The sequence below is a fragment of the Priestia sp. D3YE.R1 genome (genome assembly GCF_049199565.1).
Taxonomy (GTDB): domain Bacteria; phylum Bacillota; class Bacilli; order Bacillales; family Bacillaceae_H; genus Priestia; species Priestia aryabhattai.
This window is the reverse complement of the sequence record NZ_JBLTHW010000005.1, coordinates 1-56855: the sequence shown is the minus strand read 5'-3', so window position 1 is coordinate 56855 and position 56855 is coordinate 1. Positions and strand designations below refer to the sequence as shown.

Sequence of the window (56855 nt, the reverse complement as noted above, 5' to 3'; positions counted from 1 at the left end):
CTTTCCATTAAAAAGAGAAGTAACTCCTGTTACTTCTCATCTTGTTTATTTCGCTTTTTTGATCCAAGGTTTCGTAAATCTCGTCCGGTATTTCGCCCAATTTGATAAGAACGTTTTGTTTTATGGATTGTTTGTGAGTTATCAATACGTTCTTTTACCTTTCCTACGCTCTCTTTGACATTATCCCGTACCACTTGTGCAATATTACGTGTTTCTGTTCGATGTTGATGTGGCATTGGAATGTCTTCTGTTGAAGCAGGAACGGTATCTTGTTCAATTGGTTGTTTTACTTGACCAGGTTCCTCTGTAGCTGCCACTTGTGCTTGTGCTTGATCCATCCCTTTTGGCATGGAAACAGAAGGTTCTCTTGTTGGTGTAGGGTAACTTACACTTTCTACAGAAGGACTACCTTCGCTTGTACTTCCACCATAACCGGAAGTTTGGATTTCTTCATGAACAGGCGTACTTGAACTTCCTATAGAAGAGCTACCTTCACTTGTACTTCCGCCGTAACCGGAAGTCTGAATTTCTTCATGAACAGGCGTACTTGAACTTCCTATAGAAGAGCTGCCTCCATTTGTTCCTCCACTCTGACCAGAGGCTGGGTAGGGTAGATACCCGGTGCCTTTCCATATTGCTATGGTAGGTTCCCAAGCATCCCCCTCAGAACCGTACGTACATGTCTCCATGTATACGGCTCGCCATTAACTTACTTCAATCTAACAGTCCAGCATGGAGTTTACGATGACAGTCATTTCCCTGTCCCAGGGCACAAAGCGCTATTGTTTTGCGAATTCTGGCTATCATCATTTGTTCCCATAGCTTTTTACCTTTTAAGTCCTTTAACTTTCTTACATGATGAATTTCTAAATCGACGTTTTCCGCCTGGCACCATTCACAGCGTTCTGCCTTTAATCTTGAAATGAGACTAGATCTACCATAATCAAATTTACTGATAGGCAGGTCTGTGTTAGTATGCTCTACCTTTATGGATGTATTTCTCTTGAATCCATCATTATAAAAGTATCGAGTTTTATCAGCTTTCTTAGATTTGTATCTAACCGCAAAGACTCCGTTAATGGAATATTTGTTTATTATTTTATTTATTGATTTTTTATATTTATTAGCAAAAGTTTTGTAAAGGCTGTATTCCATAAAGTATTTAAATTTATTAAGTCCACTTACGTTATGAGCTAGTCTATAGTAGTTGTACATACCCTTGATTTCCGCATTATAACGAGTGAGGATTTCCAAATCATCGTTGTTGACCAACATCCTACGATGTATTGGTTTCCAGTTGCGTCCATCCATTTTTATAGCTTTATATTCTATAAGTTTACTCACCCAGGCTTCTTTTGGCATGTAAATGGAAACTCTTCCTGAATTAGAACGTGAGAGAACCTTTTTTTGTTGTCCAGCTGGTCTTGCTATGGGTTTTGGTTGTTGATTTCTACTTATAGCAATGTTGTAACCTAGAAATCTAGCGAACTTACTACTATTTGTGATAAGTGTCTTTTCTTGTGAAAGTTCGAGTTTCAGTTTGTGACTGATGAACTCAGTTAGTTCTTTCTTGATCATAATGGCGTCTTCCATGCTGCCGATAATACCAATTAGCCAATCATCCGCATATCTGACGTATTTCAATCTTTTATAGTTTTGATCCATTGGGTCTCTTGAGGGCAACTTCATTTTTCTACTATTAGTTTCCTTGATGTAACCAATGATTTCTTCACGTTCGCCTTCCCTGAGTGTTCCTTCAGTAATCTTATCTTTTAATTTCTTCTTAAGACGCATACTTTTTGTGTGCAGTTTTTTGTAATCAGGATTTTCCACCCTACGTTTACCTTTATTGAATTTACCTTGGAATTCTTCAATAAATTGATCTAATTCGTTAAGGTAAATGTTAGATAAGATAGGGCTGATAATGCCTCCTTGAGGTACGCCACTGTAAGAGTTGTGGTATTTCCAATCCTCTACATACCCTGCTTTAAGAAATTTCCAGATAAGCCTTAGGAATTTCTCATCCTTAATTCTTTTACGAAGTAAATTGATTAAAATAGTATGGTCTATATTATTAAAAAAGCCTTTTATATCTCCTTCTATGAACCATTTTACTCCGTTAAATGTGTCAGCGATTTGCTTAATGGCTGTGTGACAGCTTCTGTTTGGTCGATAACCATGAGAACTCGTACTGAACGAACTTTCGTAAATGCTTTCTAGTATAGACTTTACTACTGTTTGTAGTAATTTATCATCAAATGATGGAATACCTAGTGGCCTTTTGCTATTACCACGCTTTTTTTTGATATAAGTTCTTCTTACCGGAGTCGGTTGATACTTTTCATCCTTGAGCGAATCAATAATATTATGGATTCTTTTCATACTCATACCATCGATTGTTTTATTATCTGCCCCCCTAGTCATATTGCCAGGGTTAGGGTAAATTTCATCATATGCCATAAGATAAAACTCAGGGTTGTATAGGTTTCTGTACACTCTTTGATACTTATAGCTTTCATCATTGGACTTACTTGTTAGATTGTCCAATACTACTTGAGGATTTCTCATAGAGCCTCTCGCTCCTTCTTCTTATAATATTGGATTCAGTTAACTGTCTTCCTTCGCCATCTTAGCTTCACAGCTATGACCTAACATGCGTTATCTGATGTTAGCGTAATAGGTTTTCCCTATCTCAGACTAGTATGAAGACTCCGTTGTCCTATCGATTATTCAATCCCAAATGGATATAGCCCGTAAGGGCATACCGACTTAGACAATCTCCATTTAGATTATGCAGGGAAGCTTGTAATAGTATCGGATGTGACTTTCGCCATTTACCATCTTATAGATGTTGGTCAGTGGGAGGTCATATTTTAATGGGAAATGCATCCATTAAAATCCCCACTTGCATAGCATTTCACGTGTTATTTGCTATGGTCCACGATATAACCCCTCTGGCTATCATTCAAGCAGTGTAGCTTTCATCCTTGTCTATTACTTTGGTCTTGCCATCCAGTCGTACTGTAACACGCCAGTAACTTGTGGCTTTATAGACATGCTATTGTCCCCCTGATGGTTTCCCACCACGAGTGTCTTGATATTTGAACAATATCAATAAGTCTTTGACCTTATGATGCTATGACCACATCAGCTGTTTGCTACGACAGCAATCCCAAACACATCCATATGGACGCACCATTTCATCATGTAGAGATGTATTTCCATCTGCTACAGAGGAAGTTGACCCCTGACTATCATTGGAAAAACCAGCTGCTTGCATCTCATCCTGTAAAGAGCTGCCTTGACCTTGACCTGCCCCTTTTCCTTCTGAAGCATTCTCTTCACTAGTTTTGCCTCCTTCTTGTTTCTCAGTAGAAGATAACCCTTGTTGTCGGTCCTTTTGCTCATTGCCTGCGTTTTGACCTTTAGAAGCAGCGTTTCCTTTCTCACCTGCCATTCCTGCCTTTTTCATTTCTTCATGCAGAGCTGGCTGTTTTTCTTTATTTCCTTGTGTAGCTAACCCTTTTCCAAGACCTCCAACTCCTGCTGCTGTTTGAAGAGCACCACTACCAAGACCTTTTCCTACACCACCAATCCCTTTGGCAAGGTTGGCTCCTCCTTTTGCTGTTCTTCCCATCATATTTATGCCACTTTCAAGTCCTTTTGCCATCGCAAAACCTCCTGCCAGAGCGCCCCAACCACTTTTCAAGCCTGCGTCAATGCCAAAGAGACGTTCACACATGATCGGGCCATCTACAACGGCAATACTAAAGGCAATCAATGCAATAAGGTAAGGAATACCTTCTAGCTTATCGCTAATAAAGACCGTTCCCATTAAATAGACTTTCATGGATATAAAGATCATAATTGTCACTAGAAATGTATTCAGGATATTTTTTAGAACAGCTTTTAACTTCTGCCCATCTGCTACATCGGCAGGCGCAACTAATTGGGCTAAAATCGCGTTGAATCCTAGCTCGTAACATAGTTTTGCTAACTTAATAGAAGTAAATAACAACGTCATCCCTATCACGAAGAGGGAGATGGCAATTGTCCAGAAGTTCCATGACCATCGATAATAAAGTTCTGGAAAGAAATCAAACCATCCATTATCTAATTCAACTAATCCTTCTTTTCCATCAGGTGTCAAAACTGCTTTATTTTCTACTATCTTCTTTCCTTTATCTGATAATGACTTTCCTTTAGATACTTCAAACTTCCCATCTATTTTTTCTGTAATATCAATCATCATGATATTTTTTTGTGGTACTTTATTTGGTTCTTTTAATTCGGGACTTTTCCACTTGGTAAGATCGAACTGCGCTACATCTGTTAGATTGCTTTTAATAATCTTTTCACTTACGGTTCCTTTTTCATTCAAATCAACGGCTTCAATGGCTTGATCGGTGAATTTATCCGCCTTTAACATGCTTGTGTTTAATAAAAGTAAGACTGCCATTGAAATAAAAATGTTAATCATTATTTGTTCCCGATTGACTTTTTTCTGAATAATTAACATGTAGCCGATATACAGAAAGGAAAAAGCCAGTAATACATATAAAAAGGGTTGAATCTTCGTAATAAAGTCTTGAATATCGGGTGAATTAAAAAATGTCTTAACTCCTAAGATACTATCTGTAATTCCTTCTAATCCATCTACTAGAAATGAAAGAACTTGAATACATCCCCAACCCAATTTCCGTAATAAATAAGTGAGGATATTTCCAACATCTAAATACTCCGAAAACTCATGTAGCTTTTCAAGAATTTCTTCATCCTTCATCTGCTCATCTCCTTATGCACGTATTACATGCCTTGAAACAACGTATCGACGGTTATTTCTAATCGTTCATCTAGAGGAGAAACACGAATTTGGACAGGTACTTCTCCTTCCTGCCCTTTTTCCAAATATATAGTGCCATCTAGCAAGCCAATTAACACGTGTTTCCCTTCCTTCACAATCGGTGCATAGTCCTCTAAAATACGTTCTAATTCCTTTGAAATGCTATTCATTTTTTCTCCTCCTTTTTTATGTTAGGCTTCCTGTGTTTCAACTTCGTCCTGTAACTTAGCAAGTGTTGTCTCAATTTTCGTTTCAACAAGTTGATACACATTAGAATCCAGTTGATCGTTTTGAGATAGTATCTTAAACTCATCTACGAAGTCATCCATTGCTTGCTGTTGGATTTCTTCAATTGTTTTATTCATAACACCTGGCAACTCTGTTTTCAGAATTTCAAAGACGCTAGGATCTTCACTGAAAAACTCTTTGACTGATTTAGTTCCCCAGTTTTCATAAGTCATAGGGGAGAATGGGGTATCAAGTGATTCCTGCTCTTTTTTAACCGACTCCTTTTTTTGTTGCTTTTGTTGAAAGGTAAAGAAGTTGTCGATAATTAACTTTCGTGGATCTACTTCCTTATGCAATGATTCAATATCGATATCTAAAATGGAGCGATCTGTATTAAAGTCATCTCCAAGATACTCCCATCGATATTTAAGAGCTGTTTTTTTAGTGTTATAAATTGGGTGAGCTTTAATGCGTCTACGTGATTTGTCTTGACGTTTTACAACACGTACAACCACGCTTTCTCCTTCTTTAAGTTCCATTAATTCATTTGGCGTTAATAACGGTTTCCCATCAACTCCCTCCGTTTTACTTTTATCTGTTGATAATCCTTTTCCACTTCGAGAGGTAGAATTGATGGTACCGTCTCCTAATTTTTGCGAGATGGTTTTAGCTGTTTCATAGTTATTAGTCAAAATATAGATGGTATTCCCACAGTTTCCTTCAATCGTTTCAGCATCATCTCCATATTTATTTTTTAGTTGTGCATAAGCTTGAATCACTAAGTTGAAACGTATATTTCGCCCTAAACAAACCGTGATAATGTTGGACATTCCTTCGATTGCCGGCATGTTGCCGAATTCATCTAACAACACCACTACTTCTCGATGACACTTGTTTCCTCGTGCCAATGAAGCATTCTTAGAAAGCACATAATATAACTGTCGGACAAAAATCGACGCTATCACATGGTTACTTGAATCATAATCAGGTGTAACCATAAAAATAGCAATTGGTTTTGTAAAATACGTCACTTCCTTTACATGAATGGTTGGATGCTTCTTCTCGACTGTAAACGTCGTAGCTCCTGTTTCTTTTGTGATTTTATTAATCGATATCACTGTTTCAAGCCTCGACGAAGTAACGATTTTATCACTCAACTTTTCACCAAGAATAATTTCATCATTACTTTTTAACTTACTTGTAAAGTTGACTTCAAATAGTCCTTTGGCGTCCGTTTTAATGGTTTCTGTTTGACCATCTGGAAAGGTCATTTCTAAGCGAGTAAGAGGTGCTGCTGTCCCTTTGATGGTTTTTCCAAAGCCTACACGCTTTAAATCAACGCTGTTTTTAGAGGTCATCTTGGCGATTTCATCAAACGTAAAAATAGATAGCCCATTCATCGTTTGAGTAAATATTCCGCCTCTTGTCGTGCCTTTTGAAAAGTTCGATGTGGCATACTGCATTTTGGCGACACTTTCTGTTGGAAGACCATCAAAGTACATGTCTAACGCATTTTGAGTATCTCCTTTTTTATTAATCACAACCTCTTTCGAGCCTAACTCCGACAACATATTCGCCACCGTGTACATCGTGATTTTATTTTCTTCCTTTTCCTTAATACACTTATCTGTTACAGCCAGAATCATGGCGTTACATAAACTCATGGCACATTGTTGCCAGAATGGATCTTTGGCATTTGGATTGTAATAAAGCGTATACGATAACGTGTTACATAACGCTTGAGCTGTTGAATAATCACCATCTTTATACGTTTCTTTTATCATTTCTAACAGGTTATAACTCATCGATTCTAATGGATTGAGTAAGTTTAACACTTCAACATGATAGCCTCTTTCCTCTAACGTGTTTTTAGAAGCAGCAAGCAACTCCCCCTTTGGATCGTTGCAGACTAGGGAAGGCTGTTTCTCAGCTCGTGAGTAGATATCAATCGTTGGAAAAACAAAGGTTTCTCCTTTCCCTGATCGTGTAATCCCAATGATCAAATTATTAACGGGTGTATCATCAATCAGCATGTAGCTTTTCTTCGTAAAGAATCGATGTGTGTGGAGAAGCTTCTGCATTCCCTTTAACGCTTTGTACTCTTTCCACGTTTGAATCAGGTCATAGGTTTGAATACGAGAAACAGGAACACCACCTCCACCTTGATAGGTTGTCGTTTTTTCAGGTACTTTTCGATATTGCTTTTTCAGTTCACTCCTTGTTGTAAAGCGTCCCGAACCTTTTTGATTTCGGTTTAAATCTTTGAAGTTAGATCGAATATTGTAAGCAAATTTGGCCGTTAATAAGGCAGCGACTAGACACATGGCCCCATATAAAGGCGAGTACTGTTGAAGATGAATCTCTGTCAAAAAAGATGTTTCCAAATGAAAAGGCTGCGGTTCAAATACATCGCTAAACGTTGTTTGAATAAGATTCCGCATCATGTTAAACAAAAAGTTTAAGATGAGTAGAATCGATACAAAAAAACAAGCACTTAAAGGAATAAGTACTTGTTTTTCAGCGACCACATATTTGATGGATTTATTAGGTTGCATTTCTCATTCCCTCCTGGTCAATTTCTTCAGAAGTAGGAATGACATAGTAGGCACTCGATGAAAGAGAAAAGAACGTTTGATCTCTTGCCTCATACTGATGTTGAAGGTAACGAAAAGCCGTGTTAATGTCCCATTGTACCTCTTTCATATCCTCTTCTGTCACCATATAGGCTTCATTAAAAACTAAGTCGTCTTTTTCTTGTTGGTTGAGCTTGGAGGTATCAAGAGGAGGCATAGTTGGTTTTGTGCATAGTCGAAACTTGAACGCATATTTGAGAAAATCATCTGTAAGAGTGATTGAATCAGCATTTTTAAAGATAAGTACAATCTGATTCTCTAAAAGAATGACATTATGAACACTGTTCGCAATACGTTGAGCATGGAGCTGAGTTGTGTAAAACGTGCCTAATTCGATTTCTAAAAATAAATCTTCTTCATAATACTCAATCCCTACGACAAAGGCTTGCTTCTGGTTTTTCACTTTTGTTTGTGTATACATCCCGTTCATCCTTTCTTATAGGTTTTTTAGGAGTTCTTCTTGTTTCTTTTGTTGATCCGTTAACGACTTAATTTTATTTTCATCCTTTTTGTCTTTCTTGTTCTCTTCATTCACTTGTTTTTTCGTTTTTTCATAGGTTTCTATTTTTTGATTCAAGTCTTGGCTTTGAATATGCGCTGCCTCTTCTCTGGCCTCTTTCACTTTATCTAGCTTCAGATATCCATAAGCCTTCATTTCATATCGTTTATCGGTCATTTCTACTCCTGATTGGCTCGTCATATCTTCCCAACGTTGTTCGTGATAGGCAAGATCAAACGCTCCATTTGGCGAAGGAAACGCTTGTTGGAACTCTTTTAACTCATTAACATCCCCCTCCTTTGAAATCATGCTTTCCACTACTTCTGGATGGTCTCCCTGAAGCTTAACAGCTTCTTTATACTTTTTTTGATCGACGAGGAGGCTCATATAAACGTTTTTCTGTTCGTTCGTAAGACTTTTTGTTCATCAATAGAAGAAAGCTGTTTCAAAGCCCCTTCTGAATCTCCTAAGAGTGCTCTTTCATATGTTCCTGTTATTTTTTGTTCGAGTTTGACTTGTTTTTGTAAATCTTGAATGGTTTCAGCTCGATCTTGGGAAGTAGCCACTGTTGAAAAACATGTTGCTGAAAGGATAAGGAGAGATAAGATCCCTCCTCCATAGATCATCCTTCGGTTACGAGTAGAAAGGACAGGTGTTTGAGTCGTTTGCACATGATTCTCTTTTTCTTCCTCTAAAGAAAACGAACCATCTGTTGTTTTCAGATGGTCCGGTACTTCCTTTTCCAATTGTTCAAGAAAACTTCGCTTTCGAGCTTCCTGTATATCGTCCATTTTTAAAGAGCTTAACTTTTTCTTAATATGATCGACTACATGCCGAGCATGACCCGTTCCAATGGACAATGTTCCTGCATATACCTCTTGATCTTCTTCATCGAGGATAAAAAAATCAGCATGAGCCTTTTTTCTAGTACGTCGATACTGTGTTTCTACTGTTTCTGTTATCTCGCATGCTTCTGGAATCGATAACTTTTGAAATGGCTTTAACTCTTTTGTCTCACTGTTTATAAACATGACAGACAGCATGTTTCTCCATTCCTTTCTTCTAAAAATGAGCATAGAAAAAAGCTATACAATCAACTGTATAGCTTTCTTAGCTTCCAAATCGGATATTTGTATTAACACCTTCAGCTAATGCATAGGCACCCATAACAATAACTAACCCAACTGCGCCTCCAACAAACCATGCGATACATTTATGACGACCTCGTTCTCCACCTAAAATTAAGTGATAACCACCTATACAAAAGCCAAGAGCTGCGGCAACCATCGCAATACGTTGCAACCATTTGATAATAGACTTTCCACTTTCGATGAGGCCATTCATGCCATCAGCCGCCCCAAGGGTTAAATGCGAAGTTAACTGCGTCACATCCACGCTATTTAATAAATCTAACATGTATTTCACTCCTCTTTTTCGTTAGTTTTTTGTTACTGGAATACTTTGTGGTCTTACAGGAACTGATTCAGCTGCTTTCGGTTCGTTTTTTTCCTCCTCCTCTTCTTCACCTGTAAAAGCACTTAATGCTTGAAGAATTAAATCTTGATTTTCTTCAATAAACTTTTGGTGTTGTTGATATAGCCAGTCATTATATTTGTTTCCATTCACTTTCAGCAACTTTTCCACAAGATCTTTTGATTTCTTTAATTCCTTTTGGGAGATCGTCAAGATACCACCACCTTTCAAAGCTTACCTCTTATTCTTCGAAATACAGTTCTTTAGATGTTTCAATAAAATGAGAAAGTTCTGTTTCTAACTGAGATGGATCGTAATCATCAAATTCAATTTGCTGTTTTAGTTTTCCATTTTTATAGACAGCTAAAGTATCAGGATATTGTGTTAGACCATAATAACTTTGATCTTTATCTTGATCGTAGAGAGGATCATTGCTGTATATTTCTTTTCCATCTACCTCATTTTCCTTTAAAGCTTTTTTTACCTCGTTCATATTTACACTGCGATCATCTTCATCAAAAGAATACATTACAAATCCTGTACCATCTTCTTTCATAAATTTCTTCATTTGAAGAGGATGTAATTCTTCTAGTTCACCATTTCCTTTCACTTCACTTGAATTGTAGGAAGAGACAAACGCTGTGCCTATCCCTAGAGCCACAACGATTCCTGCCACGGCAGAAAGTAACCATTTTTTGTTTTTCATAACCATTCTCCTTTGTTCTTAATATTCAGACATAACAAGCGATTCTGAAACCTACCGAGAGTCATATTTTACCATAGGTTTAGCGATCATCTCTGTCTTTTCAAGGCTATGAAAGGAAATATATACCCGTTTCTGGCTGGAAGGGCAAACCCTATATTGGCATGCATAGTTTTCACTAGGCCCAATAATGCACAACGTTTTCGGCATGTACGAAGAACCTCGTGTTTCTACTGTTTGAAGTGTTGTCGCTTCTTCGGATTTACCCTCACGCCATCACTCTTCACAGATCATGGATACACCGTCACTGTTTTATTGCTAGATCACCGATGAGTTTTAGGACGCACTCATCGAACCTTATCGTTATCGTATACCTTAACCCCCTTGTGATCCGTTTAGGGGAGGCACGCAATATGTAATTGTCAAGGTACCACTTCTCGTGCTCTCGGCACGTTTCAAAATCGCTTGTATGCTGCATCTAAGAACTAGCAGGTCTTTTGTAAAACTTCCTTCAATTCTTCATCTTTTTTTCTGCGCTTGGCGACGATGGTATGAGCCTGATCCATTACTGAGCGTACTTCATAATAAATATCAGCTACACGTTTGACATCGCCCGTTCCTTTTTCTACAGCTACCCCTCCTTTTAACGTATACAACTTTCCATCAAAGGTTTTGGCACTTTTCGCCCGTGCATCTGATATATCATAGAATGCTAGTCGTTTCTGTGCTTCCATGTTCATCTCACCCCTTTTAACCGTTAAGTATTCTTAAAATCACTTCATATCCTTATGATGTGGTAAGAAAATATCTTCTAATTTGAGATCCAGTGCCTCTGCGATCTTCTTCATATTTTCAAACGTTGGATACTGACGAGTCCCATTTTCAATTTGAGAAATAGTAGGTTGCGGGACTCCTGATAATTGAGCTAGATAGGTTTGACTCCATTTCTCCTCTTTCCTCTTTTCTCGTATGGTCTTTTTTTCCAGAACCTCCTTGATTACATAGTAATCGTTAATGAATAATTGTAAAGTATTTTTTGTAAAAAAGTTACTCTTAAAAGAATATTTCACAACAACTTTCTTTTCTGATAAAATTAATAATAAAATTTAAATGAAAGTAGATAGATAATATGACTATAGAGGAACTTAAAGAATATATAGGAGTAAAGATTAAAGAGTACCGAAAGGTTCGTCGTATAACTACTGCTGAATTAGGCAAGTTATCTAATACCTCACAAGCCACTATTAGTGCTATTGAACGCGGAACAAGATTTGGCACATTTGAATCAATGCTAAATATCTGTGACGTATTAGAAATTAGCCTATATGATATCTTACCTTTTGATTACACACAGAAAGTAAACCTAAACAACTCCAATGAAGATAAGCAAGCGTATTTATTATTAGAAAATTTAACTACAGAAGAAATTCAAGTATTAAAAAACTTAGTACTTAATGACTTTTCACTCTTAAAAGTATTGAATCGTTTAGACTCACAGGAAAAGAAACATTTAACAGCGTTGTTTGATTCAGTATTAAATAAATCCTAAATACATCATATAAGTCTCCCAAGAAACTAGGTAGTGCGTTTTTTTATAGTCCATTTTTTAAAAAGGTACTAAGAAATATAGTACTCTTCTAAAAAGTGGACTATATTTCTTAGTCTTTAGGCAAAAAAAATAACCATACAAAGTATGGTTATCTTAGCCCTCCCGATCTCGCTTTATTAATAGCAGCTTTAACGTCAGAAACAGATAATTTTTTTAATATGCTTTGAATTTGATTTTTAATTGTATTGCTTGATTTCACTAGTTTTTGTTGGATTTCACTTCTTGATAATCCTTTTTCCATTAACTGATATACATCTCGTTCAGCATTAGTTAAATCTTTTAGCTGCTCTTCTGTCTTCATGCGGCGATAGTCTTTTAACAAAACCTCGACTGGATTCGTTTCAGTATGGTAAGTAGAACGAATAATTTCAGGTATACGAGCAGCATTCTTTTTCAAAATATAATTTGTTGCCCCGGCTGTAAAAGCTTGCTGAATAACTTCCTCATCTGACAGTGATGTTAACATAATGACTTTAGATGTCTTGCTACGCTTTAACTCTAATGCTGTATATATCCCATCGAGATTAGCCCCCGATAAATTAATATCTACAAGGAATATATCAATATTGCTTAGAGCGTGAGAAAGTGTTATACCTTCTTCTTCTGTTTGAGCACACCCCACTAGCATCATGTCTTCTTCTTTTCCAATGATATTTTCCATGATACTGAGCCAATCTGGATCGTCTTCAATTAGCACGACTCGAATTATGTTCTTCATATACATCACCCTTTTTCAAATGTATTGGAAATATTAGCGTGAGCGTTGTACCTTCATTGACCTTACTTTCTATGTTGAGACTACCACCTGTCTTATACATGACCTCATTACATTGATTTAAGCCCATACCATAATTTTTACCTTTATTTTGTTTCGTACTAAAAAATGGATCAGTAACGTGTCTTAAATGCTCTTGAGGAATACCAATTCCATTATCAGAAAAGCGCACAATTACATTCTTACTATTTTTTTGTACGATAGAGATCTTAATCTTTCCATTACCCTCTACTGCTTCAATTGAGTTTCTCAGGATATTTAAAAACACCTCAAATGTATGTGTTTTATCGCAAAAAACGTAAGGTTCTTTGACTGTATATACTTTAGTAACCTCTATACTCTTTCTAGATAACTCCGATTTTTCGTTTTCTAAACTGGCCTCTACAAGATCGATCAAACTATTCTTACTTTTAACAATTTTAATTTCTTGAGTTTTATGGTGCATTCGATCAATGATCTCCATTAAGTGTTTTGCACTTCGATCAATGATCTCAACAGACTTTTTAGATGAGTTATCTAAATGATTTAAATCAATGGTCTGTAAGCTAGTATCAATCTTATATATCTGGTTTTTTATAGCATGATTTATTAAAGCTGCCCCCTGGTTGACTGCTTGTCTTGTTCTTTCATGTGCTTCTCTTTCATACCTAAGCCTAATACCATTTAAAGAACCAGCTGCACTAAGAGCTTTCCAGATAAAAACAAAGAAAGAAGCGACGATGAAAAAAATAATATATCGCCATTCTTGATTTCCACTATTAAATACACGCATTATATAATTTAAAATAAGAGCTGATAATATCACCGGAAACATGAGGGATAGCGTTATAAATCGACTTTTTTTCTTTTGTTTGTCCTTTTCCGTAAAGTATCCGTATATGTGAAGAATACAAGCAATAACAATATAAGGAACAGCCCAATAGAGCATGTTATCAAAGTCAGGTATGATGTCAGGTACGTAGACAGTTGTCTTTAGCATGAATGGTATAGGAATTAATAAGACATACTTTAAAATCCTTGTCATCTTTGCTGTGAGCTTTGTGCTATATGTAATTGCATGCATCAAAATGCCATATGGGCAAAAATATATAGAAATAAATCCCGTTATAATCCTTAAATAATATAGTAATGTGTTAATCCACTCTGAATTTATATCATTCCTATTTAAAGCAGGTATAAAAGTTTCAATGATAGCACGGGATAGACCAGCTAATGAACCACAAATTAAAAGAAATACTACCCATCTTAAAGGCGGTGATTTTGGATCATACTTATAACAGATAATCGCAAAAACACCACTCACTAGGAACAAAGTAATCATTTAGACAACCTCTTGAATAACGCTTAAGATTTCTTCTGGTTTTCTTACAATGAAATCAGGATTTGCTTCATTTAAAAGCACCTCGAAATCATACCCCCATGTCACTGATATAATTTTGATATTACTTTTCTTACAGGCTACAATGTCACGATGTTCATCACCGACAAATATAATATCTTTATTTGGTGTCTTTGTTTTTTTTATGTAATTATTGAGTGTGACATGCCTTCCAAAGAATCGATGAGAAGTAAGGATTTCTTCAAAATAATCCATCTTATTCAATTCTAAGAATTTTCTAATATTTTCTTTCGAATTTGCGGAAACAAGAATTAACTTAAACCCTTCTTTTTTCAACTCGTGTAACACACGTTTAATGTCTCCAATTGTCTCAAGATCTGGAATCATTTCTTTGTACTTCTTTACAATATCAATCGTTAACATGGGAATTTTAAATAATGGAACATTAAACTTTTTAAAACGTTCCTTAAATGTAATTGTACGAATATAGTCGCTTTGTTCTTGAGGCATTCTATTGTACTTATATTTATCAGCAAAGCTATTAAAAAGATCAAATACTACCTGTCCTGATTCAACTAGAGTGCCATCAAAATCAAAAATAATTGTTTTAGTCATCGCTTCACTTCCACTTCATTGATAGTGTAAAAATATTGGTTCTATTTACAATTTAGCTTATCAAACTTTCTTTCAGTTTCAAATAGAACACAATCCCTTTTTTTTACATTTATTCGAAGTCTGTTTTCGGATTCATTTGACCCACATAAATGTTTATGAATTACAATTAAATGAATTTAATTACTATTATTGATTATTTTTACAATAAGGGAAGTTCTAAAGTCATATATTTAACAAAAAATAAAAGCTATTATTCTAATAGTTAAGAAAACACCAAGATTCCAATCAACCATACGTTTGAAAATTCCATATTATAGACTTGCATTTAGCTCCCTCTCCTTTAATTGAACTTAAGTCTAACTTAAATTTAGATAAATATAGTTATATTATTATAACCCTCTCATAAGTTTAACTTTAGTTGAATTAACTAACGACAAAATAAAAATCCACACTCAAGACCTTGAATATAGTTCAACTTCAGTTAAACTTAACAGCTACTTACTACAGATTTAGAGTTAGATTTCATCTCTTTAACTCCCTTAATCTAAACTTAACAGCTACTTACTACAGATTTAGAGTTAGATTTCATCTCTTTAACTCCCTTAACCCAAACTTAACAGCTACTTACTATAGATTTAGAGTTAGATTTCATCTCTTCAACTCCCTTAATCCAAATTTAACAGCTACTTACTATAGATTTAGAGTTAGATTTCATCTCTTCAACTCCCTTAATCCAAATTTAACAGCTACTTACTACAGATTTAGAGTTAGATTTCATCTCTTTAGTCTGTGTAAGAACTTTGTTATAATAGAACAGAACCTTAAATTATTTATTCAATCAAAATAGTAAAAACACTGTAAATCTAACATAAAATCCATCATTAAATCTTTCAAAAACCAATGTAAGTTCTGCTATAATAACAACAAATTTGTTGTTATTATATTTAAGAAAAAAGGGGGGGTAATTTTGAAACAAGCTGAGGAAGAATTCAAATTAAGCGAAGTGATAAAGCTTACTGGTCTTTCTGATCAAACAATTAGGCGATATCAAGAGGATTTTAATATTCAAGGGATCCGAACTCAAGGTGGTCATCGTCGTTTTAAAAGAGAAGAAATTGATATGTTGCTTGAGGCTAAGAGATTAAAAGAAGAGAATGGTTATTCTATTAAACAAATCCGTTCACATTTTAACGGAGAAACAACATCTGAGATGTTGGAAAAGAATGAGCCCATGAAGACAGTTTTTGAGAAGAAAATAGTAGATTTAGAAGAACAATTAGCAGAAGCAACTGAAAAAATTGATTCTATGGTTCAGGTTTTAACAACATTTATGAAGCAAAGTGGACAAACAAATCAAGAGATTCTCTCTCAATTTCAAGATGTATTGAAGGCACTCCCAGAAACATCTGCAACCACAGATAACCAAAGAATACTAGAAAAAGAACAACGTCTAAACGAATTGAAAATTAGAAACAAACTAAGAAAAGAAGCAATTCAAAAATGGGGTGCTTTACCTGAAGAGGATCGGACTATAACTTTGAAAACTGGCCTATTTAGCTTTAAAAAGGAAGAAGATTATAATAAAAAACGATCTTTCATAGAGGACTATATAAGCGAACACTTAGTAGATCGACTTGAAAAAGAGTATGATATTCAATAAAATTAATAATTAATCTGATTTTAAATAAATGTGAAATAGAGAGAAGGAAAGAGGCATTGAACTTAGTTAAGCTAAATTAACTAAGTTCAATGCCTCTTTTGATACTATAGATTTGGAAGATCCTTTGTAAACAAAATAAAAGACAAGCTTTTACATGCTGATTAAAAGTAGAGATAAATTTTGTTTTTTAAGCAAATATTTGTTTATTTATTTATTACTTAAATAAAAAAGATTAGCCTAAAATACTCGTTTTGATATATTTTGCTAATTTTTATTGAATTATGAGACTAGTTAACGCTATAATAAAACTAACAAAAATGACCGGAATAGAAAAAAGACTTCAACTGTTTAAGAAGTGTTGGTAGCACTCTTAAACCGTTCCCCCTAGTTACGGTAGGGAAAACACTTGTCGAAGTCTCTTGTTAATAGATTTAGTTTTTCTATAAAATAAAACTTATGGTTTTATTTTATATGAAATAGCTATCTATTTCAAGGGCTTAGTTCATCAAAATCAAGACATTGTTTTCCTTTTTCCAGGGAAACAGTGTCTTTTTTTGTTCCTTAAAGGAGAAGATGAACAAATGACAAAAATATTAACCTGCTATTTAAGAGATGTAGACACCTTCAACGGAAGGTTTAAGTGGTTATGGAAGAACAAATCCACACTTCGGAAAAAGAAAGAAGAGTTTTTAGAAATTATCCGTACTCATTATAAACAGAACCAATCAGCTATACATAAAGAATTTCCTAAAAAAAGAATGGAAATGCTTGATCATGTCATCTATAACCTAGTGGCTACAGGCATCCAAGCCATTCGTTCTGAAACACTCATGAAGAAATTTAAAGTTTCTAAAAGTACGGTTTCTCGTTTTGTACGTTCGTTAAAAGCGACACCTTTTATACTTGTAGCACGTTACATTAAAGAGGATGCAACAGGTACTCACCCTGATAGCTATGTATTTATTCTTAAAAGTCATAAGAACTTTAATCGGATTTGCGACGAAATCTTTTTTGCCCATGATACAACAGGGATAGAAACGGTCCAACAAGAAGAAATGACAACTCCTGTGACGCTTCCTGTGATGTATCCAGAAAGTGCTGAAAACGTTGATAGACCAAGCTTAAAGGCCGATAAATCACCTGGTGCCTTTAATAACCTTGATTTACCTATAAATCATATAAATAATCATTTAATGTCTGCTTCACAGTCATTTACCTATATCAAAGGTGTTCCTAAGAAAGTCAATCAAGTCTACGCAGGTAAGTATGGCCATCAATTAAAAGACTTTTATGCTCGCATTCAAAATGCTGCAAAAGCCGTAAAACGAGATACAGAGATTATGATTGAAAAAGAGCAAATACATGAAATTGCATATACATCTATCGTTGGATTAGACAAATATGTACATGAAGCTAATCATAAAGGAAAACCTTTGACTTTAGACAATATGTGTCAGTTAATCTATAAAATTGCGAAAAAACAATTCTATCAGTTGCTTGACCCTGAAAACCAGGATTATTCATCAGTATATCTAACTCATAAAGAAGTTATACATAAAGAAGAGTCATCAACAAAATTGTTTACACCCAAGCGTATTATCCGCAAAGAGATTGTTCCTAATTGGTTAAAGGCTAAGCAAGATCGAGAGAACAGTACAGAAAAAAAAGAAGTATCTTCGGTTACACAGTTAGAAATAATTGAATTAAAGCAGAGATTAGGACAAGAGCTAACACCTGAGGAGCAGGAATTGTTGCATCAACATGCTAAATTAAAGGAACCAGCTTCTTAATTCATAGCAAGGACTTTCACTATTTTTAACGTATTCAGTGTTTTAAGGGCGGACTTGGCAGGATTTGAACCTGCAAGACACCAAAGTTGTATAGTGTAATACGACTGGCTGCTCTGCCATTGAGCTACAAGTCCACACTATAAGTATGCACATAGTCTTTGTTTATATGTACGACAGAAGAAAATGTAAAAAGTGAAGAAATCCCTTAGAAGCAAAAGTACTATTAGGATATGTTTATTTAGAACACTGTTCTAAATAATAAATAAATCTATATCTACGCAGGAGGAGCACATTATGCCACATAAAATTACGTTAACTGGATCAGCCACAGGACCACTACGAGAATACGATCGCTATGTTGCCTTTGATATGCGTGAAAAAGGATCACCATCTGCGCCTAAAGGGTTGAAGAAGAGTACGTTTATTTCGTACACGGTATTTGTTGCAAAGAAGGCTTTCAACAAAACAGGTCTCACAAAAAAAAGCATTATGCATGAAAAAATCTTAATTCAAGGAGAACCAACATTAGACATTCCGATTGATGAATGCCCTGGTGAAGTAGGTGTAATCTGCTTCCAGATTACTGTTCTCCCGAATAAGAAAGACAAAGAAGGCAATGAATCAAACGATAAAAAAGAGGCGAAACAAGAGGCTTCTGCAGTGCAACAAGAAGTTGCGGCTACTAAACAGGAAGAAAAACCGGTAACTACCTCTCAACCTGTAGCAAATGAAGAGAAGAAAGCTGAAAAAGTACAGACAGAAGTGAAGGAGACACCTGTTCAAGAGAAAAAGGTGGAGCCACAAAAGAAACAAATAACAAATCAGCCAAAAGGGACACAAGATCTTCTAAGTTTCGACGAAATCATCGTACCTGAAGAATTCTTAAAGACACATCCAAACCCTCAAAAAACACAAAAGGTCATTGATTTTGTGAAGCGTACAGGGCGTCTGGATGAGCCATTAACGATTGAAAAAGGATCGAATATCTTGAAAGATGGTTACCGTCGTTATATTGTGGCCAAAACCGTTAAAATGGATAAAGTTCCAGTTATGTATGAATATCAGAAGTCATAATGTATTTCCTTGAAGATGACCTATTGCAAGGACTGCAAGGAGATTGATAACAATGAGAGTTGTGAAAGAAAGCATTATTTATCCATTACCAGAGGATCAAGACATTGCAAAATTAGAAGCTTCTTTTCGCATCCAATTGCCCAATGCATATAAAGAATTCTTGAAGCTATATAACGGATGTACAGTAATAGATTCTACACCTCTAACAATCATCAATAACAGGTGTCAAATTGAACGTTTTTTAGGCATTATTAAAAACTTCAGTGAGCATCCTTATGGTGTGTATGATATTGGTTACTGCGAAACTTTTTTAGGAGAACAAGGCCGGAATTTTTATGATGAAGATCTCATCGGATCTGAATTAATTCGAATTGCGAAGCTAGCATGGGGAGATTATTTATGTTTAAACTTTCACTATGATAAAAACAATCCGTCTGTTGATTTCCTAGACTACGAAGAATCATATGAGTGTGATCCAGCTACATCAAAGATTGCTGATACCTTTCAAGAGTTTTTGAGTATGTTATTATCTAAGGATACGAAATAGCAGAAAATGCTATTTCGTAATGAGATTATCTACTCATTTTGATTTTTAATCATAAAAGAGGAAGTGTCGACATGAAAAAGTGGCTTTGGATCATGTTATCATTTGGAGTAATTTTTCTTGTATTTGTCATGAATCATGTCTTAGATAAAAGCCAACAACAGCCAAACATGGTAAGTAGCGTCTCACTTACAACCAGCACATCTCCTAATCAGCGAAACATTGTTGAAGTAAAAAAGATGTATAAACAAACCACTGATTACTTTGATTATGAGCAAAAACAAAAGGCTGATTCTCTTAGAATGTACTACGGACAACCTGGAAGCACTCTTAACCAATATAAGGAGCTTCAAGGAATTCAACCTTCTATGATTCATGACGTTAATGTACATTGGAAAAGTGAGCAACACGTCATCATCAATATCATGAAAACGAATCTACAACATAAAAACAAGGTATACAAGCGCTTTAACTATAACCTTAACGAGATGTAGGCTTTGGATCTATGGGTTTACATGTCTTCATCGCAGCTCTTATGTATGGTCTTACAATAGGAATAGTTGCTATCATTAGCTTTTTTATGGTGGCTTTCCGCCAGGATAAGCGAAGTTTACACGATTAGATGGCAACTACCTATGGGAAACGTGTAGAACCTATCAAAGTAGAGATCTATAACCCTATTATTTCTATTCTTTTACATTTCAAAAAGGAGAAACTTATATGAAAAAATCAACACCTTGTCCAGGGTGTCAAAAACCTATTACAATTGAGCATTTCGAAGATTTTTCAAGTCCTTTTACAATGAAATGCCCGCATTGTCGAGAAAAACTGAAGGAAACCAAGATGACCCCGTGGTTATTGTTATTAGCTGTTATTATCATTCCTTTATTGGTTTACTTGGGAATTACGGTTAAAAGTTTCTTGTCCGGCCATTTTCCTGTTGTTGAAAAGGTACCAACTATGATTGTATTTATGGCTTTTTGTTACCCTGTATATGCCTTATATGAAGCTTATAATGCCGTTATTGTCTTTAATAAGGGAAATTTACAACTAAAAAAAACTAATTAATCTTTTATCTCTTTTCTATGAATATGTCTTTAGTAATATCAATACTAGAGACATGTATTTTATTATTAGTGGATAAATTTAAAATATTTTATATTTTTTACCTTCCTCTTCAATCATGTTATCATCATCTGAGGAGCTATTTAGATAGATAAAGTGTTAATTTACAAGAAGGGGAGAAATATAAAGTGGATCAAGTAACAAAACCAGCAGGATTTTGGATACGCCTATTAGGAAATCTGTTAGATGGCATTATTGTAAGTATTCCTTTGGGGCTTATTGGCTTTCTTATTACAGGAGACTTTGACCGTGAAGATCCCATTACATCACTCATAGGTTTCATCTATGCGGTTGCTGTCCCTATATTATGGTATGGATATACTATAGGGAAACGAATTGTTGGAGTTAGAATTGTCAAAGTCAATGGAAAGAAACTTGGAATCGGAGCAATGCTATTAAGAGTTCTTGTGGCCGGCATTGTTTATGGTATTACATTAGGTATTGCGTTAATTGTAAGTGTGTTCATGGTGGTTTTCCGTAAGGATAAAAGAAGTCTTCATGACATGATGGCCGGCACGTATGTTACATATGCAAAACCAGGTGAAATAGTGGATAAACAAGCATTTGTAGATTGATATCCAATCTACAATAGAATGAATTGTAACTTATTACCTTTTGTTGTTCCAGATACAGGTAGCAAATTGAGAAGGTTGCCATATTCAATAGTAAAGATACTTTTGATAGAATAATATGGAAAGCTAAACTTTCATTTCATTTGCAATACCGAATACCCTCTGTTTCTAATCTAATATTCGGGACCATTTAAAAATCCTACACCTCAGTGTGTAGGATTTTTTCTGTGCGTCACCTATTGTGTATAGGCAGTTCTCCGGTACATATAAGAAAATTTCTAAAAAGTTGAAGAGGATAAATGTAGATTATTGAACATACTTATTACTTTCTGCTTTAACTATCCATACAAGTAGTTCTTTTTCTTTGGCATTTAAATGTCGACCTAACCGTTTTTCAAAATCAGAGACTAATTCTGCGAAACGAGGACTATTTTCCATCTACATACCTTCTGTGTTACCTATATTATAAGATATATTTTATATAAATCTTTATACTTGTTTTTCGTTACCGAAATTTCCTCCACTTCCCAGGAGTTTTTAATCATATTTACAACAAAGACCGCCCATTATGTATCAGTTTATAAGGCGGTCTTAACTGTATTCATGCTATATGTTTATGACCAAAATATCGACACTATTCTAAAAAGACGTCAGGTAAAAAAGGCAATAGTTAATATCGCTACCACACAAGCTAAATAGATATTACCACTCCAATCCCTCTTTTCCTTTTCATTCACCGTATAGCTATTATAAGAACCTACAATGGGCTCTATTTTAAGTTTTCGTTGTATTTCAGTTTCTTTATCTAAAATCAAGTCTGATTCCTCCATTATTTGATAATTGTAAGGTAGGAATCTCCCTTGTTTGTCTCTCAATCGGCTGCTGACGTCTCGTAATCCCTGCTGTCTTTTCATTGGTAGAAGGCTTTCGGTCGAATTGAATAGCTGCTCCTGACACAGATTGGCCATCTGTTGATGTTCCAAGTAACGTAAAAGCTCTTGTAGACGTTCCTTTTCGCTCAAGGTCATCATGTTTGCCTCCTCCTTTCTCTTCGATGTTTGGCTCTTGTTTCATCCATAACCGGTGGGGAGAAGGTTGCCATGGAGAGGAGGGAAGAGGGACGTCACTTACTTTATACTGATTCATTAATGCTAAGAAAACAGGATTGTTCGCTGCTGTAAAGAGTGCACACCTTATAATTTGATTTCGATCTAACTCAGTAGCATGAAATAGACTATCTACATATGTACGATAAATGGAATGGTACCGCACAGTTGGTCAATAGGTGTCTACTTGATTTTTTAGCTTCTTATTTTTCTTCATACGCGGTTTTCTCTTTTAAAATGACCTTTAACGTCTGTTTACCTTCTGACGTTAAATAGACGTCTTTTCGATTTAATAACGAGATGGCTATTTCTTTTTTCATCTGATTCGCTCCATTCTTGATGGTTTATCCTGACGTCTTGTGGTGACGTCTTACTAAATGATATGAACGATAACTTGTCCACTATTCCGATATTTTCTTCAAAAATGTATGAAACTTCGAATTTTTGGACAAGACTGATGTTAAAAAGGTGATTTTATATGTTTGGGTTAGGTAAGCAACGTAGCAAATTAGGAAAATGGTTAGATCAAAGAGGAATTTCTCAACAATGGTTAGCAAGTACTTCAAAAGTTAGTAGATCTACTGTTAGTGATCTCTGTAAACGAAATGTAGAACATGCGCCTACGCAAAGAACTATGACCAAAATACTCAAGGCTTTAAGAAAAATAGATCCCAATTTAAAAGTACATGATTTTTTTGATATATAAGTAGAAACTGCTATAATAGTTTTGGGAATGATACGTAAATGTTTTATGGAGTTTAACGTAGCATAAAGAAACCATTTGTTATATACAAGTGGTTTCTTTAAATTTTAGAATAACTTCTACTGCTTTTCTATATCCTCCAGCTTCTCTTAAAGACTTTCCAACTAAAGAACTCTTATCCTTAAATGAAGCGTTTGATAGCACTTGTTCTGTTGTGTTTCGTAATGTAGAAGCATCTAGGTTCAAACGATTAAGTTGTAAACCAGCTCCTAACTTTTCAATTTGATTAGCAACTATTGGTTGATCCCCCATAACAGGAATGACAACAAGAGGAACTCCAAAGTAAAGTGCTTCACTAGAACTATTCATTCCACCGTGAGTAATAAAAACATCTGCTTGTTCTAGTATTTCTAATTGAGGTACATATTGATGCACTCTAAAATTGGAGGGAATATCGTCAAACTGATGAATATCCGTCTGCTTTCCTACTGCTATTATAACGGTATAGGGACTTTTCCTAAATGCTTCAAAACATGTTGTATATAATTCAGGTTGCTGATTAAATACGGTGCCCATTGAGATAAAGATAAGTTTAGTATCATGCTGTACTTTAAATGGAATGTACTCTATATTGTGACGTTTTGCAATAGATGGCCCAATAAAAATAAAAGATTCATCAAATTCTTCAGCACTAGGTTGATAGAACTTCGAGGTGTATACAAGGGTGATATCGCCGGGGCATGTCATGAGATTTTTTTTATTAGTAAGAATTACGCCGTATTTATCTTTCCATTTTGTTGTAATCTCTTCAATCTCTTGATACTTTGGAGAGTTTTTATTCATTTCTCCTCTATTTTGCATAAGAGAGGAGAAGATTTCTTGATTAATCGCAAATGTTGTACAAGAAGAAATTTTAGGTAGATTTAAAACGTCAGCAATAATCCACCCTGCAGCAAAGTTATTGTCATAAATTACGTAATCGTATTTCTCATCTCTTACTTCTTTCAAAACTTTCTCTACGATTGCATCCATGGCTTTCCCCATATACAAGAGCATTTCAAGAGGGTCTATTTTTTGATTTACTCTTTTTGTGATATGGCTAGGCGTTGGAAAATTTTCGTAAGGTCGAAACAATGCGCCCGTTTTCTCTATTTTAGTTTTATATTCTTCTACACAATAATATACGACCTCCTCACCTTGCTTTATCAATTCTTCTACCAGTGGAATTGTAGGATTAATATGACCTTCCCCAGGAAAATTAAAGAACAAAACTTTTCCCATCTAATTACCTCCTTGTTCAGGTGATGTTTATTACCTTTAAATTTTACTATATGGGTAGTTCTCTTTTAGTTTAAAGACCAAATGATATTTATTAAATGGATAAAATAAATAAGAATTAAACTTTCCGTTTCTTTATTGATCTTAATTAAGGTATAAACATCACTACATAAAGTGCTTACGTTAAGGTAAAAAATATCTTTTATGGAAAGTTATATATACAAACAACTCCACCCTGGGATGTTGTAAAGTATTAGAAGGAGAAGATTCTTACAAACGGAAAAAGGAAGAATGGATATCCATTCTTCCTTCAGCCATCATTATAAAGTTTTATTAGAAACGTCCGCCGCCAAGTTGTTGCTCAGCCATTTGTACAAGACGTTTTGTGATTTCGCCACCTACTGATCCGTTTGCACGTGCAGTTGTATCAGCACCAAGGTTTACACCAAATTCGCTAGCGATTTCATATTTCATTTGATCGATTGCTTGTTCAGCACCGTATACTAATAATTCATTGTTGTTGCTGCTTTTGTTGTTTGCCATGTTGTGTCACCTCCTTGTTTATCTTAAGTTTCCTATTATAGGAGAAGTGTATTCGTGGAAAATAATGGACGCATAATTTAACATTCATTTCACATACTAAATGTTAGAAACCAATGACACTGTAAAAAGTGAAATCAGACGTTTCATTTCCTTGTGTTGAAGACTAAAACGATTGCCATGTACAAGAAAAAGGATGACACCTTGAGTGGTCATCCTTTTTCTCATGTTAAAACTTCATTTCTTTCCGTACCTGAAAAAGAATACTTAAATATATAAAAGAAGATTACTTTTAAAAGTAATCTCCTTTTATATGGATGTAGTATCCTACAGGGGAAGACGAATCCTGTAGTTTGAGCCCCTAGTAAACAACTTAAATTATTCTTTAACCAATTTAACAAGCATACGAGCAAGGTGATGTTGCTCATCCTCACTTCCAACTTTCCATAGCTCATGTAACAAATATTGCTCTTCATTTTGTGGTTCCTCATGTTTTGCCAAATAATCAGCTATCTTTTTAGCTGCCAAAGTTAATTGGTCATCATTTAACCCCAATTTCTCACCTTTTGTGACTTTATCACCTAAGTATGTTTTAAATTCGTTAAAACTAGAAAGAATACTGTCTTTCTTTTCTTGACTCATCTCGTTTAGCTTATTCTCTACTTTATTTTCAACAGTCCCGGTATTATTGTTCATTTTCTATTCTCCTCTCAATTAAATAGTGATGCTCTTATAAGGTAAGTCCCCCAATTAAAGGTGTATAAACATTTAATTCCATTTCAATGTGCTGTAGAATTGATCTCTAGGACAATTTCCTTTTACTATTTAACCTGAACTTTCTTCAAACTATCTTCACTAATTGATGTTGAATTGAATAGCGTTTTATATAAGCTGATATTAAAAACGTTTTACATCAGTTTTCGCTCATCCCTCAAAATGATTTTTAATGTAACTGCGTTTAGTTATAAGGTATGGTATAGGAAGAGGAAATCTAGACGTGATATACTAATAATAAACATATAGATGATGGAGGGCATTATGACAAAACGATTAGACTTACGTGTCGACTTTGCGTTTAAATCGTTATTTGGCACCCATGGCAATGAATCTATTCTAGCTGCTTTTTTAAATGCAGCACTTCGCTTTCCAAACGAGAAAAAAATTCAAACGGTTCAGTTATTAGATCCACATTTTAATAAAGAAAACCAAGAAGATAAACGCTCAATTTTAGATGTACACGCGCAATTAGAAGATGGAAGCCGCGTCAATATTGAAATTCAGCTTAATAATAAACATGACATGGAAAAGCGAACACTCTATTACTGGTCCAAAATGTATAGCAGCCAAATGAAAGAAGGTATGGACTACGGAGAGCTTTGTAAAACAATTACAATTAATATCGTTAACTTCCGTTATTTGTCCCATATCCATGATTATCACTCAACTTTTCAGCTGTATGAGCGTGAACAAAAATTGCTCTTAACGGATATGCTGGAAATTCACTTCATGGAGCTACCTAAGTTATTAATCAAATGGCGTAATAGAGAAGTGGACCCACGAGAAGATCAACTTGTACGATGGTTATTATTACTTGAAGCATCTGAAGATGAAGAAATCACTCAAGTATTGGAGGAGATTGCGATGCAAGAAGATCAAGTGTTAAAGAAAGCCATAGATGAATGGGAACGTGTGAGTCAAGACCCAGAAGTATTATTAGCTTACGAGGCCCGCAGAAAAGCATTGTTAGATGAAAAGTCAGCTTTAAAAAGAGCAGAAACGCTTGGAGAAAAAAAGGGAAAAGAAGAAACGTTAAAAAAAGTGGCTTTAGGTATGGTTGAAAAAGGGCTTGATGACGCTGTAATTGCTGAGTTAACTGGTTTTACTCAAGAAGAAATTGAAAAGCTCCGACATCAATAAAAAGAAGGTTTCTGGAAACTTTGGTGCAGTTCTATATACTATTTACATTAAACAAAAAACACCCTACAGGAGTAGGGTGTTTTTCTGCTAGAATAGACATTTAACATAGGAACTTTTATGTTTAAAAAAGTAATAGGAGCAGGCTTGAATCTTATTTTCTTTTACTCATTCCCATAAACATTTTAAATTTTCTATATAAATGCTGCATACTCTTTACACCCTTTGAGCAAACTATCATAGACGCTGTGAAGTTTCCTTTTGGAAATCCTCATTGTTTCGAGTTGACAACATGCTATAAGAACAAACCTGCTTGTGACAAATCAGGCGGGTTTTTCTTTTTCATACATATATTATTGATAGCTTGAGCAAACTAATCATGATGTGCAAAAGCATCAAAACTAACTTCTAATTATGTCACAAAAAAACTACTGGTTCTTGGTGAACCAGTAGTTTTTTTGTTCTTGAAATATAGATGATATGTAAAGATAGTTACCATAAAACATAAACATAGTAAAATTAAGAATTCCTCAGAGCCAAGGATCCTAGCCAGACATCCCTTTATTTTTTTATGCAGCTCTTCATATAGTTCTCATTTATCAAAAGTTCATTTCTAAGTGAATAAAGGCTTCCTATATGAAGCTGACCTTCCATACATATGTAACAGCACATTATCACTTTACTTTATTATCCAAATTAATTATAATTTTTACGTCGATTAGTAAATTTATCACCAATTACTTGAAAACAATTGCTTTCTCTTGCTAGGCAAATGCTGAGGGAAAGCGATTGTTTTTATCTATATAGAAATAAATATTTACTTTGTTGCTACACTTACCTTATGTAATTCATTTAACAATTTGTCAATGGATTGACTCACTTGAAGTGTACTATCACTTGTTATTCCTTCTTCTATTGCTACTTGAATCATTTTCTTCCTGGCCTTTTCTATCTCTATAAGTAACGTTTGTTTTAAAACACCTTTATACCCCTGCAATTTCTCTATCACCCATTTAATGAAATTGTTATACGTTAACCTATTTCACAATAAATGTATTGTACTTATATTTTAATACCCAATATAAAAGAAGTTGGGATGGGTGGTTCTATAATTCTCAGCGCAATGTTTTCTAGTGAAGGTACGAAAGAGATTTGGTTCAATACCTTCTGTATGTTCAGTCGACTTATCTTTATAAGTAAGCTGGTGAGCCCACACTATAGATATTACATTCATCTAGAAATATAGTCAGGTTATCAAAATTGAAAGCCCTGCACTGGGTGTTTCCTTTATTTGATACGATAAAAAAAGGTGACCTAAAATTAGGTCACCTTCTAATGATTTTATTCTACCAAATAAATTGTGCACTCAATAAGTTGCTTTCAGTCTATCATTTATTGAAAGGGATTACAAATTGTTCATATTATGTCTTTTCTCATTTTTAATTATAAACTTCGTTTAATTTTATTATAGTCTAAGGCCCTTTAAATTTAACTCTAAATAAAATTAGATAAACAATAGGGGGGGTTCTTTTGGTTTAGTTGCTGAGAAAGGCGTTCAAGGTGGTGAAAATCATGTTGAGAAATAGTTGATTGCTGCTTTAAGTTGTTTTTTATATCTGTTAATATGCATAATTCATGTAACTCATGATCTGTGAAGATATCTCGAATGGGGTTTAGCCTAAAGAATAATGGAAGGGTATCACAGAGGAGAGTTCCGCCCTCGACGAAGAAAATTTGCCGCCATAAATGCCCATAATGTGCGGTCATTTCTTTTTCTATTATACTTACTAATGACAATTCAATCTCGAATAGCAAGGCATACGATTCAAATAAGAGCTCTTTCTTCATTCACATGCCACCCTTTATAAGATTTTAAAAGTAGTCAAATTACAGTTACTACAGAGCTCAAGTTGCCCTTGATATGTAGTATAAAAACATTTTTTATAATAAAGCCTTCTTTACTTATCTTTTGTATTCAACGTTTTGGTTTGTTTGCCTATAACATAATAGCTAAAATCACCTCCCTTTCACGCTGGTTAGAGTCACGATTAACTATATATAAGTAGCTTAAGCATAAGATCATTCCCTCCTAAAATGTCAATTGTGCTTAATTCTTAAAATAGCACATTTCGTTACTATTTACCTCCATTTTGTCACTTAACTTTACATATAACATGACTTTTTTCATCTTTATAAGTAAAAATATTCAAATTTATTTATATTAACAGATGGTTTCATGTAGTAAAATTAATTTTGCTATAAATGAACAATACGTATGAAAATACATTTATAAAAGGGGATAAAACAATGAAAAGTCATGTTATGAAGATTGTTACTTCGCTAGCTATAGGAATAGGGATTTCCACAGCTCCTGCATCATCATACGCAGCAACACCTAAGACTATGAAAGTACATTATATTGATGTGGGCCAGGGAGATAGTATTTATATTAAAGCTCCTAATGGCGAGGACATTGTCATTGACGGAGGAAACAAAGGAAAAGGAAATGCAGTCGTAAGTTATTTAAAGAAGCAAAAAGTTGATGATATAGAGGTCTTAATTTCTACTCATCCAGATGCTGATCACATTGGGGGATTAGATGAAGTTATTAACGCGTTCAAAGTAGAAAATGTTTATGCACCAAAAGTAAGTAATAACACTCAAGCATACAAAGACTTTTTAAATGCAGTTAAAAAGAAAAAGTTAAAGATTCAAACAGCACAAGCAGGCGTGAAGCTACCTGTTAAAGATGTAAACGCTCAAATTGTAGGGCCTACCAAAACATATGCTAACAGTGATCTAAATGACTGGAGTGCTGTTGTACACATGACTTATAAAAAGAATACATTTTTATTTACAGGTGATGCTGAAACAAAAGCAGAGGCAGACATGATAAAGGCCAAGAAAACACTACGTGCAGATGTACTTAAAGTAGGTCATCATGGCGCTAAAACCTCTACAAGTAAGAATTTCTTAGATGTTGTAAAACCTAAGTATGCGGTCATCAGCGTTGGTAAAAATAGCTATGGACATCCTACTTCTCAAGTAGTGAACTTACTAAAAAATTCGAAAGCAAGTATTCTGCGCACAGACCAAAGTGGTACGATTATTATCACTGGTGATGGAACATCTTACTCTGTTAAAAAATCGAGGTAATTATGAAAAAGATAAAAGGTATTATTGATCGGTTTGAAGAGGGATTTGCTGTTGTTGAAATTGAAGGAAAGACAAAGGATTACCCTAAGGATATCTTCCCCCACGATATACAAGTTGGAGATGTCGTCTATATTACGGGAGACAAAGTTGAGATTGATAGAAGCGAAACAAAAAAGCTGGCAAAAGAAATTGAAGATTTAATGAATGAAGTTTGGGAAGATTAAACCTTCTTACTAATTGTAAACGCAGGGATATAGGTATTAAATGATTCAAAAAGCTGAAATTTACCTTTTCGGCTTTTTTTGTTATGAGTAATCCATCTAAGTAAAGTAGTGTAACTGTTCCCTAATGTTATCATAAACAAGCTGAAAGGATAAACATATAGGTAAATAGCTTAAGGGATAAAACAAAAAGATATGTATAATTATATGTTTTCTTTTACAAATCGCCCCGTAAACCCTTATTATGGAAATAAACTTAAAATAAGGTGGGAGATACTTTTATGAGAGCAAAGATTGAAAAAGCAAACCATGTAGTTATGTTTAAATCAAATGGTGAATTTTATGCGCATGAAGTGACTCAAGGTGTTAAAGTCGGTTTCTATGCCTGTCCCTCTTGTGGAGTAAAAGTTTATCATAAACAAGATCATTTCTTTTCTCATGAACACGAACGCACATGTAGTTATGTACAAGAGCAAGTTAAGAAAAAATTCTAAACTTATATCTTGAGAGCTGATTTATAAAATCTTTATAGGTTAATTTATACATTTATAGTGTAATATGAAAGTTGCGCTTATGAATATATAAAAGGAGAGTCAGCATGAGAGGACTAAGTACACTGTGAAAGATAGATGTAGTAGGACGTATAGTAATTCCCATTGAACTCAGAAAGGTACTAGATATAGATAAAGACGACTCAGTAGAGATTTTATTGGAAGAGGATCATATAGAAATAAAGAAATACAAAGAATATAACGAATGTGTAATTACAGGTGAGATAACAACCGAAAACCGTAAATATGCAAATAACCTAGTTCTAAGTCCTTCAGGTGCAGAAATATTGTATAAAGAAATAAAAGATAAGAAAAAAGCCTTTGAATCTTAGATTCTAAGGCTTTTTAGGTGAAATTATTTTTTATGTTGTATACTTTCTAACCAATTTTGTACAGAAGAACCTAGGTTAGTAGCCCCTACTTTTAATTCATCCATAATATAAGAAATTAAATTGTGTAAACTGTACTCTTCCTTATACGGATTGTTTTTATTAATGAATTTTAATACCTCTTTTAATTCCTTTAACCGCCCCTGATCCAACTCTTCTTCCAAATGTCGAGTCATGTACTCATCTACAAAATCAGAATTCCTGATGCTCGCTTCAATTAAGAAGGATGCTGCTAATGCCGGAGAACAATCTAAAGCATATGCTAAACGTTTTAGAACATCATATGTTTCTCCGTGTCCGTCCTTTAAGCGAGTAGAAACACGTTCTTTTTCTATGTTTTTATATAACTGTCTAATTGGCTCTTTGGACATATCACCCATATATATTGTACTACCACAGCTAAATCCTCTTCTAAAATAATTTGATAAGTAGTCCATCACTTTTGAAGAAGCAAGACCTGATATACAAATTGATTCAACTACATTTTTTACAGGGGTATTTGTAATGTAGGATAATCGATAAATACATTCTTTAAGATCAATTGGAAGTGATGGCTTTACATCTCGTTTTTTGTCACTTCGAATTCTCCTCTTTTTCTCTTCTACTCTCACATAATCACTCCTAAAATCTGAATTTATCTCTAGGACAATGACTTTCTGTACATACCTAAAACATATATATGGCAGGGGAGGGAAGAGCATGTATAATTTTTTTGGATATTGGAAAAAACTTATAATAGTAGAACATGAGAGGAGTCTTTTGTATGAAAATGACGAAAGAAGAGGCACAAGAAATTGCGAAAAAAATAAAGGAAAACTCTAATAAGTACGGATTACCTGTAAAGAAAAAGAAAAATGCTAGTTCAGCCTAAAACAGAATATATAAAATAAAGCCTTCCATCTAACGAAAAGATAGGAGGCTTATATTTTTCTACTATACTTACGGAATGACATATACTACATTGCGTAATAATGGTAATAGGAATTCATAATAAAGCTTCAAAAAGGTATGTTTTACTCTAACAACTAAAGCCACTAGTGCATCTAGTGGCTTAGTCTTTTAAAAATCGCTAAATTCTTCAAGATCATCATCATCTAAAGATCCAGACACTTGTTCTAAATCTGCAATTTTTCCTTCTTTTGGGGCATGGTTGTCTGAAGGCTTCTCTTCAATATCGTCTGATGCATTGGCAAAACCATTAGCTTGAGCTAATTTCTTTAACTCCCGTAGCTCGGAATTGATATGTTCGAGCAGTTCTTCTGTTCTATACCCCTGTTCTACTTGATCCGTAGATGTACGATGGAGTTCACGAACAATTAAAGATGAAATATAGTCCCCTAATTTTCGAGACTTTGCATATTTTGCAAGTACGTCATAGACTTCATCACTTAACTGGTTGGTTTTAATCGTAAAGGCATTCTGACGCTCTGACATGGTTATCACCTACGCTGTTAGGATTTAACGGCTTTCTTCTCGGCCTGTTTCTTTTGAAGATATCCAAGGCTTCGAATTTCTAAGCCGAATAAATTCAAGTGACGACTATCTTCTGGCACTTTATGATATTTCTCTGTACGTTCTTCACCGATTTTTTCATCCATGCTATTCATAATGGCTACTTTTAGTGTCGGAGCAACACCACCACTATATACATATTTACGGATTTTATTTGCTGGTGGTGGCGCTACATCATTTAACTTGGCTAGTAAAATCTCTACATAATCTCTTAGAGAAGATGTAATTTGAGCTGTTAAATCAATGGCCTGACCTGTGTTTTCATTTTTTAATTCAAACTTTTGTTTGCTGTAGTTATCTAAAATAAATTGATCAAATGCACGTAAATCGGTAAACAACTCTGGGAATTTCTCTTTGCGTAACTTATCAATGTGCGCTAGGTATGGAATACCTTCAATACTTTGGAATGATTCGCGACTGTTTGCAGCTTTTAATCCTTCAGGTAAAATCACAACATCAATGGATCCTCCACCAATATCGACCATCACGGTTTCACATTCTACATATTCATTGGCATCTTCACGGTCTTGAAGCGTTAGGTCTTTCTTTAATGCAAAGCGTGCAATTTCGCCTTCTTTTAAGCATGCACTTTCTTCTACAGAAACGTTTATTTCTTTTTCGAACCCTGGTGTATGAATATAGAAAGCATGGTCACCTAAGAAGCGAGTTGCCATTGCTTTTTGTGCTTCACCAAATGTGCTTTCTTTTTTTAGTAACCAGATTGGTAACATCGTAGAGAAATAGCCAATCTCGATGCTATTATCCTTTTGATCTTTCGCATGCAATGCGTGATAGTATGCAATGGCAGCTAGAAATGTTACATAAGGAATATGGCTTGTAATTTTGTTATGTAAACGATTGATGTGATTGTTCGCAAGTTGTTGGCTTGCTGCGATGTCACCGACTAAGAAATAACGTTCTTTCTCTTCGTCACCGATTGTTGTAGATAGTAAGATACGCTTCTTAAATTCTTCTGGTGCTGTCACCGCATCTGTAAAGAATGAATCAGCAGCCTCTTTTTGGAGTTCTACAACGTTGGTTGGGAAATCAAATAGGTACCCATCAATGATATTCATATCAACGGAGTTTCCACAGTCTTTATTAAAACGTGAAATTTTCATCTCTATACACCTCATTTTTAAGTTGAACTTCTGTTAAACTAATTATACAAGAATAAGGTTGTGTTTTCAATCATTTAGTTAAACTTATCTATCAACAAAAACTTACATTTATCAACAATCATATTTGTTTAGTTGAACTTATTTTAAGATTAAAAAATATGAAGGTATACGGAGGTTTTTTATAGAATAAAAAGAGAGTTTTTAACACTCTAAAAAAATAAGAGAACATACAACATTTAGTTTTATCTAAAGAACTGATATTTGCTGCAATAGAGCTACCTGCTTAAAAGAATATTCTTTATTTTGCTATTATGTGATTTAGAAGCTTAATACCTTAGAGAAAAACTAATAATTTGTCGTCATTAAGAGTAAATGATACAACATTAATTTTTATAACATAGTTTTAACATTTACTTCTATTCTAAGAATATATTATTCTTTTGTTTTAGGCGGAATTTACATTATCCAAAATTTATAAAATATAAGTAACAGCAAATTTTATTTTTGATAACCATTTCTTTAATAATTTCTTATATGGGATGTAGAAGATAAAATAGTTAAAATGAAATGAGTAGTTTTTCTAACGAAAGGTACTATTTATAAAAAACATCAATAGGCGACCCAATCCTTCTATGTAGAAAGATAAAGTCACCTACAAAATTCTTCTATTCATTATTAGTTATCCTTTCAGTTGTTCGGATTTATACATTTATTGATTTACATGTTCCTGTTCTACCTGATCTACTACATCCTCCTGGCACTCATTAATAAATAGGTACGTAAGGTATGAATGTAAGTCAAATCGTTCTTCCTCAATAAACGTAGAAAAAACCTTTTTATATTCGCTCAATAGCTTAACCTCCTTTATGTAAGTTCCTATTTTCCATTCTTGCCCAACTAGCAATCTCTTATACATACAAATTACCAAAGTATTTTGTATTGGCCTCACTTACTATCCAACCTACTTCTTATTATATTTGAAATCATTTACATCATAAAGATAAAATAACAGAATATTATGACTTTAAAACATTGTTGAGGTAATTATGAAAAAATTTTATAAATAACTAAGAAACCTTTTTGTCTCATGAAGGTTTTTTGGCTATTTTAGATTCGGAAAATGGAATAAATGTATTACAGTATGTTAATTATGGATTAAAGATGTAAAAAACGTTTTTTTTCACTTCCCTAATAATTCCATAGGAGAACGTCCATGAAAAACTATACAAACGATAACACAGCAAGACGCTATATAGCTCACGTTAGTATATTTGGAACCACTCAAATTCACTTAAGAAATCCTTACATTATAGCCTGGTGGTCAGCAGCCTTTCCTGGCTTCGGACATTTACTTTTATCTAAATACCTTCGAGGATTTGTTTTATTTATTTGGGAAGTTGTCATTAACCTTCAATCCAATGTAAACGTAGCTATGATCCATTCCTTTCAAGGGGACATAGACATGGCGAAAGAGTCACTAAACACTAGGTGGCTTCTCATTTATATTCCTGTTTATCTGTTTGCCATATGGGATAGTTATCGAACGACGGTTGATTTAAATAAAATATATCTCTTAGCTGAAAGAGAAAATCACACCTTTAATTCTTTTAGTATGGGAGCTATGGAGATTAACTACTTGGATAAAAGAAATCCTATTATGTCTATCATATGGTCCTTATTTATGCCAGGTTTAGGTCAGCTTTATATTCATCGAATAATTGTTGCTTTTTTTATTGTTACGTGGACCGTTGTTTTCTTTTACTATTCTCATCTTCTTGAAGCTATTTCTCTTCTCTTTTTAGGCGAAATCCAGAAAGCTACCAACGTATTAAATCCAGAGTGGTTACTGTTTTTCCCTTCTCTTTATGGCTTCGCCACTTATGATGCTTATACCAATACAGTTGAAAATAATAAACTTGCTGAAAAAGAACAGAAAACCTTTTTAGAGAAGAACTATCAACACCCAGATTTTTATATTGAAAAGGAAAAAAGGTAACAAGAGGGCCTGCAGGTCTCTTTTAATTTTATGTGAATGAAAGAATCGTAATTGGAGCATACTAACCAAGATGTCAAAAGGTATCATTGGATAAAGTCACGTAAGAGCAAAAAACGCCTTAGAGAGAAGGCGTTTTTTGCTTTTCAACTGTAATAATGTATAGTTCTTTATTTACCATAAAACGGTTTATCGGCACAAATATGCCGAAGAAGCGTTACTAATTTAATTGACGTAATATATTAGTCGTATATCGATAGATATAATATAATGAAATAAAAAAGGGAGAAATATCCAAGGTGAAAAAACGCTTGTTAAATGGGGTCATCTTCATTGGGGTTATTATTATTTTAGCTATCAGTATACCGAGAATAACAAATAATGAAGCACGCTATTTAAGTTCACCAGAAGAAGAGAAAAAGGTAGCGCATCTTGAAGGGGATTTCAGAAAATGGTCACTTAGACCACTGGATAAATTCATGGTGCAAGGTTATCAAGCAAAACCGAATGGACATGATTGGAACAGTGTGAAGCAAAAACCAATAAAAAATCATCGCGTTACATATTACACCTTTTTTGGTATCCGTTATATGGAGGTAGAAGTTAGTTAAATCTAATGTTGAATATTTAAATGGAGGGGTAGAAAAATGTTTATAATTGAAGCTATTATAGGTCTCATTTGCTTCTTTATTATCAATATTTTATACGATACGTATATTACTAAAAGAAGTAGTTCTTTTATACAATTAGGTGTCATTTCAGTGATCCAAACTATTATTGCAATGAGTATTTACAGCATTGTGTGAGGATCTTGAACTACTTTAAGACTCGTACATAATAGAATTTTACACCCCATACAGATTTATAGCAATCTACGTCTCTAGATGTATATCAATAAGGAGAAATTAATGTTAAAATTTTCTATGTTAATTAATGGATATAACATGGAGGATATTTATGAAAAAAGTTTATATTGGAGTCATAGTAGCTTTGAGTATTTCTATACTCTTGTTTGGTTGTAGCTCAAAGGAAAAAGAGATGAAGGAAGACGTAAACTTAGGGTTTGACCAAGCTAAAAAAGTAGAAGTATCATCTGTACATCACCCAGACGTAGTATTAAATACTATTGATAAGCAGCAAGATATAAATACATTTATCAATAAACTAAAAGTGGATAAATGGAATGTTGCAGAGATCCCTGCCAATGCTAAAAAAGAGAATGTCTATAAAATGTATCAGGAAGGAACTGTTAAATTGGGGGAGTCATCAAATAAGGGTAAAAAAGAACTTAAACAAGTTGCTACAATTACTACTTACAAAGGTATTCCTTATATTTACATTGAAATTAAAAATCTTAATTTAAATCTTAAAGTTCCAAATAATGTATCTGAATATCTGTCTAGTCAAAGTCAACAAAAACAGTAGTTACATACATAACAGGTATAAGAAATAGAGCCTTGAAAGTGTTGAACACTTTTAGGGCTCTATTTCTACTGATACCTTATACTATGTTAAGTAAATCCTAAAGTATTTTATAAATTGTTTTGTCTTTTACATATTAAAAATGCACACTTAAATAAAAGTTACAACTTTATTTTTGAATAAACGGACAGATATAGAAAAATAGACAAATCAAGTGAATAGCAATATGATATAATTTTTGGTATCCAAAAAATAGAAAAAACATATTCAGTTAAGGGGAAATTATATGAAACACTTATTAGATAGGTTTAAGAACACAGATTTACTGGAGATTTATACATACGAAGGTGACGTCAACAAATGCTTAGTAGCATATATTCTTCAAACCAATGAAGAGTATACACTGTTAGCAACAGTTGGGACTTCTGGTTTATATGACGGACACTACGTTATTTCTACAGAAAGCGTTGTTTCAGTAGCTACTGAAACTGAATACCTGAAAAAAATCAAAAATCTCTACGACCTTAAGAAACAAGTTCATCCAACATATACAGGAAACACTGAGGACCTAATTAGAGGCGGCTTAGAATTTGCTAAAGCACAGAATTATATTGTCTCACTTATGCTATTAGATAGTGAAGAGTACTCAACTACTGGATTTGTAAAAGAAATTATTGAGAATGAAACTGTAGTTATATCTGAAGTGGACTCATTTGGTTTTGTTGATGGGAAAAGGTTCATAGACATTGAAGCTATCGAACATTTGACTATCAATGGTGAAGAAGAACAAGATATAAAGCTTCTTTTTAGTAATAACGCCTAAGTAAACGGAGTTATAAGGAGGTATCTTATGGAACTACTAAATGGTGTAACAGGTTTTTATATAGACCTAAAGGATAAACCTCCTGCTACCAGTCTTAAGCAGTTTAAAATACATAGTTATGAAGCTGCAAGAACTTATAATGGAGAACTATTGGAATGTAACGATACAGACGTTCATTCCAATTTTCTTTTTAGCGTTTTAGGAATTAGTAATAAAGAGGTCTACGTATTGCTAAATAAGCATTATCCATTTGTTGCATTTACCTTTTCTATTCATGAAGAGAGAATCACCTTTGTTAATGACAAAGAACTAAGCTTCTTCTTTTCAGCTTTTTACACGATTCTAGGTGCAGAGTCACTGAATGAAAAGTTAATGTACACCCGTAAAAAGGGATCTGTACTATTAAAAAATGACAACCAACTAAATAGTGCAGAATTAGCGCAAATAGCATATTGGAAACCAATTACTTTAGGGGAAGTTCTTTATAACTACTGGGATTAAGTTTCTACTAAGAAGAAAACAAAATGGAGATATAAAAATGGATTCAAGAAAAGCTATGTTGATGATATTATACTCAATGTCTTTGGTGCTTATATAGGCTATTTAAGTTATAAACTATTGAGAATGTTAAGTTTGAAAGCTGTACAATTAGTTTCTTTTAAAATTACCCATAAATAATATCAAAAAAAAGCAGTTGAAACCGATATGTTCAACTGCTTTTTTATTCCTGTAATTTTGATTATGTTGACTAAAGATATATATGATATACACCGTTTCTTTGATCCATTTTCTGATAAAATAGTAATTAATAGTAATCAAATTAGAAAGAGGCTGATTAATGTGACGGTGAATGTTATTTTTAATCCATTCTTTGCTTTAATAATTCTTGTTATAGGGGTATGGATGGGAAGTACAGTTAACCAATTGTTTGGATTAGTAGCAATTTTGGGAGGCTTGTTGTTAGGGTTCTCTAACTTATTCAAAAACGGTATAACAATTAATAAAAAGTCAAAGGTTTTACTTTTTGCCTCTTTTGTTTTTCTATTAAGTCTATTCTCATTAACTTATTTAGTTGTATCAACACTTTATCTTTAATTTCTAAAAAACACTTAAACTAAATAAGCAGTTATAAGGATCTTCTAAGGAAAGATCCTTTTTTAGTGCCAATAAGATGTATTATGTAAATTTAATTCAAGAATAATGTAATATATATATTGAATAATGTAATGTATATGTTACACTAAAATTAGGAAGGAATTGGTTTATATTGAAAAACAATGTAAAAATATTTCGTGTACAGGCTGATTTAACTCAGCATCAATTAGCTGAAAAAGTTGGTGTTACTCGTCAAACCATTAGTCTAATTGAAAAAGGAAAATATAATCCTACATTAAAACTTTGCTTAGAAATATGTTATGCAGTCAATAAAACCTTAGATGAGATTTTTTGGGTTGATCAGGAGGAGATTTAAATGAAAGTAATAACAGACGAAAGACTTGTTATAAAAAACTTAAAAAATATTCGTATTGCGTTTGCTTTTCAAACTTTAGCACTTGTGGGGATTGTACTATACGACGGTATTACGAAAGGATTCAATAATATTACCAATAATCCTATATGGCTAGTTTTGATACTTACCAGTGTTATATTAGGGTATTTGAACTTAAGTATTTCTGTTGACTCCTATGAAAATGAGAAACGAATTAGAAAAATGCCCTATTACTTATCAGTATTATGTTGTTTAGCTGCTGGAGTTATCTTTGGTCTGCTAACACAGATAACATCAAATAGTAGCTTGGCTGATAGTATAATAATTGGTTCAGTTATATTTTTATGTTTTTTAGGAACTTTTTCATTTGGTTATTTTTTAATAAAAAAACGTTCTAAAGACGATGAAGAATAAATTATAAATACTTCCCATAAGGAACATTGTGGGAACTAAAATTAATAAGTAAGCCTATTTATGTTACAGTGTACATAGAAACATGTATGAGTCTGGAGGAAAGGTTATGAAACGTGCAATAGGGATATTTCTTATTGCTCAAGCTTTATTAACGTACTTAACTATTAAGATGATTTATACCCCTTTTATCGTTAGAGTATTGGATAGAAATACTGGAGTTATGACAGTTTCATATAGTTTCCCTTTAACGTACTGGTTAATTTGCATAGCTTTGGGCATTATGCTTATAGTGGGAACTTACTTAGTTTTTGCTAAAGAAAAGAAGCAGATCTTTAATTAAAGGTCTGCTTTTCATTTCTACCAATAAAAGGTTTTGTGGTAACTAAAAGTGAGCATATATTTTTAGGTTTGAAGAACATGATATTTATTAGAATAAACATCGTGTGTTTTTCTAGAGCTTGCACTATAGATGCAACCTTTACGGAGCAATTCCGCACTATCCTATTGCATAAGTGAAAGTTTTAAAAAATGTATCTATATTTTCATTTTACGAAACAGATACGGAAAAGTATGAAAATCTTTATTAAAAACTCTCAAATAAGAGAGTTTTTGATTCAATATGCTATAAATTTTATTGATTACCTTTAATGAAATGTAAGGATAAATGCTTTCTAGAGAGTTTGTTCATCATAATAGAACTATGTAACCTTAGTTACGATGACAAGTATCGTCGGTAAAAGAATAAGCAAATTCTATTAGACTAGTTTGTTTAATACGATAAGGTTTTAAGGTCTATACCCGTACAAGAAATCAAACATAAAGAAACATATAAAACCTATAAGCAAGACAGGAACCACACTGATTCCTAAATATACACGATGTAGAGGCTTTTTTAGTTTTTTGAACCAGTTATAATATAGTATTAAAAAAAGAATGCAAAGAGGTATAAAGAACACAGCAGAAAATATATCTGTTAACTTTGAGTTTGCATCCCAATATTCGTCCGGAACAGGAGTATGCACATACCATTTATCGGCTAAACGAGTTTGAAGATAACTAAAAAGTAATATTCCTAACGAATAATAGACACCAACCAACCACTTTAGCCATTTTGGTAAATAAGACTGACTTGCAACAATACACATAAGTACTAATATAAAAAACACTGGAACACCGTAACTCATTTGAAACCTCCAACACAATCTAAGTTCCTAACAACAAAATATAGGTAATTTTACCATATAAGTTTATATGTGTATATATTGGTGTTTAAATCGAAGATACAGAAACTTAGTTAACATAAAACAGATTACAGGAACCAAAAAGCTGAAAGAGCCCCATTATTGGTCTTTCAGCTTTTACTTTTATTAATTAAGTTAACCGCCAAGGAACGTAACATATAAATACCATTTCTTCTAATTCTGGTCGTACAGTAGCTTCTTCATGAAAAAAATAGCCATGTTTATATACTAAGCCTATCCTTTTCTCGCTTAAAAAATTAAGTATTCCATCTGCTTCTTTATTTCTCCAAAGGTGTAATTCCTCATTTTTTAAATAATTGACCATTAAATTATTAGAAATATCTTCTTCAGAAAATAAAATAACTGTATCCAAACTTTCGTTAAATAGATCAAGAGTGAATTGTTCCTCATCATACTTAGTTAAGTTTTTATAAAAGTATTTAATAGTTCGAATCTCTTCTGATACAAAAGGCGTGTAATCCTTTTCGTCTTTCATATAAGAATAGTTTAACTCTTTAAATCCCTTCTTTTGAAGGTTTCTTTCGCATAACAGTTTTTGTATTTTACTGTGGCCCTCAATAGGCTTCAAAATATAAAAATAGTGATCTTTATTATTCAAAAACGAGAATAGCTTATTTTTTTTAATTAGATATCTATTTATTAGTCGCATTGCCTCAATGTTATTATCAAATTTGTAGTCCCACTTATAAGCCCCCACGTTGGATGCAGGTTCATATTTAGCTAAAAACCATTTGTTATTTGCAATCATCTCTACATTTCCCTTTATAAGCTTTATATTTCGTCATAATAGACTAAATGGCAGGTTTATTCTCTTTTAATTATATATCAAAACTGAGTTAGAAAACTTAAATATCCTATACATTTCTAGTTAACATAATCACAATTCTAGGAACAACAAAAGAGGAAAGTTTAGACTTTCCTCTTTTGTTTTGGAAGTAGAAAAACTTAACATAGTAAAAGATTAAAAATATTCTTAATTAGGGAATTGATAGAGTTAATTCAAGTCTTTTATATACCATGCATCCATAGCAGAATGTTCAGAACCTGGTAATGGTTTCAATAAAAGTTTAAATCCAAATTTTTCATATAATTTGCATGCAGCCTTTAATTCATGCTGTGTTTCTAAATAACACTTTTTATAATGTTTAGAAGCAAATAACAAAGCTGTTTCCGTTAGCCTTGTTGCAAGCCCTAAACCTTGTGTTTTTGGACTTAAGTATAGCTTTTGCAATTCACAAACTTTATCTTGTTCATTAAATGGAGCTATACCAATTCCTCCAACAACTTCTTGATCCATTTCCAATACCCAATATTTTGCATAGTTTAGATTATTATAATATTGGTAAAGGTTGTTAAGTTGGGGGTCAAAATAAGCTGTTCCGGGAATATCTAAACCAAGCGATTTTAATGAATTCTGTATTATTTCTTTTATCTTTTTATTATCTTCAATTTTAATTTCTCTAATAATCATATACTATCTCCTTCAAGCACCAATATTAAACAACTTCATTTTAAATAATTCCTTATAATTACATTTTATCAAAGATTACAATTTATTTTAGAATAAATACTATATATAACAGAAGTTAACATAATGGATTTTTCCAGAACATATACAAAAAAGACTCCCCAAAGCCCCTTTCATTTTATAATTATGAAATTCCCTATACATCAACTTTTGGTTTAGTGTGATTAACTATGCTGATAAAGATAGCTTTTTAAATATATATAAGTTCTTTACATTACATTTGTAATGAAAGAACTTATTTTGGATTCTATTTGTATCTTATTTCAATGTTATTTAATTCGAATTAAATTCTCAAAAGAACTGAAAACTTTTAGAATAAGGGATGAAAAATAATAAGGGAGGATCGATATTATGACAAATATTTCTTTATCCGGTAATGGAAGTACTCCTTTTCAGCAGCTATTAGGCCATAATACAAATGTATTGAATGCTTGGAACAATCTAGGGGAAGTTTTAGAAGGGGATAACAGCCTCTCAGCTTCTTTGAAAGAGCAAGTTAGAAGAACGTTAGCTCAAAAAAATGGATGCGAATACTGTAAAGCAAAAGGAAAGCCTAACCCAGATTTATTTGATGAAAAAACGTCTCTTGCTGTAGGTTTTGCGGAAGTTTTTTTAAAACAAAGAGGGGAAATAAACGAATCCTTTTTTCAAGTGTTGAAGGAAACCTTCACAGATCGTGAAATTAGTGAGTTATGTGCATTTATCAGCTTTACTACAGCTTCACAATATTTTGGATCCTTATTGGCTTTAAAGCCAAATAAGAAGTAAGCATATGATCTATTAGATCAAGGGTTTTTCCTGAATCAATAAGAGTAGAAATAGGTAGAGTTTACATCATATTTATTATATCTATTTAATAAATATAATTTTGTTCTTAGAATAAGGGGGAAGGCATGCTTTAAATAAGATAAAATCATAAACTTTATTAAAATTTACACTAAATATGATGAGAATAAATACCTTTAGGTATTATTCTTTATTAGTAAAATATAAGGAGGAACCTTTATTGATTTCGGAATTATATACAAAAAGGTTACACCTAAGAAAGATGCATGAATCCGATGCATCTAATTTATTTAAAATTTGGTCTGATCCTCATGTTACTAAGTACATGAATATTAACGATTTTACCGAGATAAAACAAGCAAGAGATATGATTAACTTCTTAAATAAACTAGCTTTTGAAAAAAAGGCTATTCGCTTTGCTATTATTGAATTAAAAACAAATGAAATTATTGGATCATGTGGCTATAACATTTTAGACATCGAGCATTCAAGAGTTGAAATCGGATACGAGCTTTCCAAAGCAGTATGGGGGAAAGGATATGCATCTGAAGCTATTGTCAGTCTATTAAATTATGCTTTTTTAGATTTGGACATAAACCGAGTTGAAGCAAAAGTAGAGCCTTTAAATACTAATTCGATTAAAACTTTACATCGGTTGAATTTTACATTTGAAGGAACACTTAGGCAAGTAGAGAAGTCAAAAGGAAAGTTTATAGATCTTAATGTATATTCAAAATTAAAAACAGATTAATGGCTTAATTCAATTATGTATCTATTTATTTTACTAACATTGACTGTAAAGCATATCGTGATTAGAAATACATTTTTACCTTTGTCAACGATATTTATTGGATCAAGTATGGAAAGAAGTAGAGCTTGTTATTAACTTTTTTAAAAAATTCGCTGGTTGAGAGCAGAAGGAGCAGATAAATAAATGAGTACAAAAAAAATATATCTTATCCCATTTGAAACAACCCATATTCAACATTTACATAAATGGTTGAATGATGAACAGGCAATGCGAATGATAGGTAGGACACCTTTAACTTATGAAGAGGTAGTACAGGAAGTAGAAAAGAAAAGAATGGATGACGATTTAATTTTAGGTATTGAAAACAATAAACAAGTATTAGTTGGATGGGTATTCCTAAAAGATATAGATCATGCACATGGAAGAGCTAGTATCGGCATTCTTTTATCTTCCGAAGCTAGAGGCCAAGGATATGGTCAAATAGCTATGGAGCAAATGATTGATATAGGTTTTAAACAGCTTCGTCTAAATAAAATCTATTTAACAACAAGAGGATTAAACGAACAGGCCATTGCATTATATAAAAAAATTGGTTTTGTTACAGAAGGCGTATTAAGAAATCACGCCTATGTGGAAGGGAAGTATGTAGATACATATTTTATGGGTATATTAGCTTCAGAGTGGAACAGATGAACCTAAACTTATGTTTATTATAATTTCCTTCTAGATTAAAGGTTGAGGGGATTTGATTGTAAATAAATTTATATGAAGACCTTATTCTTAAGAGTGGTTGGGGTGTGACGACTTATTTTCACAAGAAAAGGTCTTCTTTTTGTAAATTATTTTTAGCTTCGTTTTTGTAAGCTCTTCTATTCTTTACTCACGTATTTTTAATTCATTTTTATCAGAGTTCACACATCAGTTCACAATATATACCATACATCTTTAGTTACCATAATTCATGTTCTAGGTAGCAAGTAAAAAAGAAGCCTCTAGCTGAGACTTCTTTTTTACTTTTATTGAACTTTCTTATTTTTATACCAGGTTAAATGTTAGCATCCTCTTTAAATTTTAATATGGCTTCTACTGCCTTTTTGTATCCTCCAGAATCACTTAAAGATTTTCCAATTTCCAAGCTTCTTTCTTTGAATGAAGAGTTTGATAGTACTTGTTCCGTTGTATTTCGTAATGTAATAGCATCCAGTTCTTGACGATTAAGTTGTAAACCAGCTCCTAATTCTTCAATTCGATTAGCCACTAGTGGTTGATCCCCCATAACAGGGATAACAACGAGAGGAACACCAAAATAAAGCCCTTCACTCGAACTATTCATTCCACCATGAGTAATAAAAACATCTGCTTGTTGTAGTATTTCTAATTGTGGTACATAATTACGCACGATGAAATTAGGTGGAATATCTTTAAATTGGCGAATATCAGTCTGTTTTCCTACTGATAATACAACTGTAGCTTTACTTTCTTGGAATGCTTTAAAACAGGTAGTATATAACTCAGGTTGCTGATTAAATACCGTGCCCATTGAGATAAAGATGAGCCTGTTACTAGGGATACTTTTTAAAGGAAGAGTTTCTACATCTTTCCGTGGCGCAATAGAAGGACCAACAAAGATAAAAGACTCATCAAATTTATCAGCATGGGGTTGATATAACTTAGAGGTAAATACAATCGTGATATCCCCAGGACAAGACATCAAGTTTTGACTATCACTGAGAATTACTCCATATTTATGCTTCCATTTTGTCGATATTTCTTCAATTTCCCGATACCTTGGGGAGGTTTTATCTATTTCTCCTCTGCTCTTTATAAGGGCTGAAAAGATATCCTCATTAATGGCAAATGTTGTACAAGAAGATATTTTAGGTATCCCCAATACATCAGCAATAATCCATCCTGCGGCGAAATTATTATCATAAATAACATAGTCGTATTTCTCTTCTCTTATTTCGTTTAAAACATTCTCTATAATCTTATCCATTGACCGTCCCATAAATAGCAACATTTCGAGAGGATCTATTTTTTCCGTCATCCTTTTCATTGGATCTATATTGCGTACAAAATTTTCATAAGGACGAAATAAAGCACCTGTTTTTTCAATTTTGTTTTTATATTCTTCCACACAGTAATAGACCACGTCTTCTCCCTTTTTCACTAGCTCTTCTACGAGTGCAATGGTGGGATTAACATGGCCTTCTCCAGGAAAATTAAAGAATAATACCTTTCCCATTGAAATTCCTCCTTTTTTTCACAATAAAAAATAACAAAATATTAATATATTTCCTTATTATACCATAAAATATTTTTTAATATCATATATTTTCTTAGTTCACATAATGTCTCTTTACCGGCATCTATCTTTATATAGTTAAAAAGCATTTAAGCTGTTATTTTCTCTTTTAACGTAAAGAAGATTCTTTTGTTTTCTACACATTCCAGCATAACCTTCAAAATTTTTTGAATAAAAGTATATCCCTTTATTATTTATCAAAAAATATAGAGAAAACTGGATTTCTTGAAGCTTAAGAACTATCTGTATAGTGCTTATTCGAAAAAGAGCCTTTTTGACAAATGGGGTGAAAATTTGAAATCAAAAATAATCTTAATTCTTAGTATATCTTTTATTATATTTATGCTTGTTTTACTCTTTTTTTATCTAATCAAAGGGGATTCCTCTCGTTGGCAGGTAGCATTGGGGGGTGTGATAGTAAGCGCATTACCAATCTTGTTATTGCTTATGAAGGTTAATCCTTTCCCAATTTCTCTTATAGTGGGGTATTATGTTTTTCTTTTTTGTACCCTATTTTTAGGTTCAATTGAAGATTTTTATAATCGCTTTAAATGGTGGGATGCTGTTCTACACTTTTATAAAGGAATCTTCATGGGGTTTGTAGGAATTTCTCTTTATAAGCTACTTATAGCTACTCGTATGCAAGCTAAAATTTCTAAATGGGCCATTTTCTTATTTGTACTTTCAATCTCAGTGAATGCTACAGTTTTATGGGAAATTTATGAGTTTTTAGGTGATTTAACTTTTACTCATACTATGCAATCAGGAGGAAATACAGATACCATGTATGACATGATTTTAGATATGGCATCAGCTCTTTTAACTGCTATTTATTCTATGAAACGATGAGAAAAACTATAAATAATATAGGAGGTGTTGGAATGAAACGTAAGCTGGTTATATTGTTTAGTTTGATTTACGTCATTTTTATGGGATGTTTGGCAGTATTTTATTATGTGAGTAATGAATCCTTTAAGGCCATGGTTTCAATAGGTGGTTTCGTATGCGGATTAATCCCCCTTTTATTAGCTTTTTTTACTAAGCTTAAATTTAACTTGCCTATCATCATTTCCTACTTAGTTTTTTTATTTTGTTCACAGTACCTAGGTTCAATTTTAGGTTGGTATGGATTAGGATGGTGGGATACATTTTTACACTTAATAAGTGGAGCTATCCTTGCTTTTACAGGAATCGCTTTATATGAACGATTAATACATCGAAGTGCAGGGGAGTATATATCAGCATGGTTTGTTTTTCTATTTACCTTTTCTTTTGCTGCACTTGGAGGTGTCATTTGGGAAATATACGAATTTAGCTCAGATCAACTTTTCGGAATGACTTTACAGGGCGGTGGAAATAAAGATACAATGATTGATTTAATTGCAGATACTTTAGGGGGCCTTCTTGTAGGAGCATGGGCAGGATGGTGCACAAAGATAAAAAGATCTAATTAAAATTTACTAACTCTCAAATATTCTGTGCATATGGTAAAACTCCTTACTGATTAAGGAGTTTTATTCGTATGATCTCATGACAATTTCAAAATCTTTCTCTAACATACATTTTCAGTATAAGGATGGGAATATTAACAAAAAGATATTTTGTATGAGTAGAATCGCCAAAGGGAATCGATACCCTTTAAAAATAATTTAATGGATGTGTAATAGATGTCAGTGGCTACAACAGGAAAGAAAAAAGAAAAAATTTATATCATCAGCGCACTTGCATTACTTTTTCTTTATTTTCTCCCTATGTATGCATTAGGAGAAGACGCTCACATACGTGTTCATGATAATTTAGATTCTAATATTGCTTGGTATAAGGTGCTTTCTAAAAGTGGTCAGATATTTGGGGGCCTCCACTCTACGATTCCTCAAGTGATCAATGGATTGCCTCGTGATGCATTCGGGACAGCATTCAGTGGGATTGTTTGGCTTCACGCTCTCTTTCCTTCTATGACTGCTTACGCTTTAAGCCAAACAATTACTCGGTTGGTTGCTTTTGGTGGAATGTATTTACTATTGAAGAAACACTTTATTAAACACGAAGATGCCCACTTTGTTCGTGTTGGTGTATCACTTGCATTTGCACTTACTCCATTTTGGCCTTCAGGCATGTTAAGTACATTAGGATACCCTCTTGCTTTGTGGGCATTTTTGAATATCCGTTCTGGAGATTTTTCATGGAAAGAATGGGTGGCTCTTTTCCTTTTACCCTTTTATTCAAGCTTTGTACTTGGCTTTTTTTTCTTTTTAGTAGCGATTTCTTTTTTATGGATTTATGACTTGATTAGAACGAAAAGATGGAATTGGTCATTTCTATTTAGCCTTATTTTTATGACATCCCTTTACCTTTTAATTGAATATCGCCTTGTCTATTCAATGGTTCTTTCAGAACAGCCAAATCATAGGATGGAATTTATATCTTCTCGACATGATTTTTGGCACTCTATGCGCCTTTCCCTTAAAAACTTTCTCATAGGGCATACACATGTCATGACTGTTCATACGCATGTTATTCTCCCAATATTATTTTTGACCCTTATTTTATTAGCTGTTAAGAAGAAGATAAAACATAATAAACTATTCGTTTTTTTATTTCTTTTAAATGTGGCTTTATCAGTGTGGTACGCTTTTTGGTTTAATACTTTATGGATTCTTCTCAAAGAAAAGATCAGCTTTTTAAATACATTTAACTTTGCGAGGTTTCATTTCTTACGAATTATTGTTATTTACCTTAGTTTCAGCTTAGCCTGTTACATCCTATGGAAACTAGGTAAGTTTTGGAGGCAATTGGCTAATATAGCAATTATAAGCCAAATCATAACACTTCTCCTGTTTAACGAAGAACTTCTCTATGGCCATTACTTTCACTCTCCTTCTTTTAGGGAGTTTTATGCTACAGAACAATTCAAGGATATAAAAGATTACATTGGCGACCCTCAGGATTCGTATCGTGTAGCAAGTATTGGACTCCATCCAGCTATTTCACAATACAACGGTTTCTACACACTAGATACGTATAACAATGTGTATCCTCTTGAATACAAGTATAAATTTCGAAAGATAATAGCCAAAGAGTTAGAAAAAAATAAGCAATTAAAAAAATATTATGATGAATGGGGAAGTCGCTGTTACATCTTTGTCAATGAACTTGGTAAAACATACGAGTTCACAAAAGATCAAAATATAAAAGTACGTCATTTGCAGCTAAACACGAATCAATTTAAAGAAATGGGTGGTCGTTATATCTTTTCATCGGTCCCTATTCTGAACGCGAAAGATAATAACCTTTCGCTCTTGAAGGAATTTAATCATAAAGAATCTGCGTGGAAGATTTACTTGTATCAAGTAATGTAGGAGGTATAAAAATTGAAGCCAACGCTGCCTTTAGTAACAATAGTGGTTCCTTGTTACAACGAACAAGAAGTATTAAAAGATACTATTACGCAACTATCCTCTGTTTTAGATGATTTAAGAAAAGAAGAGTTAATTTCAGCTAACAGCAAGATATTATTTGTAGATGACGGTAGTAAAGATCGTACATGGTCATTAATTGCGATGGAGAGTACCATTAATAGCTATGTAACAGGACTAAAGCTATCATGCAATGTAGGACATCAGAAGGCTCTTCTTGCTGGACTAGAGAAAGCTAAATCTAAATCGGACTGTGTCATTTCGATTGATGCCGATCTGCAAGATGACGTTTCTATTATTCGAAGTTTCATCTTAAAGTATCATGAGGGGGATGAAATTGTATATGGTGTACGCGATAGCAGAGAAACAGATACTTTTTTTAAACGAAATACTGCTTTATGTTTTTACCGTCTTATGCAAAAGTTAAATATCAACCTTATTTATAACCACGCAGATTATCGTTTAATGAGCAAGCGAGCGATTGAAGAACTTTCGCGTTATAAAGAAGCAGATTTGTTTTTAAGAGGAATTGTCCCTTTAATTGGATTTAAATCCTCAAACATAACATATAATCGAAAAGAGCGTCTAGCCGGGGAAACCAAATATCCTTTGAAAAAGATGGTCTCTTTCGCATTTAATGGTCTCACCTCATTTAGTGTGGTTCCTATTCGAGCCTTTACTTTTTTAGGTTGCTTATTATTTTTTATAAGTGTGATTACAGGTGGTTATGCGTTTATTCAAAAGTTATTAGGTAACACGAGTATAGGCTGGACCTCTCTAATTATCTCTATTTGGCTGTTAGGTGCCATACAGTTAATAAGTATTGGGGTGATAGGAGAATACATCGGAAAGATCTTTATAGAAGTAAAAAAGAGACCTCCTTATGCGATTGATATTGACTTGTATACAGAAAGATTAGGAGTGTCAACGTTCGCAGAAGAAAATTTATTAACTAAAAAAGAGTTCAACTAAATCAGTTTTTCTTATAATAAGGTGTATAGATTATATATACCCAACCCACTTCTTTCTTTTTTATAAATATTTTTTATTTTCACATGACAATTCGATACCATGGGTTTTTAGTTTCATTCTAGGTTTTGTTTTAGCACTTATTAGACACTTTTAAAAATTATTCAAATGAATAATTTGCATCAATCTAATACAAACAAGCATATCTTTGTAGATATGCTTGTTTAATTATGTAATGAAGTTCTTATCTATCTAATACAAAATTAAAGTATAGCTATTTTACTATTTCTTACACTTTTCCTTCAGAGCACGTTATTCATTTATTTTTTTATGGTTTAAAAACCCAAAACCTAGTACCTATATAGTTTAATCCCACGCTAACAATCGTTACTAAAACCTTGCTGTAAGGAAGTGAAATATTAAATTTATAATGAAACACAGTTAACAAGAAAGAGGTAACAATTAAAGTAAAAACATTTAGGACAGTAAACTTGAGAATTTCATACTTCCCCCTTTTACCCTGTTGTTGAAACGTCCATGTTCTATTTAGAAGATAACTGTTTACTACACCGCATCCATATGATATACATTGAGCTATTATATAATATACGTCTAAGTAAGATAACAAAGAAAAAACGAGAAAATCAATAGCTGTATTTAATCCTCCCACAATACAAAATTTTAAGTAGTGTAAGTAGTGAATGTTCCCTTTATTAGCAACTTTCAAATTAAACAGTTCTCCCTTTCTTTGAATTGTATAGTGACACTATAATAATCTCATAATAAACAAAAAAGTTATTGGAACATAAACAAGAAAAAAAGCTGCCAGAGAGGGCAGCCTTCTTCCTTAATATAAGTTTGCAATGGAAGACGCCCTTCAGGCATCTTGAGTAGTTTACTCAACGTACGAAAAACTTATGTATAGAAAGGAGAAAAGCCTACTACTTATTGACATTAAACCAGCCTTTTCGTTTAAACCAGAGAATCATACCGATGGTCATTAAAGCCATGATTCCTAAAACAATATAATATCCGTAGTGCCAGTGAAGTTCAGGCATATAATCAAAGTTCATTCCATATAGCCCTACGACAAATGTAAGAGGGATGAAAATAGAGGAGATAATGGTTAACGTCATCATAATGGAGTTCATCCGATTGGCGTTAAGTGAAAGGTAATTATCTCTCATATCTGATGTCATATCTCGATTAGCTTCCACCATGCTTGTTAATTTTATCAAGTGGTCATAGATGTCATTGAAATAGGCTTTCTGCTCCGCAGGTATATGTAAACGTTCAGAATTAATAATTCGATATAGCAGATCACGCATAGGAAGAATGGTTTTTCTGAGCTTTAATAAATCACTTCGGATATCAAAAACATCATTCATTAGTAAAGCAATTGATTTTTTGGCATCTCTGCTTTCAATTTCATTTAATTTATCCTCAATTTCATACACAATTGGGAAGTAATCATCCACTAATTGGTCTAGAACCGCATAGGCAATATAAGACACTCCTTTATTAAATCCACTAGGATGTTGTAAAAGGCGTTGTTGTACTGTTTTAATACTGATTACCGGTTTAAAGTGAAAGGTCACTAAATAATTTTCTCCAATAAATAAGTCTACTTCTTCAACATCTAACGTGTTGCTGTTTAAATAATGAAGAACTAAAAAGCTGTAATCCTCATAATAATCAAGTTTAGGACGTTGTAATAAGTGAAGACAATCTTCGATAGCTAGAGGGTGAAAGTGGAAAAACGTCTCTAATACTTTTGCTTCTTCCTCGGATGGAGAGGCAAGGTCTATCCAGAACCACTTAATTGAAGGATCAGACAAGTGATCAAGGGGTACATCTTCTTTGACGTGTAGGTCTTGTGTAATAGCGATTGTTCGAATCATGCTACTGCTCCTCCATGTGATTAATTATTCTCTATTGGATAGTATGTTACATAAAATAAACGATTAATCCCACTGATAACAAGGCAATGAAATCTTTCTGATATTTTCTTCTTTTTTCTTCACTTGTATCTTTATTTTCACCAAAATATTTATCTATAAAAATAATAAAACAAAGGAGGAGGAAACTAAGGATGATATCCAGTATTAAGAAGTGAAAGAAATGATCTGTAGTAGTTAATGACATAGTAATTCTCCTTATTTTTCACGTTTAAGTGTGAGAATACTAAATAAGTCTCTCTTCATATTTTAATCAGGGACAAAAAGTACTAAAATCAATTTAGCTGCATAATAACGAATAGCATAAAAAAGAAAGGATTCTTTTTTTATTGTTTTCTTTATCCTAATGTCTATAATTAAAACATACAAAACAACTTATGATATACCAAAACATTCTATATGTCCTAACTTGTTGGAAGAAAGAGGATTATTAATCTTAAAAACAGGAACGTCTAGGAATAATATAAGTTAATAAGGTGATACGGAGAGGAAAGAATAAAACGTAACTATATAATAAAAGACATAGTAGTAGGAGATTTTCATGAAATACGCACAAATTTTTATTGATAGCCGAATTCGAAATGCAACGTTGATTGTATTGCTTATTTGTATGAGTATAGCTTGGCTATTTGATAGCGATTACTGGTACAATATAGCTGTTCTTATGGTTGCAGTATCTTTTCTCTTACATGGTGTAAATGATTATATCGTCGGAAAGAACAAAGCGCGAGGAACTGTTATTATACTATTGAGTGTTCTGTTTACTCTATATAATCTACTAAGAATTTTTGTTTTATGATAAAAATAAGATTCTTACACTTGCAAGGAACGAGGAGTTTTTATGTTTAAGAAAATAGTAAAATGTTATGATTACAAATTTATTGCAGCCTTAATTGTTCTAAGCCTCATCGGTTTAGTCATGGTTTACAGTGCTAGTATGGTAACGGCGGTTAGTCGTTACGGTGTTGAAGGGGATTATTTTTATCAAAAGCAAAAACTGGCTCTGATAGCAGGCCTCTTCTTTTTCTGTGTTTCTGCCTTTATTCCCTATAAAATTTATCGAGAGAAAAAAGTATTAAAAATCTTATTAATAACAATAATTACGCTTCTTGCTCTGGTCCTTATTTTTGGACATACCGCAGGAAATGCACAAAGTTGGCTTATACTGGGTCCGGTTAGAATACAACCACTAGAATTTACGAAACTAACGATCATTGTATATTTATCGGCTGTTTTTGCAAATAAACAAGAGTATATCAATGATCTAAAGCGCGCTATTATTCCACCTACCCTTGTTGTATTGTTTATTTGTTTCTTAATTGCTTTGCAACCCGATTACGGTGGGATTTTACTTATTTTAGGGACCGTTTCGGCTATTGTTTTATGTTCAGGTATTTCAGTAAAATCAATGCTAAAGATTGCCTTACTAGGAATAGTAGGGATCATTATTATGTTAGTTGTTTTATTAATAACGGGACATATTGATACTGTGTTTTCTCCTGTTCGTTTAGCTCGTTTTACTGGTTATCTACATCCGTTTGAAAATCAACAAGGGAACGGGTATCAACTGGTCAATTCTTACTTGGCTATAGGAACTGGGGGATTAACAGGTGAAGGGTTAGGACAAGGTGTCCAAAAAGCTGGTTACCTACCGGAATCTCACACTGATTTTATTATGGCGGTTATTGCCGAGGAATTAGGTTTTTGGGGAGTACTAATTGTATTGGGGTTGCTATTTTTTATTATTTTACAAGGCTTAAAAATAGCTAAAAGATGCAATGATCCTTTTGGTGCTTTATTAGCCATTGGAATTTCGGTCATGATTGGCATTCAAGCATTCGTTAATCTGGGAGCAGTAACGGGAATTCTTCCTATCACAGGTGTAACGTTACCATTTGTCAGTTACGGTGGTTCTTCTCTTACCTTGCTTATGTTTGCTGTAGGAGTATTAGCCAATATATCCATGTTTAATAAATTTGAAAAGAAATACAAAAACAAAGTAACGGATCCAAGGGAACTGAAAAGTGTCTAATGATTTGTATGAATGACATTTCTATAAAAATTATTGAGCTTAAAATAAAATTATAAACAAAAGACACTGGTTCTTAACCAGTGTCTTTTGTTTGTGGAAGGAGGTTAAGTTTGTAGTATTGCTAAAGGATTCAAAGGTCTATTAGAAATCCTCTTATGTATGATTCATATACTTTCCTAAAAATCTTATTTAGAAGACAAAAATTATTCCTTTCGAAAAAACTGCAAGGCGCTATAAACGATCCATAGAAAACAGGCGACCATAACTTGTTTTTCTAGACAAAGAATAATTGTCCATAATATCACTAAAGTTAAAATAGGAATAGATAACTTTCTTATCATTCACATCTTACCTTTCTTTATTATTCTCTTATCTATATTCATGAAAACGTAATGGATTGCCTTTTTTGGACAAAAAAAGGACGCCTATTATGGCGCCTAAATCCAACGAAATAATTTAAAAAAGGGGAAATATGTTAACTCTAAGAATTAACATGATCTTATTTGATTCTTACCCTTTTCAAAAAGAAAAAAACATACATATATTATAGATAAAACAAATAAGCTACTTAAAATTCTCTATTCCATTTATTGATCCTCTGGATCTACCTCGAGACTTTCAACCTCATCATTCTTCTTTACTTCTAATCGCACAACTTTATTTTTACTATCTCCAGACGTATTGTCGTCATCTTGCTCAAAGTCTTTAGATTTTTTATAAGTCTTTTTTCCACTAGACACTTCTATTGTTACATCATTATCGGTTTCTTTGATTAATTTCCCAATTATGCTATACTCTCCATCAGCATCTTTTTCGTATATACCATTTGAATCTGCTTTTGCTTGAGGAGTTAACTCTAGACTTTCTGCATTGTTATTTTTAGCATCAATCTCTACGTTTACTTGTTTTCCATCAATATCCTTAGGTGTATCTTTTTCTTTTTTAAACGACTTGCTCTTAGGAATCTTTACTTTTTTACCATCGATAACAAGTGTCAACTCATCATTCGTTTCTTTGTCTAGCGTTCCTATTAAATCAAAATCTTCACCTTGCTGTTTACTATCCGGATCTTTAGAGTACTGTTGTAAATTTGATTTATTTTCAGAAGAGCTATTTTTACTTTGTGATGTATTTTGAGATGAATCATTTTGATTAGAGCATCCTACAAGAGACCCTGTCGCTAAAGCACCTGCTAATGAAATACAAAGCACTACCATTTTTTTATTCATATAGATCATTTCTCCTTTTTCTTTATTTTTATTTATATTGCCTATTCTTTAAAAAACCAAACGAAATTACGATTCTAAAACCGGAGGCGTTTTATACCATAGTCACAATAATGATCATAATTAATCTTCTGTTAACTACCATCTTTGTAAGAGACATTAATTAGTTAGACATTTTGTTCTCTTCTTTATAATGACCTGTATATATCATTATAATTATGAGCCAAAGCGCACTAATAAGGTATCCGCCTAAAATATCGCTTGGATGGTGCACACCTAGATAAATACGACTGAATCCCATTACTAAGATAAGAATACTTGCTAGTAAGGAAAGTAGAACCTTTATTCCATTGCTCTTTAAATGTGTCCATAACAGGAATAGAAGTATACCGTAAAGAACAAAGGAACTCATAGCATGTTGACTAGGAAAGCTATGTTTATCTACCTCTACTAAATGAAATCCATCTGGGCGTGAACGGCTAAATAAATACTTTAGACCCTCGCTGAG

The 56855-nt window shown here is 33.3% G+C and carries 68 protein-coding genes and 1 tRNA gene; 31 read left to right on the top strand and 38 right to left on the bottom strand.

The features are described from left to right. Positions 1-29: 29 nt before the first annotated feature. From ACOZIR_RS23605 to ACOZIR_RS23545, 13 genes are all read right to left on the bottom strand, one after another. A complete protein-coding gene (locus ACOZIR_RS23605) occupies positions 30-689 on the bottom strand; it encodes a hypothetical protein (RefSeq protein WP_421535892.1) in 660 nt (219 codons plus the stop codon). A 25-nt stretch (positions 690-714) separates the two neighbouring features. Continuing rightward, positions 715-2568 carry a reverse transcriptase domain-containing protein gene (locus tag ACOZIR_RS23600; RefSeq protein WP_421535891.1) on the bottom strand — a complete coding sequence of 618 codons (1854 nt, stop codon included), beginning with the start codon at positions 2566-2568 and terminating at the stop codon, positions 715-717. A 568-nt stretch (positions 2569-3136) separates the two neighbouring features. Further along, on the bottom strand, positions 3137-4783 hold the full coding sequence (locus ACOZIR_RS23595) for a pLS20_p028 family conjugation system transmembrane protein (RefSeq protein ID WP_421535890.1): 1647 nt from the start codon (positions 4781-4783) through the stop codon (positions 3137-3139). Positions 4784-4806: 23 nt separating this feature from the next. Continuing rightward, entirely contained in the window at positions 4807-5013 is a 207-nt protein-coding gene (locus ACOZIR_RS23590; RefSeq protein WP_421535889.1) for a hypothetical protein, read from the bottom strand. A 21-nt stretch (positions 5014-5034) separates the two neighbouring features. Beyond that, positions 5035-7626, bottom strand: coding sequence for a VirD4-like conjugal transfer protein, CD1115 family (locus tag ACOZIR_RS23585; RefSeq protein ID WP_421535888.1), 2592 nt, complete (start codon positions 7624-7626; stop codon positions 5035-5037). After that, positions 7616-8125 (bottom strand): hypothetical protein, encoded by a 510-nt coding sequence (locus ACOZIR_RS23580; protein ID WP_421535887.1) that lies wholly within the window; start codon positions 8123-8125, stop codon positions 7616-7618. Before ACOZIR_RS23580 ends, ACOZIR_RS23585 begins: the two co-directional genes overlap by 11 nt. Before the next feature lie 15 nt (positions 8126-8140). Next, positions 8141-8590: a hypothetical protein gene (locus tag ACOZIR_RS23575; protein ID WP_421535886.1), complete on the bottom strand. Its 450-nt coding sequence runs from the start codon at positions 8588-8590 to the stop codon at positions 8141-8143. Beyond that, positions 8587-9246 carry a hypothetical protein gene (locus tag ACOZIR_RS23570; RefSeq protein ID WP_421535885.1) on the bottom strand — a complete coding sequence of 220 codons (660 nt, stop codon included), beginning with the start codon at positions 9244-9246 and terminating at the stop codon, positions 8587-8589. The genes ACOZIR_RS23575 and ACOZIR_RS23570 overlap by 4 nt, the downstream gene beginning before the upstream one ends. 67 nt (positions 9247-9313) lie before the next feature. Next, positions 9314-9619 carry a hypothetical protein gene (locus ACOZIR_RS23565; RefSeq protein WP_280157782.1) on the bottom strand — a complete coding sequence of 102 codons (306 nt, stop codon included), beginning with the start codon at positions 9617-9619 and terminating at the stop codon, positions 9314-9316. Between the two features lie 21 nt (positions 9620-9640). Beyond that, a complete protein-coding gene (locus ACOZIR_RS23560; RefSeq protein WP_421535884.1) occupies positions 9641-9907 on the bottom strand; it encodes a hypothetical protein in 267 nt (88 codons plus the stop codon). 10 nt (positions 9908-9917) lie between these two features. Further along, complete coding sequence (locus tag ACOZIR_RS23555) at positions 9918-10382, bottom strand: hypothetical protein (RefSeq protein ID WP_421535883.1); 465 nt, start codon at positions 10380-10382, stop codon at positions 9918-9920. A 482-nt stretch (positions 10383-10864) separates the two neighbouring features. Further along, the gene (locus tag ACOZIR_RS23550) at positions 10865-11113 is read right to left on the bottom strand and encodes a hypothetical protein (RefSeq protein ID WP_029325370.1); all 249 of its coding nucleotides are present in this window, start codon (positions 11111-11113) and stop codon (positions 10865-10867) included. A gap of 39 nt (positions 11114-11152) precedes the next feature. Next, positions 11153-11449: a helix-turn-helix transcriptional regulator gene (locus ACOZIR_RS23545; RefSeq protein WP_421535882.1), complete on the bottom strand. Its 297-nt coding sequence runs from the start codon at positions 11447-11449 to the stop codon at positions 11153-11155. Between the two features lie 59 nt (positions 11450-11508). On the opposite strand from ACOZIR_RS23545, the gene ACOZIR_RS23540 reads away from it, so the two are divergent. Beyond that, a complete protein-coding gene (locus tag ACOZIR_RS23540; RefSeq protein WP_421535881.1) occupies positions 11509-11928 on the top strand; it encodes a helix-turn-helix transcriptional regulator in 420 nt (139 codons plus the stop codon). A 148-nt stretch (positions 11929-12076) separates the two neighbouring features. On the opposite strand, the gene ACOZIR_RS23535 is transcribed toward ACOZIR_RS23540, so the two are convergent. The 3 genes from ACOZIR_RS23535 to ACOZIR_RS23525 are packed head-to-tail and all read right to left on the bottom strand — an operon-like array spanning position 12077 to position 14717. Next, positions 12077-12706, bottom strand: coding sequence for a response regulator transcription factor (locus tag ACOZIR_RS23535; protein ID WP_269871948.1), 630 nt, complete (start codon positions 12704-12706; stop codon positions 12077-12079). Next, on the bottom strand, positions 12675-14084 hold the full coding sequence (locus tag ACOZIR_RS23530; RefSeq protein WP_421535880.1) for a sensor histidine kinase: 1410 nt from the start codon (positions 14082-14084) through the stop codon (positions 12675-12677). Before ACOZIR_RS23530 ends, ACOZIR_RS23535 begins: the two co-directional genes overlap by 32 nt. Further along, a complete protein-coding gene (locus ACOZIR_RS23525; RefSeq protein WP_269871946.1) occupies positions 14085-14717 on the bottom strand; it encodes an HAD-IA family hydrolase in 633 nt (210 codons plus the stop codon). It abuts the gene before it with no gap. A gap of 967 nt (positions 14718-15684) precedes the next feature. On the opposite strand from ACOZIR_RS23525, the gene ACOZIR_RS23520 reads away from it, so the two are divergent. Then, positions 15685-16377, top strand: coding sequence for a MerR family transcriptional regulator (locus ACOZIR_RS23520; protein WP_421535879.1), 693 nt, complete (start codon positions 15685-15687; stop codon positions 16375-16377). 581 nt (positions 16378-16958) lie between these two features. Then, positions 16959-18167 carry a replication protein gene (locus ACOZIR_RS23515; protein WP_421535878.1) on the top strand — a complete coding sequence of 403 codons (1209 nt, stop codon included), beginning with the start codon at positions 16959-16961 and terminating at the stop codon, positions 18165-18167. A 49-nt stretch (positions 18168-18216) separates the two neighbouring features. On the opposite strand, the gene ACOZIR_RS23510 is transcribed toward ACOZIR_RS23515, so the two are convergent. Then, positions 18217-18301 (bottom strand) — tRNA-OTHER (locus ACOZIR_RS23510). A gap of 160 nt (positions 18302-18461) precedes the next feature. Between ACOZIR_RS23510 and ACOZIR_RS23505 the strand changes: the two genes are divergently transcribed. From ACOZIR_RS23505 to ACOZIR_RS23485, 5 genes are all read left to right on the top strand, one after another. Continuing rightward, positions 18462-19241 carry a plasmid stabilization protein gene (locus ACOZIR_RS23505; RefSeq protein WP_421535877.1) on the top strand — a complete coding sequence of 260 codons (780 nt, stop codon included), beginning with the start codon at positions 18462-18464 and terminating at the stop codon, positions 19239-19241. 52 nt (positions 19242-19293) lie between these two features. Next, positions 19294-19788 (top strand): SMI1/KNR4 family protein, encoded by a 495-nt coding sequence (locus ACOZIR_RS23500; protein ID WP_421535876.1) that lies wholly within the window; start codon positions 19294-19296, stop codon positions 19786-19788. Positions 19789-19859: 71 nt separating this feature from the next. Further along, on the top strand, positions 19860-20279 hold the full coding sequence (locus ACOZIR_RS23495) for a hypothetical protein (protein WP_421535875.1): 420 nt from the start codon (positions 19860-19862) through the stop codon (positions 20277-20279). Positions 20280-20505: 226 nt separating this feature from the next. Next, the gene (locus ACOZIR_RS23490; RefSeq protein WP_421535874.1) at positions 20506-20853 is read left to right on the top strand and encodes a hypothetical protein; all 348 of its coding nucleotides are present in this window, start codon (positions 20506-20508) and stop codon (positions 20851-20853) included. A gap of 185 nt (positions 20854-21038) precedes the next feature. Beyond that, the gene (locus tag ACOZIR_RS23485) at positions 21039-21485 is read left to right on the top strand and encodes an RDD family protein (RefSeq protein WP_421535873.1); all 447 of its coding nucleotides are present in this window, start codon (positions 21039-21041) and stop codon (positions 21483-21485) included. A 303-nt stretch (positions 21486-21788) separates the two neighbouring features. Here ACOZIR_RS23485 and ACOZIR_RS23480 read toward each other — a convergent pair whose 3' ends face one another. The 3 genes from ACOZIR_RS23480 to ACOZIR_RS23470 form a co-directional block, all read right to left on the bottom strand. Next, positions 21789-21920, bottom strand: coding sequence for a hypothetical protein (locus ACOZIR_RS23480; protein WP_280161016.1), 132 nt, complete (start codon positions 21918-21920; stop codon positions 21789-21791). A gap of 212 nt (positions 21921-22132) precedes the next feature. Next, positions 22133-22297, bottom strand: coding sequence for a hypothetical protein (locus ACOZIR_RS23475; RefSeq protein ID WP_421535872.1), 165 nt, complete (start codon positions 22295-22297; stop codon positions 22133-22135). After that, a complete protein-coding gene (locus ACOZIR_RS23470) occupies positions 22284-22754 on the bottom strand; it encodes a hypothetical protein (protein WP_421535871.1) in 471 nt (156 codons plus the stop codon). The genes ACOZIR_RS23475 and ACOZIR_RS23470 overlap by 14 nt, the downstream gene beginning before the upstream one ends. 312 nt (positions 22755-23066) lie before the next feature. Between ACOZIR_RS23470 and ACOZIR_RS23465 the strand changes: the two genes are divergently transcribed. Beyond that, positions 23067-23294, top strand: coding sequence for a helix-turn-helix transcriptional regulator (locus tag ACOZIR_RS23465; RefSeq protein ID WP_328179423.1), 228 nt, complete (start codon positions 23067-23069; stop codon positions 23292-23294). 78 nt (positions 23295-23372) lie between these two features. Here ACOZIR_RS23465 and ACOZIR_RS23460 read toward each other — a convergent pair whose 3' ends face one another. From ACOZIR_RS23460 to ACOZIR_RS23450, 3 genes are all read right to left on the bottom strand, one after another. Next, positions 23373-24572: a macrolide family glycosyltransferase gene (locus ACOZIR_RS23460; protein WP_421535870.1), complete on the bottom strand. Its 1200-nt coding sequence runs from the start codon at positions 24570-24572 to the stop codon at positions 23373-23375. 330 nt (positions 24573-24902) lie between these two features. Beyond that, positions 24903-25112, bottom strand: coding sequence for an alpha/beta-type small acid-soluble spore protein (locus tag ACOZIR_RS23455; protein WP_013084404.1), 210 nt, complete (start codon positions 25110-25112; stop codon positions 24903-24905). Between the two features lie 375 nt (positions 25113-25487). After that, entirely contained in the window at positions 25488-25805 is a 318-nt protein-coding gene (locus ACOZIR_RS23450; RefSeq protein ID WP_421535869.1) for a DUF3243 domain-containing protein, read from the bottom strand. Positions 25806-26147: 342 nt separating this feature from the next. Between ACOZIR_RS23450 and ACOZIR_RS23445 the strand changes: the two genes are divergently transcribed. After that, entirely contained in the window at positions 26148-27026 is an 879-nt protein-coding gene (locus tag ACOZIR_RS23445) for an Rpn family recombination-promoting nuclease/putative transposase (protein ID WP_421535868.1), read from the top strand. Between the two features lie 814 nt (positions 27027-27840). Here ACOZIR_RS23445 and ACOZIR_RS23440 read toward each other — a convergent pair. After that, complete coding sequence (locus ACOZIR_RS23440; protein ID WP_421535867.1) at positions 27841-28020, bottom strand: aspartyl-phosphate phosphatase Spo0E family protein; 180 nt, start codon at positions 28018-28020, stop codon at positions 27841-27843. A 497-nt stretch (positions 28021-28517) separates the two neighbouring features. Continuing rightward, the gene (locus ACOZIR_RS23435) at positions 28518-28871 is read right to left on the bottom strand and encodes a hypothetical protein (RefSeq protein ID WP_421535866.1); all 354 of its coding nucleotides are present in this window, start codon (positions 28869-28871) and stop codon (positions 28518-28520) included. 555 nt (positions 28872-29426) lie between these two features. On the opposite strand from ACOZIR_RS23435, the gene ACOZIR_RS23430 reads away from it, so the two are divergent. The 4 genes from ACOZIR_RS23430 to ACOZIR_RS23415 all read left to right on the top strand — a co-directional run bounded on the left by ACOZIR_RS23430 (position 29427) and on the right by ACOZIR_RS23415 (position 31283). After that, a complete protein-coding gene (locus tag ACOZIR_RS23430) occupies positions 29427-30179 on the top strand; it encodes a ComEC/Rec2 family competence protein (RefSeq protein ID WP_421535997.1) in 753 nt (250 codons plus the stop codon). A 2-nt stretch (positions 30180-30181) separates the two neighbouring features. After that, positions 30182-30403, top strand: coding sequence for a DUF3006 domain-containing protein (locus ACOZIR_RS23425; protein ID WP_421535865.1), 222 nt, complete (start codon positions 30182-30184; stop codon positions 30401-30403). Between the two features lie 278 nt (positions 30404-30681). Then, positions 30682-30894, top strand: a complete 213-nt coding sequence (locus tag ACOZIR_RS23420; protein WP_421535864.1) for a hypothetical protein — start codon at positions 30682-30684, stop codon at positions 30892-30894. 131 nt (positions 30895-31025) lie between these two features. Further along, positions 31026-31283 (top strand): AbrB/MazE/SpoVT family DNA-binding domain-containing protein, encoded by a 258-nt coding sequence (locus tag ACOZIR_RS23415; protein ID WP_421535996.1) that lies wholly within the window; start codon positions 31026-31028, stop codon positions 31281-31283. A gap of 23 nt (positions 31284-31306) precedes the next feature. Here ACOZIR_RS23415 and ACOZIR_RS23410 read toward each other — a convergent pair whose 3' ends face one another. From ACOZIR_RS23410 to ACOZIR_RS23395, 4 genes are all read right to left on the bottom strand, one after another. Next, positions 31307-31951, bottom strand: coding sequence for a hypothetical protein (locus ACOZIR_RS23410; RefSeq protein ID WP_421535863.1), 645 nt, complete (start codon positions 31949-31951; stop codon positions 31307-31309). A gap of 448 nt (positions 31952-32399) precedes the next feature. Beyond that, on the bottom strand, positions 32400-32774 hold the full coding sequence (locus ACOZIR_RS23405) for a hypothetical protein (RefSeq protein WP_421535862.1): 375 nt from the start codon (positions 32772-32774) through the stop codon (positions 32400-32402). 17 nt (positions 32775-32791) lie between these two features. Continuing rightward, positions 32792-33973, bottom strand: coding sequence for a hypothetical protein (locus ACOZIR_RS23400; RefSeq protein WP_421535861.1), 1182 nt, complete (start codon positions 33971-33973; stop codon positions 32792-32794). 709 nt (positions 33974-34682) lie between these two features. After that, a complete protein-coding gene (locus ACOZIR_RS23395) occupies positions 34683-34823 on the bottom strand; it encodes a hypothetical protein (protein ID WP_421535860.1) in 141 nt (46 codons plus the stop codon). Positions 34824-35186: 363 nt separating this feature from the next. Between ACOZIR_RS23395 and ACOZIR_RS23390 the strand changes: the two genes are divergently transcribed. The 8 genes from ACOZIR_RS23390 (at position 35187) to ACOZIR_RS23355 (ending at position 40454) form a co-directional block, all read left to right on the top strand. Then, positions 35187-35969 carry a hypothetical protein gene (locus tag ACOZIR_RS23390; RefSeq protein ID WP_406902605.1) on the top strand — a complete coding sequence of 261 codons (783 nt, stop codon included), beginning with the start codon at positions 35187-35189 and terminating at the stop codon, positions 35967-35969. Positions 35970-36265: 296 nt separating this feature from the next. After that, positions 36266-36577 (top strand): hypothetical protein, encoded by a 312-nt coding sequence (locus ACOZIR_RS23385; protein WP_421535859.1) that lies wholly within the window; start codon positions 36266-36268, stop codon positions 36575-36577. 346 nt (positions 36578-36923) lie between these two features. Continuing rightward, entirely contained in the window at positions 36924-37391 is a 468-nt protein-coding gene (locus ACOZIR_RS23380) for a hypothetical protein (protein ID WP_421535858.1), read from the top strand. A gap of 283 nt (positions 37392-37674) precedes the next feature. Beyond that, complete coding sequence (locus tag ACOZIR_RS23375) at positions 37675-38211, top strand: hypothetical protein (protein ID WP_034655674.1); 537 nt, start codon at positions 37675-37677, stop codon at positions 38209-38211. A gap of 27 nt (positions 38212-38238) precedes the next feature. After that, positions 38239-38712, top strand: coding sequence for a hypothetical protein (locus ACOZIR_RS23370; RefSeq protein ID WP_421535857.1), 474 nt, complete (start codon positions 38239-38241; stop codon positions 38710-38712). Positions 38713-39478: 766 nt separating this feature from the next. After that, positions 39479-39682 carry a helix-turn-helix transcriptional regulator gene (locus ACOZIR_RS23365; RefSeq protein WP_033580110.1) on the top strand — a complete coding sequence of 68 codons (204 nt, stop codon included), beginning with the start codon at positions 39479-39481 and terminating at the stop codon, positions 39680-39682. Then, positions 39683-40114, top strand: coding sequence for a branched-chain amino acid ABC transporter substrate-binding protein (locus tag ACOZIR_RS23360; RefSeq protein WP_421535856.1), 432 nt, complete (start codon positions 39683-39685; stop codon positions 40112-40114). A 106-nt stretch (positions 40115-40220) separates the two neighbouring features. Then, positions 40221-40454: a hypothetical protein gene (locus tag ACOZIR_RS23355; RefSeq protein WP_377582375.1), complete on the top strand. Its 234-nt coding sequence runs from the start codon at positions 40221-40223 to the stop codon at positions 40452-40454. A gap of 445 nt (positions 40455-40899) precedes the next feature. On the opposite strand, the gene ACOZIR_RS23350 is transcribed toward ACOZIR_RS23355, so the two are convergent. The 3 genes from ACOZIR_RS23350 to ACOZIR_RS23340 all read right to left on the bottom strand — a co-directional run bounded on the left by ACOZIR_RS23350 (position 40900) and on the right by ACOZIR_RS23340 (position 42847). Beyond that, positions 40900-41298, bottom strand: a complete 399-nt coding sequence (locus ACOZIR_RS23350) for a hypothetical protein (RefSeq protein ID WP_421535855.1) — start codon at positions 41296-41298, stop codon at positions 40900-40902. A gap of 187 nt (positions 41299-41485) precedes the next feature. Then, entirely contained in the window at positions 41486-42124 is a 639-nt protein-coding gene (locus ACOZIR_RS23345; RefSeq protein ID WP_421535854.1) for a hypothetical protein, read from the bottom strand. 246 nt (positions 42125-42370) lie between these two features. Then, positions 42371-42847, bottom strand: coding sequence for a GNAT family N-acetyltransferase (locus ACOZIR_RS23340; RefSeq protein WP_421535853.1), 477 nt, complete (start codon positions 42845-42847; stop codon positions 42371-42373). A 408-nt stretch (positions 42848-43255) separates the two neighbouring features. Between ACOZIR_RS23340 and ACOZIR_RS23335 the strand changes: the two genes are divergently transcribed. From ACOZIR_RS23335 to ACOZIR_RS23325, 3 genes are all read left to right on the top strand, one after another. Further along, a complete protein-coding gene (locus ACOZIR_RS23335) occupies positions 43256-43672 on the top strand; it encodes a carboxymuconolactone decarboxylase family protein (protein ID WP_421535852.1) in 417 nt (138 codons plus the stop codon). 238 nt (positions 43673-43910) lie between these two features. After that, positions 43911-44441 carry a GNAT family N-acetyltransferase gene (locus tag ACOZIR_RS23330; RefSeq protein ID WP_421535851.1) on the top strand — a complete coding sequence of 177 codons (531 nt, stop codon included), beginning with the start codon at positions 43911-43913 and terminating at the stop codon, positions 44439-44441. Between the two features lie 183 nt (positions 44442-44624). Next, complete coding sequence (locus ACOZIR_RS23325; RefSeq protein WP_421535850.1) at positions 44625-45134, top strand: GNAT family N-acetyltransferase; 510 nt, start codon at positions 44625-44627, stop codon at positions 45132-45134. Between the two features lie 352 nt (positions 45135-45486). Here the strand turns inward: ACOZIR_RS23325 and ACOZIR_RS23320 are convergent, their stop codons facing one another. Further along, the gene (locus ACOZIR_RS23320; RefSeq protein ID WP_421535849.1) at positions 45487-46686 is read right to left on the bottom strand and encodes a macrolide family glycosyltransferase; all 1200 of its coding nucleotides are present in this window, start codon (positions 46684-46686) and stop codon (positions 45487-45489) included. Between the two features lie 354 nt (positions 46687-47040). Between ACOZIR_RS23320 and ACOZIR_RS23315 the strand changes: the two genes are divergently transcribed. From ACOZIR_RS23315 to ACOZIR_RS23300, 4 genes are all read left to right on the top strand, one after another. Then, positions 47041-47595, top strand: a complete 555-nt coding sequence (locus tag ACOZIR_RS23315; protein ID WP_421535848.1) for a membrane-spanning protein — start codon at positions 47041-47043, stop codon at positions 47593-47595. 32 nt (positions 47596-47627) lie between these two features. Then, positions 47628-48200 (top strand): hypothetical protein, encoded by a 573-nt coding sequence (locus tag ACOZIR_RS23310; protein WP_310878819.1) that lies wholly within the window; start codon positions 47628-47630, stop codon positions 48198-48200. Positions 48201-48413: 213 nt separating this feature from the next. Further along, complete coding sequence (locus ACOZIR_RS23305) at positions 48414-50105, top strand: DUF6044 family protein (protein ID WP_421535847.1); 1692 nt, start codon at positions 48414-48416, stop codon at positions 50103-50105. A 12-nt stretch (positions 50106-50117) separates the two neighbouring features. Then, complete coding sequence (locus tag ACOZIR_RS23300) at positions 50118-51134, top strand: glycosyltransferase family 2 protein (protein ID WP_310878821.1); 1017 nt, start codon at positions 50118-50120, stop codon at positions 51132-51134. 325 nt (positions 51135-51459) lie between these two features. Here the strand turns inward: ACOZIR_RS23300 and ACOZIR_RS23295 are convergent, their stop codons facing one another. The 3 genes from ACOZIR_RS23295 to ACOZIR_RS23285 form a co-directional block, all read right to left on the bottom strand. Continuing rightward, positions 51460-51801 (bottom strand): GtrA family protein, encoded by a 342-nt coding sequence (locus ACOZIR_RS23295; protein WP_310878889.1) that lies wholly within the window; start codon positions 51799-51801, stop codon positions 51460-51462. Between the two features lie 271 nt (positions 51802-52072). Then, positions 52073-53032, bottom strand: coding sequence for a magnesium/cobalt transporter CorA (corA, locus tag ACOZIR_RS23290; protein WP_421535846.1), 960 nt, complete (start codon positions 53030-53032; stop codon positions 52073-52075). A 46-nt stretch (positions 53033-53078) separates the two neighbouring features. After that, positions 53079-53276, bottom strand: coding sequence for a hypothetical protein (locus ACOZIR_RS23285; RefSeq protein ID WP_421535845.1), 198 nt, complete (start codon positions 53274-53276; stop codon positions 53079-53081). A gap of 354 nt (positions 53277-53630) precedes the next feature. On the opposite strand from ACOZIR_RS23285, the gene ACOZIR_RS23280 reads away from it, so the two are divergent. Both ACOZIR_RS23280 and ftsW read left to right on the top strand, forming a co-directional pair. Next, the gene (locus ACOZIR_RS23280; protein WP_421535844.1) at positions 53631-53888 is read left to right on the top strand and encodes a hypothetical protein; all 258 of its coding nucleotides are present in this window, start codon (positions 53631-53633) and stop codon (positions 53886-53888) included. A 42-nt stretch (positions 53889-53930) separates the two neighbouring features. After that, positions 53931-55121 carry a putative lipid II flippase FtsW gene (gene ftsW, locus ACOZIR_RS23275; RefSeq protein WP_421535843.1) on the top strand — a complete coding sequence of 397 codons (1191 nt, stop codon included), beginning with the start codon at positions 53931-53933 and terminating at the stop codon, positions 55119-55121. Positions 55122-55708: 587 nt separating this feature from the next. Here ftsW and ACOZIR_RS23270 read toward each other — a convergent pair. Next, the gene (locus ACOZIR_RS23270) at positions 55709-56350 is read right to left on the bottom strand and encodes a hypothetical protein (RefSeq protein WP_421535842.1); all 642 of its coding nucleotides are present in this window, start codon (positions 56348-56350) and stop codon (positions 55709-55711) included. A gap of 160 nt (positions 56351-56510) precedes the next feature. Continuing rightward, on the bottom strand, positions 56511-56855 hold a 345-nt coding region (locus ACOZIR_RS23265), incomplete at its 5' end, for a phosphatase PAP2 family protein (protein WP_421535841.1).

What these genes read in the sequence shown, in the direction of transcription:
- ACOZIR_RS23605 (WP_421535892.1), bottom strand. Translation starts at nt 689, where the DNA reads ATGGAGACATGTACGTACGGTTCTGAGGGGGATGCTTGGGAACCTACC.
- ACOZIR_RS23600 (WP_421535891.1), bottom strand. Translation starts at nt 2,568, where the DNA reads ATGAGAAATCCTCAAGTAGTATTGGACAATCTAACAAGTAAGTCCAAT.
- ACOZIR_RS23595 (WP_421535890.1), bottom strand. Translation starts at nt 4,783, where the DNA reads ATGAAGGATGAAGAAATTCTTGAAAAGCTACATGAGTTTTCGGAGTAT.
- ACOZIR_RS23590 (WP_421535889.1), bottom strand. Translation starts at nt 5,013, where the DNA reads ATGAATAGCATTTCAAAGGAATTAGAACGTATTTTAGAGGACTATGCA.
- ACOZIR_RS23585 (WP_421535888.1), bottom strand. Translation starts at nt 7,626, where the DNA reads ATGCAACCTAATAAATCCATCAAATATGTGGTCGCTGAAAAACAAGTA.
- ACOZIR_RS23580 (WP_421535887.1), bottom strand. Translation starts at nt 8,125, where the DNA reads ATGTATACACAAACAAAAGTGAAAAACCAGAAGCAAGCCTTTGTCGTA.
- ACOZIR_RS23575 (WP_421535886.1), bottom strand. Translation starts at nt 8,590, where the DNA reads ATGAGCCTCCTCGTCGATCAAAAAAAGTATAAAGAAGCTGTTAAGCTT.
- ACOZIR_RS23570 (WP_421535885.1), bottom strand. Translation starts at nt 9,246, where the DNA reads ATGCTGTCTGTCATGTTTATAAACAGTGAGACAAAAGAGTTAAAGCCA.
- ACOZIR_RS23565 (WP_280157782.1), bottom strand. Translation starts at nt 9,619, where the DNA reads ATGTTAGATTTATTAAATAGCGTGGATGTGACGCAGTTAACTTCGCAT.
- ACOZIR_RS23555 (WP_421535883.1), bottom strand. Translation starts at nt 10,382, where the DNA reads ATGAAAAACAAAAAATGGTTACTTTCTGCCGTGGCAGGAATCGTTGTG.
- ACOZIR_RS23550 (WP_029325370.1), bottom strand. Translation starts at nt 11,113, where the DNA reads ATGGAAGCACAGAAACGACTAGCATTCTATGATATATCAGATGCACGG.
- ACOZIR_RS23540 (WP_421535881.1), top strand. Translation starts at nt 11,509, where the DNA reads ATGACTATAGAGGAACTTAAAGAATATATAGGAGTAAAGATTAAAGAG.
- ACOZIR_RS23535 (WP_269871948.1), bottom strand. Translation starts at nt 12,706, where the DNA reads ATGAAGAACATAATTCGAGTCGTGCTAATTGAAGACGATCCAGATTGG.
- ACOZIR_RS23530 (WP_421535880.1), bottom strand. Translation starts at nt 14,084, where the DNA reads ATGATTACTTTGTTCCTAGTGAGTGGTGTTTTTGCGATTATCTGTTAT.
- ACOZIR_RS23525 (WP_269871946.1), bottom strand. Translation starts at nt 14,717, where the DNA reads ATGACTAAAACAATTATTTTTGATTTTGATGGCACTCTAGTTGAATCA.
- ACOZIR_RS23515 (WP_421535878.1), top strand. Translation starts at nt 16,959, where the DNA reads ATGACAAAAATATTAACCTGCTATTTAAGAGATGTAGACACCTTCAAC.
- ACOZIR_RS23505 (WP_421535877.1), top strand. Translation starts at nt 18,462, where the DNA reads ATGCCACATAAAATTACGTTAACTGGATCAGCCACAGGACCACTACGA.
- ACOZIR_RS23500 (WP_421535876.1), top strand. Translation starts at nt 19,294, where the DNA reads ATGAGAGTTGTGAAAGAAAGCATTATTTATCCATTACCAGAGGATCAA.
- ACOZIR_RS23495 (WP_421535875.1), top strand. Translation starts at nt 19,860, where the DNA reads ATGAAAAAGTGGCTTTGGATCATGTTATCATTTGGAGTAATTTTTCTT.
- ACOZIR_RS23490 (WP_421535874.1), top strand. Translation starts at nt 20,506, where the DNA reads ATGAAAAAATCAACACCTTGTCCAGGGTGTCAAAAACCTATTACAATT.
- ACOZIR_RS23480 (WP_280161016.1), bottom strand. Translation starts at nt 21,920, where the DNA reads ATGGAAAATAGTCCTCGTTTCGCAGAATTAGTCTCTGATTTTGAAAAA.
- ACOZIR_RS23465 (WP_328179423.1), top strand. Translation starts at nt 23,067, where the DNA reads ATGTTTGGGTTAGGTAAGCAACGTAGCAAATTAGGAAAATGGTTAGAT.
- ACOZIR_RS23460 (WP_421535870.1), bottom strand. Translation starts at nt 24,572, where the DNA reads ATGGGAAAAGTTTTGTTCTTTAATTTTCCTGGGGAAGGTCATATTAAT.
- ACOZIR_RS23455 (WP_013084404.1), bottom strand. Translation starts at nt 25,112, where the DNA reads ATGGCAAACAACAAAAGCAGCAACAACAATGAATTATTAGTATACGGT.
- ACOZIR_RS23450 (WP_421535869.1), bottom strand. Translation starts at nt 25,805, where the DNA reads ATGAACAATAATACCGGGACTGTTGAAAATAAAGTAGAGAATAAGCTA.
- ACOZIR_RS23445 (WP_421535868.1), top strand. Translation starts at nt 26,148, where the DNA reads ATGACAAAACGATTAGACTTACGTGTCGACTTTGCGTTTAAATCGTTA.
- ACOZIR_RS23435 (WP_421535866.1), bottom strand. Translation starts at nt 28,871, where the DNA reads ATGAAGAAAGAGCTCTTATTTGAATCGTATGCCTTGCTATTCGAGATT.
- ACOZIR_RS23430 (WP_421535997.1), top strand. Translation starts at nt 29,427, where the DNA reads ATGAAAGTACATTATATTGATGTGGGCCAGGGAGATAGTATTTATATT.
- ACOZIR_RS23425 (WP_421535865.1), top strand. Translation starts at nt 30,182, where the DNA reads ATGAAAAAGATAAAAGGTATTATTGATCGGTTTGAAGAGGGATTTGCT.
- ACOZIR_RS23420 (WP_421535864.1), top strand. Translation starts at nt 30,682, where the DNA reads ATGAGAGCAAAGATTGAAAAAGCAAACCATGTAGTTATGTTTAAATCA.
- ACOZIR_RS23405 (WP_421535862.1), bottom strand. Translation starts at nt 32,774, where the DNA reads ATGTCAGAGCGTCAGAATGCCTTTACGATTAAAACCAACCAGTTAAGT.
- ACOZIR_RS23400 (WP_421535861.1), bottom strand. Translation starts at nt 33,973, where the DNA reads ATGAAAATTTCACGTTTTAATAAAGACTGTGGAAACTCCGTTGATATG.
- ACOZIR_RS23390 (WP_406902605.1), top strand. Translation starts at nt 35,187, where the DNA reads ATGAAAAACTATACAAACGATAACACAGCAAGACGCTATATAGCTCAC.
- ACOZIR_RS23380 (WP_421535858.1), top strand. Translation starts at nt 36,924, where the DNA reads ATGAAAAAAGTTTATATTGGAGTCATAGTAGCTTTGAGTATTTCTATA.
- ACOZIR_RS23375 (WP_034655674.1), top strand. Translation starts at nt 37,675, where the DNA reads ATGAAACACTTATTAGATAGGTTTAAGAACACAGATTTACTGGAGATT.
- ACOZIR_RS23370 (WP_421535857.1), top strand. Translation starts at nt 38,239, where the DNA reads ATGGAACTACTAAATGGTGTAACAGGTTTTTATATAGACCTAAAGGAT.
- ACOZIR_RS23360 (WP_421535856.1), top strand. Translation starts at nt 39,683, where the DNA reads ATGAAAGTAATAACAGACGAAAGACTTGTTATAAAAAACTTAAAAAAT.
- ACOZIR_RS23355 (WP_377582375.1), top strand. Translation starts at nt 40,221, where the DNA reads ATGAAACGTGCAATAGGGATATTTCTTATTGCTCAAGCTTTATTAACG.
- ACOZIR_RS23350 (WP_421535855.1), bottom strand. Translation starts at nt 41,298, where the DNA reads ATGAGTTACGGTGTTCCAGTGTTTTTTATATTAGTACTTATGTGTATT.
- ACOZIR_RS23345 (WP_421535854.1), bottom strand. Translation starts at nt 42,124, where the DNA reads ATGATTGCAAATAACAAATGGTTTTTAGCTAAATATGAACCTGCATCC.
- ACOZIR_RS23340 (WP_421535853.1), bottom strand. Translation starts at nt 42,847, where the DNA reads ATGATTATTAGAGAAATTAAAATTGAAGATAATAAAAAGATAAAAGAA.
- ACOZIR_RS23335 (WP_421535852.1), top strand. Translation starts at nt 43,256, where the DNA reads ATGACAAATATTTCTTTATCCGGTAATGGAAGTACTCCTTTTCAGCAG.
- ACOZIR_RS23325 (WP_421535850.1), top strand. Translation starts at nt 44,625, where the DNA reads ATGAGTACAAAAAAAATATATCTTATCCCATTTGAAACAACCCATATT.
- ACOZIR_RS23320 (WP_421535849.1), bottom strand. Translation starts at nt 46,686, where the DNA reads ATGGGAAAGGTATTATTCTTTAATTTTCCTGGAGAAGGCCATGTTAAT.
- ACOZIR_RS23310 (WP_310878819.1), top strand. Translation starts at nt 47,628, where the DNA reads ATGAAACGTAAGCTGGTTATATTGTTTAGTTTGATTTACGTCATTTTT.
- ACOZIR_RS23305 (WP_421535847.1), top strand. Translation starts at nt 48,414, where the DNA reads ATGTCAGTGGCTACAACAGGAAAGAAAAAAGAAAAAATTTATATCATC.
- corA (WP_421535846.1), bottom strand. Translation starts at nt 53,032, where the DNA reads ATGATTCGAACAATCGCTATTACACAAGACCTACACGTCAAAGAAGAT.
- ACOZIR_RS23285 (WP_421535845.1), bottom strand. Translation starts at nt 53,276, where the DNA reads ATGTCATTAACTACTACAGATCATTTCTTTCACTTCTTAATACTGGAT.
- ACOZIR_RS23280 (WP_421535844.1), top strand. Translation starts at nt 53,631, where the DNA reads ATGAAATACGCACAAATTTTTATTGATAGCCGAATTCGAAATGCAACG.
- ftsW (WP_421535843.1), top strand. Translation starts at nt 53,931, where the DNA reads ATGTTTAAGAAAATAGTAAAATGTTATGATTACAAATTTATTGCAGCC.
- ACOZIR_RS23270 (WP_421535842.1), bottom strand. Translation starts at nt 56,350, where the DNA reads ATGAATAAAAAAATGGTAGTGCTTTGTATTTCATTAGCAGGTGCTTTA.